Annotated in this window: 58 protein-coding genes (1 of these 58 only partly in view); 31 read left to right on the top strand and 27 right to left on the bottom strand. The window is 65.9% G+C overall.

Annotated elements, in window-relative coordinates:
* A protein-coding gene (locus ACNSTU_RS07190; protein ID WP_290634426.1) for a DUF3427 domain-containing protein crosses the window boundary here: on the bottom strand, positions 1-1,363 show its 5' portion. 1,922 nt of this gene lie to the left of the window's left edge; the window shows 1,363 of its 3,285 coding nt (coding positions 1-1,363); its start codon is at positions 1,361-1,363; its stop codon lies off the left edge, out of view.
* A gap of 238 nt (positions 1,364-1,601) precedes the next feature.
* Here ACNSTU_RS07190 and ACNSTU_RS07185 point away from each other — a divergent pair, with 238 nt between their 5' ends.
* Positions 1,602-2,315, top strand: coding sequence for a nuclease-related domain-containing protein (locus ACNSTU_RS07185; RefSeq protein ID WP_290634424.1), 714 nt, complete (start codon positions 1,602-1,604; stop codon positions 2,313-2,315).
* 50 nt (positions 2,316-2,365) lie between these two features.
* Here the strand turns inward: ACNSTU_RS07185 and ACNSTU_RS07180 are convergent, their stop codons facing one another.
* From ACNSTU_RS07180 to ACNSTU_RS07165, 4 genes are all read right to left on the bottom strand, one after another.
* Positions 2,366-2,800 carry a hypothetical protein gene (locus ACNSTU_RS07180; RefSeq protein ID WP_290634422.1) on the bottom strand — a complete coding sequence of 145 codons (435 nt, stop codon included), beginning with the start codon at positions 2,798-2,800 and terminating at the stop codon, positions 2,366-2,368.
* Positions 2,797-3,840 carry an Acg family FMN-binding oxidoreductase gene (locus ACNSTU_RS07175; RefSeq protein WP_290634420.1) on the bottom strand — a complete coding sequence of 348 codons (1,044 nt, stop codon included), beginning with the start codon at positions 3,838-3,840 and terminating at the stop codon, positions 2,797-2,799. The genes ACNSTU_RS07180 and ACNSTU_RS07175 overlap by 4 nt, the downstream gene beginning before the upstream one ends.
* A gap of 90 nt (positions 3,841-3,930) precedes the next feature.
* The gene (locus ACNSTU_RS07170) at positions 3,931-4,818 is read right to left on the bottom strand and encodes a class I SAM-dependent methyltransferase (protein ID WP_290634418.1); all 888 of its coding nucleotides are present in this window, start codon (positions 4,816-4,818) and stop codon (positions 3,931-3,933) included.
* A gap of 86 nt (positions 4,819-4,904) precedes the next feature.
* Positions 4,905-5,306: a carboxymuconolactone decarboxylase family protein gene (locus ACNSTU_RS07165; RefSeq protein ID WP_290634416.1), complete on the bottom strand. Its 402-nt coding sequence runs from the start codon at positions 5,304-5,306 to the stop codon at positions 4,905-4,907.
* A 112-nt stretch (positions 5,307-5,418) separates the two neighbouring features.
* Here ACNSTU_RS07165 and ACNSTU_RS07160 point away from each other — a divergent pair, with 112 nt between their 5' ends.
* From ACNSTU_RS07160 to ACNSTU_RS07150, 3 genes are read left to right on the top strand one after another with little or no spacing between them, the layout of a single operon-like run.
* On the top strand, positions 5,419-6,423 hold the full coding sequence (locus ACNSTU_RS07160) for a GlxA family transcriptional regulator (protein ID WP_290634414.1): 1,005 nt from the start codon (positions 5,419-5,421) through the stop codon (positions 6,421-6,423).
* 23 nt (positions 6,424-6,446) lie between these two features.
* On the top strand, positions 6,447-7,838 hold the full coding sequence (locus ACNSTU_RS07155) for an amidase (protein WP_290634412.1): 1,392 nt from the start codon (positions 6,447-6,449) through the stop codon (positions 7,836-7,838).
* Between the two features lie 35 nt (positions 7,839-7,873).
* Positions 7,874-8,836, top strand: a complete 963-nt coding sequence (locus tag ACNSTU_RS07150; protein ID WP_290634410.1) for a hypothetical protein — start codon at positions 7,874-7,876, stop codon at positions 8,834-8,836.
* Here the strand turns inward: ACNSTU_RS07150 and ACNSTU_RS07145 are convergent.
* Positions 8,833-9,798: a ribose-phosphate diphosphokinase gene (locus ACNSTU_RS07145; RefSeq protein ID WP_290634408.1), complete on the bottom strand. Its 966-nt coding sequence runs from the start codon at positions 9,796-9,798 to the stop codon at positions 8,833-8,835. The two genes, ACNSTU_RS07150 and ACNSTU_RS07145, sit on opposite strands and share 4 nt — an antisense overlap.
* Positions 9,799-9,875: 77 nt before the next feature.
* Between ACNSTU_RS07145 and ACNSTU_RS07140 the strand changes: the two genes are divergently transcribed.
* Positions 9,876-10,544: a phosphoribosyltransferase gene (locus ACNSTU_RS07140; RefSeq protein WP_290634406.1), complete on the top strand. Its 669-nt coding sequence runs from the start codon at positions 9,876-9,878 to the stop codon at positions 10,542-10,544.
* Positions 10,545-10,602: 58 nt separating this feature from the next.
* Here the strand turns inward: ACNSTU_RS07140 and ACNSTU_RS07135 are convergent, their stop codons facing one another.
* Positions 10,603-11,883: a PQQ-dependent sugar dehydrogenase gene (locus tag ACNSTU_RS07135; protein WP_290634404.1), complete on the bottom strand. Its 1,281-nt coding sequence runs from the start codon at positions 11,881-11,883 to the stop codon at positions 10,603-10,605.
* A 132-nt stretch (positions 11,884-12,015) separates the two neighbouring features.
* Positions 12,016-12,333, bottom strand: coding sequence for a c-type cytochrome (locus ACNSTU_RS07130; RefSeq protein WP_290634402.1), 318 nt, complete (start codon positions 12,331-12,333; stop codon positions 12,016-12,018).
* A 343-nt stretch (positions 12,334-12,676) separates the two neighbouring features.
* Here ACNSTU_RS07130 and aztA point away from each other — a divergent pair, with 343 nt between their 5' ends.
* The 4 genes from aztA (at position 12,677) to ACNSTU_RS07110 (ending at position 15,786) form a co-directional block, all read left to right on the top strand.
* Positions 12,677-13,417, top strand: a complete 741-nt coding sequence (aztA, locus tag ACNSTU_RS07125; protein ID WP_290634400.1) for a zinc ABC transporter ATP-binding protein AztA — start codon at positions 12,677-12,679, stop codon at positions 13,415-13,417.
* Positions 13,417-14,283 (top strand): metal ABC transporter permease, encoded by an 867-nt coding sequence (locus tag ACNSTU_RS07120; protein ID WP_290634432.1) that lies wholly within the window; start codon positions 13,417-13,419, stop codon positions 14,281-14,283. The genes aztA and ACNSTU_RS07120 overlap by 1 nt, the downstream gene beginning before the upstream one ends.
* 2 nt (positions 14,284-14,285) lie before the next feature.
* Complete coding sequence (locus ACNSTU_RS07115) at positions 14,286-15,200, top strand: metal ABC transporter solute-binding protein, Zn/Mn family (RefSeq protein WP_290634398.1); 915 nt, start codon at positions 14,286-14,288, stop codon at positions 15,198-15,200.
* A gap of 118 nt (positions 15,201-15,318) precedes the next feature.
* The gene (locus ACNSTU_RS07110; protein WP_290634396.1) at positions 15,319-15,786 is read left to right on the top strand and encodes a DUF427 domain-containing protein; all 468 of its coding nucleotides are present in this window, start codon (positions 15,319-15,321) and stop codon (positions 15,784-15,786) included.
* A gap of 37 nt (positions 15,787-15,823) precedes the next feature.
* Here ACNSTU_RS07110 and ACNSTU_RS07105 read toward each other — a convergent pair whose 3' ends face one another.
* The 6 genes from ACNSTU_RS07105 to ACNSTU_RS07080 form a co-directional block, all read right to left on the bottom strand.
* Complete coding sequence (locus ACNSTU_RS07105) at positions 15,824-16,789, bottom strand: zinc-binding metallopeptidase family protein (RefSeq protein ID WP_290634394.1); 966 nt, start codon at positions 16,787-16,789, stop codon at positions 15,824-15,826.
* 285 nt (positions 16,790-17,074) lie between these two features.
* On the bottom strand, positions 17,075-19,645 hold the full coding sequence (locus ACNSTU_RS07100) for a chemotaxis protein CheB (protein WP_418212199.1): 2,571 nt from the start codon (positions 19,643-19,645) through the stop codon (positions 17,075-17,077).
* A gap of 3 nt (positions 19,646-19,648) precedes the next feature.
* Positions 19,649-20,245 (bottom strand): PAS domain S-box protein, encoded by a 597-nt coding sequence (locus ACNSTU_RS07095; protein WP_290634389.1) that lies wholly within the window; start codon positions 20,243-20,245, stop codon positions 19,649-19,651.
* 166 nt (positions 20,246-20,411) lie between these two features.
* Positions 20,412-20,621 carry a CsbD family protein gene (locus ACNSTU_RS07090; RefSeq protein WP_290634387.1) on the bottom strand — a complete coding sequence of 70 codons (210 nt, stop codon included), beginning with the start codon at positions 20,619-20,621 and terminating at the stop codon, positions 20,412-20,414.
* 197 nt (positions 20,622-20,818) lie between these two features.
* Positions 20,819-22,897, bottom strand: a complete 2,079-nt coding sequence (locus ACNSTU_RS07085; protein ID WP_290634385.1) for a putative bifunctional diguanylate cyclase/phosphodiesterase — start codon at positions 22,895-22,897, stop codon at positions 20,819-20,821.
* Positions 22,898-23,138: 241 nt separating this feature from the next.
* Positions 23,139-23,345, bottom strand: coding sequence for a hypothetical protein (locus ACNSTU_RS07080; RefSeq protein ID WP_290634383.1), 207 nt, complete (start codon positions 23,343-23,345; stop codon positions 23,139-23,141).
* A 199-nt stretch (positions 23,346-23,544) separates the two neighbouring features.
* Between ACNSTU_RS07080 and ACNSTU_RS07075 the strand changes: the two genes are divergently transcribed.
* Positions 23,545-23,859: a BON domain-containing protein gene (locus ACNSTU_RS07075; RefSeq protein WP_290634381.1), complete on the top strand. Its 315-nt coding sequence runs from the start codon at positions 23,545-23,547 to the stop codon at positions 23,857-23,859.
* A 73-nt stretch (positions 23,860-23,932) separates the two neighbouring features.
* Positions 23,933-24,652 carry a Crp/Fnr family transcriptional regulator gene (locus ACNSTU_RS07070; RefSeq protein WP_290634379.1) on the top strand — a complete coding sequence of 240 codons (720 nt, stop codon included), beginning with the start codon at positions 23,933-23,935 and terminating at the stop codon, positions 24,650-24,652.
* A gap of 56 nt (positions 24,653-24,708) precedes the next feature.
* Here the strand turns inward: ACNSTU_RS07070 and ACNSTU_RS07065 are convergent, their stop codons facing one another.
* The 3 genes from ACNSTU_RS07065 to ACNSTU_RS07055 form a co-directional block, all read right to left on the bottom strand.
* Complete coding sequence (locus tag ACNSTU_RS07065; RefSeq protein WP_290634377.1) at positions 24,709-25,536, bottom strand: OmpA family protein; 828 nt, start codon at positions 25,534-25,536, stop codon at positions 24,709-24,711.
* Positions 25,533-25,949, bottom strand: a complete 417-nt coding sequence (locus ACNSTU_RS07060) for a DUF4398 domain-containing protein (protein WP_290634375.1) — start codon at positions 25,947-25,949, stop codon at positions 25,533-25,535. The genes ACNSTU_RS07065 and ACNSTU_RS07060 overlap by 4 nt, the downstream gene beginning before the upstream one ends.
* 203 nt (positions 25,950-26,152) lie before the next feature.
* Entirely contained in the window at positions 26,153-27,100 is a 948-nt protein-coding gene (locus ACNSTU_RS07055; RefSeq protein ID WP_290634373.1) for a cation diffusion facilitator family transporter, read from the bottom strand.
* Between the two features lie 221 nt (positions 27,101-27,321).
* Between ACNSTU_RS07055 and ACNSTU_RS07050 the strand changes: the two genes are divergently transcribed.
* Positions 27,322-28,275 (top strand): universal stress protein, encoded by a 954-nt coding sequence (locus ACNSTU_RS07050; protein ID WP_290634371.1) that lies wholly within the window; start codon positions 27,322-27,324, stop codon positions 28,273-28,275.
* A gap of 19 nt (positions 28,276-28,294) precedes the next feature.
* Positions 28,295-28,909, top strand: a complete 615-nt coding sequence (locus tag ACNSTU_RS07045; protein WP_290634430.1) for a class I SAM-dependent methyltransferase — start codon at positions 28,295-28,297, stop codon at positions 28,907-28,909.
* 9 nt (positions 28,910-28,918) lie between these two features.
* On the opposite strand, the gene ACNSTU_RS07040 is transcribed toward ACNSTU_RS07045, so the two are convergent.
* Positions 28,919-30,067, bottom strand: coding sequence for a cytochrome P450 (locus tag ACNSTU_RS07040; RefSeq protein ID WP_290634369.1), 1,149 nt, complete (start codon positions 30,065-30,067; stop codon positions 28,919-28,921).
* A gap of 217 nt (positions 30,068-30,284) precedes the next feature.
* Here ACNSTU_RS07040 and hmpA point away from each other — a divergent pair, with 217 nt between their 5' ends.
* From hmpA to ACNSTU_RS07010, 6 genes are all read left to right on the top strand, one after another.
* Positions 30,285-31,460 carry an NO-inducible flavohemoprotein gene (gene hmpA, locus ACNSTU_RS07035; RefSeq protein ID WP_290634367.1) on the top strand — a complete coding sequence of 392 codons (1,176 nt, stop codon included), beginning with the start codon at positions 30,285-30,287 and terminating at the stop codon, positions 31,458-31,460.
* 170 nt (positions 31,461-31,630) lie between these two features.
* Entirely contained in the window at positions 31,631-32,062 is a 432-nt protein-coding gene (locus tag ACNSTU_RS07030) for a DUF2141 domain-containing protein (RefSeq protein WP_290634365.1), read from the top strand.
* A gap of 13 nt (positions 32,063-32,075) precedes the next feature.
* Positions 32,076-33,557, top strand: a complete 1,482-nt coding sequence (locus ACNSTU_RS07025; protein WP_290634363.1) for a carotenoid oxygenase family protein — start codon at positions 32,076-32,078, stop codon at positions 33,555-33,557.
* A gap of 2 nt (positions 33,558-33,559) precedes the next feature.
* Entirely contained in the window at positions 33,560-34,027 is a 468-nt protein-coding gene (locus tag ACNSTU_RS07020) for a DUF2269 family protein (protein WP_290634361.1), read from the top strand.
* Positions 34,028-34,036: 9 nt separating this feature from the next.
* Positions 34,037-35,104 (top strand): sensor histidine kinase, encoded by a 1,068-nt coding sequence (locus tag ACNSTU_RS07015; RefSeq protein ID WP_290634359.1) that lies wholly within the window; start codon positions 34,037-34,039, stop codon positions 35,102-35,104.
* Entirely contained in the window at positions 35,101-35,850 is a 750-nt protein-coding gene (locus ACNSTU_RS07010; RefSeq protein ID WP_290634357.1) for a LytR/AlgR family response regulator transcription factor, read from the top strand. Before ACNSTU_RS07015 ends, ACNSTU_RS07010 begins: the two co-directional genes overlap by 4 nt.
* A 35-nt stretch (positions 35,851-35,885) precedes the next feature.
* Here ACNSTU_RS07010 and ACNSTU_RS07005 read toward each other — a convergent pair whose 3' ends face one another.
* The 3 genes from ACNSTU_RS07005 to ACNSTU_RS06995 are packed head-to-tail and all read right to left on the bottom strand — an operon-like array spanning position 35,886 to position 37,467.
* Positions 35,886-36,239: a DUF1428 domain-containing protein gene (locus ACNSTU_RS07005; protein ID WP_290634354.1), complete on the bottom strand. Its 354-nt coding sequence runs from the start codon at positions 36,237-36,239 to the stop codon at positions 35,886-35,888.
* A gap of 5 nt (positions 36,240-36,244) precedes the next feature.
* Complete coding sequence (locus ACNSTU_RS07000; protein ID WP_290634352.1) at positions 36,245-36,613, bottom strand: YciI family protein; 369 nt, start codon at positions 36,611-36,613, stop codon at positions 36,245-36,247.
* Entirely contained in the window at positions 36,610-37,467 is an 858-nt protein-coding gene (locus tag ACNSTU_RS06995) for a YciI family protein (protein ID WP_290634351.1), read from the bottom strand. The genes ACNSTU_RS07000 and ACNSTU_RS06995 overlap by 4 nt, the downstream gene beginning before the upstream one ends.
* Before the next feature lie 198 nt (positions 37,468-37,665).
* On the opposite strand from ACNSTU_RS06995, the gene ACNSTU_RS06990 reads away from it, so the two are divergent.
* The 7 genes from ACNSTU_RS06990 to ACNSTU_RS06960 all read left to right on the top strand — a co-directional run bounded on the left by ACNSTU_RS06990 (position 37,666) and on the right by ACNSTU_RS06960 (position 45,136).
* A complete protein-coding gene (locus ACNSTU_RS06990; RefSeq protein WP_418212198.1) occupies positions 37,666-38,505 on the top strand; it encodes an FAD binding domain-containing protein in 840 nt (279 codons plus the stop codon).
* 11 nt (positions 38,506-38,516) lie between these two features.
* The gene (locus ACNSTU_RS06985) at positions 38,517-39,035 is read left to right on the top strand and encodes a (2Fe-2S)-binding protein (protein ID WP_290634344.1); all 519 of its coding nucleotides are present in this window, start codon (positions 38,517-38,519) and stop codon (positions 39,033-39,035) included.
* Entirely contained in the window at positions 39,032-41,425 is a 2,394-nt protein-coding gene (locus tag ACNSTU_RS06980; protein WP_290634342.1) for a xanthine dehydrogenase family protein molybdopterin-binding subunit, read from the top strand. Before ACNSTU_RS06985 ends, ACNSTU_RS06980 begins: the two co-directional genes overlap by 4 nt.
* Before the next feature lie 66 nt (positions 41,426-41,491).
* Positions 41,492-42,577, top strand: coding sequence for a C4-dicarboxylate TRAP transporter substrate-binding protein (locus ACNSTU_RS06975; RefSeq protein ID WP_290634340.1), 1,086 nt, complete (start codon positions 41,492-41,494; stop codon positions 42,575-42,577).
* 75 nt (positions 42,578-42,652) lie between these two features.
* Positions 42,653-43,219, top strand: coding sequence for a TRAP transporter small permease subunit (locus tag ACNSTU_RS06970; protein ID WP_290634338.1), 567 nt, complete (start codon positions 42,653-42,655; stop codon positions 43,217-43,219).
* The gene (locus tag ACNSTU_RS06965) at positions 43,216-44,544 is read left to right on the top strand and encodes a TRAP transporter large permease (RefSeq protein WP_290634336.1); all 1,329 of its coding nucleotides are present in this window, start codon (positions 43,216-43,218) and stop codon (positions 44,542-44,544) included. Before ACNSTU_RS06970 ends, ACNSTU_RS06965 begins: the two co-directional genes overlap by 4 nt.
* A gap of 22 nt (positions 44,545-44,566) precedes the next feature.
* On the top strand, positions 44,567-45,136 hold the full coding sequence (locus tag ACNSTU_RS06960; RefSeq protein WP_290636715.1) for an SRPBCC family protein: 570 nt from the start codon (positions 44,567-44,569) through the stop codon (positions 45,134-45,136).
* Here ACNSTU_RS06960 and ACNSTU_RS06955 read toward each other — a convergent pair.
* Both ACNSTU_RS06955 and ACNSTU_RS06950 read right to left on the bottom strand, forming a co-directional pair.
* Positions 45,119-46,900 (bottom strand): cobaltochelatase CobT-related protein, encoded by a 1,782-nt coding sequence (locus tag ACNSTU_RS06955; RefSeq protein ID WP_290636716.1) that lies wholly within the window; start codon positions 46,898-46,900, stop codon positions 45,119-45,121. The two genes, ACNSTU_RS06960 and ACNSTU_RS06955, sit on opposite strands and share 18 nt — an antisense overlap.
* On the bottom strand, positions 46,893-47,909 hold the full coding sequence (locus tag ACNSTU_RS06950) for an AAA family ATPase (RefSeq protein ID WP_290631416.1): 1,017 nt from the start codon (positions 47,907-47,909) through the stop codon (positions 46,893-46,895). The genes ACNSTU_RS06955 and ACNSTU_RS06950 overlap by 8 nt, the downstream gene beginning before the upstream one ends.
* 296 nt (positions 47,910-48,205) lie before the next feature.
* Between ACNSTU_RS06950 and ACNSTU_RS06945 the strand changes: the two genes are divergently transcribed.
* Together ACNSTU_RS06945 and ACNSTU_RS06940 are read left to right on the top strand one after the other, a co-directional pair.
* A complete protein-coding gene (locus ACNSTU_RS06945) occupies positions 48,206-48,892 on the top strand; it encodes a TetR/AcrR family transcriptional regulator (protein ID WP_290631414.1) in 687 nt (228 codons plus the stop codon).
* Positions 48,893-49,045: 153 nt separating this feature from the next.
* The gene (locus ACNSTU_RS06940; RefSeq protein ID WP_290631412.1) at positions 49,046-49,336 is read left to right on the top strand and encodes a DUF1330 domain-containing protein; all 291 of its coding nucleotides are present in this window, start codon (positions 49,046-49,048) and stop codon (positions 49,334-49,336) included.
* Positions 49,337-49,358: 22 nt separating this feature from the next.
* On the opposite strand, the gene ACNSTU_RS06935 is transcribed toward ACNSTU_RS06940, so the two are convergent.
* The 3 genes from ACNSTU_RS06935 to ACNSTU_RS06925 are packed head-to-tail and all read right to left on the bottom strand — an operon-like array spanning position 49,359 to position 52,028.
* Positions 49,359-50,978 carry a molybdopterin-binding/glycosyltransferase family 2 protein gene (locus tag ACNSTU_RS06935; RefSeq protein ID WP_290636717.1) on the bottom strand — a complete coding sequence of 540 codons (1,620 nt, stop codon included), beginning with the start codon at positions 50,976-50,978 and terminating at the stop codon, positions 49,359-49,361.
* The gene (locus tag ACNSTU_RS06930; protein ID WP_290635136.1) at positions 50,975-51,655 is read right to left on the bottom strand and encodes an XdhC family protein; all 681 of its coding nucleotides are present in this window, start codon (positions 51,653-51,655) and stop codon (positions 50,975-50,977) included. The genes ACNSTU_RS06935 and ACNSTU_RS06930 overlap by 4 nt, the downstream gene beginning before the upstream one ends.
* 1 nt (position 51,656) lies before the next feature.
* A complete protein-coding gene (locus ACNSTU_RS06925) occupies positions 51,657-52,028 on the bottom strand; it encodes an XdhC family protein (protein WP_290635138.1) in 372 nt (123 codons plus the stop codon).
* A gap of 165 nt (positions 52,029-52,193) precedes the next feature.
* On the opposite strand from ACNSTU_RS06925, the gene ACNSTU_RS06920 reads away from it, so the two are divergent.
* From ACNSTU_RS06920 to ACNSTU_RS06910, 3 genes are all read left to right on the top strand, one after another.
* Positions 52,194-52,442 (top strand): hypothetical protein, encoded by a 249-nt coding sequence (locus ACNSTU_RS06920; protein ID WP_290635140.1) that lies wholly within the window; start codon positions 52,194-52,196, stop codon positions 52,440-52,442.
* A gap of 33 nt (positions 52,443-52,475) precedes the next feature.
* Positions 52,476-52,763, top strand: a complete 288-nt coding sequence (locus ACNSTU_RS06915; RefSeq protein ID WP_290635142.1) for a hypothetical protein — start codon at positions 52,476-52,478, stop codon at positions 52,761-52,763.
* A 71-nt stretch (positions 52,764-52,834) separates the two neighbouring features.
* Positions 52,835-53,608, top strand: coding sequence for an SDR family NAD(P)-dependent oxidoreductase (locus ACNSTU_RS06910; RefSeq protein ID WP_290635144.1), 774 nt, complete (start codon positions 52,835-52,837; stop codon positions 53,606-53,608).
* A gap of 1 nt (position 53,609) precedes the next feature.
* Here ACNSTU_RS06910 and ACNSTU_RS06905 read toward each other — a convergent pair whose 3' ends face one another.
* The gene (locus tag ACNSTU_RS06905; protein WP_290635146.1) at positions 53,610-54,641 is read right to left on the bottom strand and encodes a diguanylate cyclase; all 1,032 of its coding nucleotides are present in this window, start codon (positions 54,639-54,641) and stop codon (positions 53,610-53,612) included.
* Positions 54,642-54,900: the final 259 nt, after the last annotated feature.

The raw sequence follows: 54,900 nt of genomic DNA, 5'->3' as shown, positions 1-54,900 counted from the left end.
GGTCGGCCATGAAGTCGGCATGGCTGGTGGATACGCAGAAGGCGAGCGTCCTGCTTCCGGCCTTGTCGCGCCATTCGCGTAGCGCGTGACGCGCTCTGGCAAGTGTGGCCAGGCGTGTGCTCAGTGTGTCGGCGTCGAACCGGCCGTTGCGCCAGGGGATTTCCTCGTAATCCACGTACTCGTCGAAGATGCCGTAATAGGAGAACGGGCAAAGCAGATTCGACTGCACGCCGTCGAACAGATTGCGGGTATAGACCAGATTGTCGTCGCACAGGGCGAGGATATCGGCTTGGTCAGAGCGGTCGGGAGTTGCCGTCAGCCCGAGCAGGAAACGTGGCGCGAAATGTTGAAGCAGCCGACGGTAAGTGCTGGCCGTGGCATGGTGAAACTCGTCAACGACAATGTAATCGAAGTGGTCACGCGCAAAGCGGCGCAGATGAGCCTGGCGATGGAGCGTCTGCACAGATGCGAACACCATGTTCGCTTCCTCGTCGCGCTGATCAGCGTAGTACTGCCCGACCCTTGCTCGCGGGAGAACGCGCTGGAAGGTGGCTTCAGCCTGCAGCAGAATCTCCTCGCGATGCGCGATGAACAGCACTCGCTTGGCCCCCATCTGTCGCGCGTCGAACGCAGCGAGGAACGTCTTGCCCAGGCCGGTTGCCATGACCACCAGGCCGCGCCGAAAGCCCGCTTCCCGCGTTTCTGAGAGGGCGTCCAGCGCCTGTTGTTGTTCACTGCTTGGTTGCGCTGGGGCGGGTTCCGGCTCATCGCTGCCGGGGGCCACGCTGGGAATGTTCGGTCGCCGGCGCCGCTCATAGTCTTCGATCCATGTGTGGCTGAGCGGTGTGACCGCTGGATCATCGAACAGGCGCCGAAAAGCAGCGCGGATCTCGGCAAAACCGAGTCGCCCTGAGTCACTCACGTCTCCGGGGTCGACGACGCGGTAATTCCATTCCAGGCCGCTGGTCAGTGCTGTCTGGCTAATGTTGCTCGAACCCACAAATGCGTCACCGCAGAGGACACCTTTGTCGGTGCGTACAAAAATGTACGCCTTCAGGTGAAAGCTGTGGCCCCGACTTTCGTAGACGCGAACATCCGCTCCAGCTTCTGCCAGCAGCATCAGTCGCCGTAGCGCTATCGGGTCCGTGACGTCCAGGTAGTCGCTGGTGAGAATGCGCACGCAGGCTTTCGGCTCTTCCTCAAGGCGGTGAGCGAGCGCCTGGAACAGCATTTCCAGTCCGCTGACCTTGATGAACGCAACCGCCAGTTCGATCTCGTCCGCACGGTGGATCGCGTCCAGAAGTTCGCGGATGAGCGGCCGATCACTGCCCCCGGTAATGAGGTGGTGCTGGGTGGACTGCATTGCTCATTCCCGTTGGTTCGCATGGTTGTTCTTATTCGATCCGGAACGAAGCGCAGTCCGTGTGCTTCGGTGACATCTGCGACCAGGATAACGGAACGATCGATTGACCACGAGGTTAGGTGGGTGTCGGGTCGCCGCCCCGACAGCTTGCCGCGGACGCACAGTCGTACATGCGCGCTTCCTCTGCGGCCGGGCTTGTGCCAACCTTGAGCGCAATCTGCAACAGGGAGTGCGGAATGTGATCGAAAGCTCGCAGTTACTCGAGATCTTTTGGCACCACGGGGGGTGGGTCCTATCGGCTGTATTTATTCTGAGTGGCCTCAAGCTGGTCGCCGTACCTAAGCTCAAGGGTGCGATCGGAGAGGTCGCTGTTCGGTCCAGGTTAAAAGGGCTTGCCAGCGAGGAACTGCACGACTGCATTCTCCCCGATGGCCGCGGTGGCCTGACCCAGATCGATCATCTCTATCTGACTGGCAAAGGCATCCGGGTGGTTGAGACGAAGAATTTCGGTGGCTGGATCTTTGGCAGCGCAAAGCAGAAGACTTGGACGCAGCGCCTGGGCCGGCGGTCCATCCGCATTCAGAACCCCCTGCGCCAGAACTGGGGTCACATACAGGCAGTGAAAGCCATCGTCGGAGACCGCGTGCCTGTGCATGGCCACGTTGTCGTTGGCGGTCGCGCGGAGTTCCCTAAGGGCATGCCGGAGGGCGTTCAAAGGCCTCGCGCGCTTGCTTCGGAGTTTCGGGCTGAGGGTCTGCCGCTGCCGGAATGGACTAAGCCCTGGCAGGAATTGCGGGCCGCTACTCGAGGTGATGCGTCTGCGCGGAAAGCGCATCGGGCAGGATTGGCGCGCAAGCACGGGGTGGACTCGGCGGCCTCTGTCGGAATGGTTATGATCGGCGCAGGCGCTGCTCTCGGCGCGTTCTACCTCTTCTCTGTTCAAGTTGGATGATCGCCCAAAGCGGAATGCATTCAATCTACTCTAGGGTATCAGCGAAACGCTCAGTTCAGTCCGCGCATCTTCCCCGCCAGCCACGGAGCAACGGTGATCGCGCTGAGCACAAGCAGCCAGAGATTCCCGCCGGCCAGGCTGTATTGGCGCAGCACGTGCTCCCATGATTGCTCCAACAGTATGAGGCCGAGTCCCGATTCGAACAGGATCGTGAGCACGAGCCGGTAGACACCAAGCCCAAGCAGCGTGGCCTGTGACTGTCTCCCGTACCAAGGTGCCCCGATGTAGGCAACGCCAAGCACCAGTAACGCCAGCAGCAGTCCGCTGGCCGCGAGCCCCAGGGAGGGCCCAAGCCCAGGCTCCAACAGTGCTTCCCGCATGACTCCGTTGCCCACAGCGAGAATGCCGATCACGAACCAGAGAATGGTGGCCTTGAGGATCAAGGCGGGTGCGCCTGAAGGTTGGTGGCGGATCGGATTGTTCATCGAGCCGCATCGCTGGCGCTTGCCGTGGGGTGCGGCGGCGACTCGGCCCCAGGCTGTCGTATGACCGCCTCCAGTGGACGACGGTAAGCCGGCGGCATGGGCTCGGCGTAGCCCAGGCGGATGAGCAATACCGGCCGCCCGGGGAGCCCGAGCGCCTGCCGCAGGCGTTCGCGCACGTGTGGCGCTTCGCAGGGCATGTTGGCGTGGGCGTGCTTCATGCCCTCTGCGGTTGCCCATAGCGCTGACCGCTCGAAGCTCCGCCCGGCCCGCACCCACGCTTCCGGGGTGTCCGCGGTTACGCTGAATACCATCAGTGCCGACGCGGAGCGTAGCTGGTTAGCGGTGCGGGTGGCTTCGCGCTTTGGCCCGGTGGCCAGGCGCATGAGCCACAGGCCCAGCCATCGAGGCACTGGTGGCAGGCCCATGGTCCGGGCCGCGAGCCCGTCACGAAACGTTTCTGCTTCCTTGCGCGAAAAACGGATCCAGTGCATCAGTTCGGCGACGAAGGCAGGGTCTCTGAACTGCGCCTGACAAGCAGCCTCGGCGTGATTGGCAACGATCTCGACAGCATTGCGGTCGGTGATGATCTGGGTGAAGACCAGGGGCTCTGCCGCTGCCGCCTCGAGCCCTGCGATGGCGGCTGGCGAAAAGGGACGGCCGTCGTAGCCACGCCTGGTGGATTGTCGCACAGGAATCGCCGCGAACAGTCTCGCTGGGTCCGGGTCCCGAGAGTCTTCTCGCGTGGGACCCGGCTCGGTCAGCTGGACGCGGATCGTCCCGGGCTCTGCATCGTCGGGAAAGTACTCCGGCGTCGCTTGCGCGCCTGCGGTTTCTGCGGCGATCACCAGGTTCTCCAGCGCACACCCCAGGCTCATGAACAGCGCATGGTCATCGGGGTCGACCACTGGCAGCCGCCGCTTCGAGTCCGGCTGGATCAGTATCTCGCTGTGGCCCACCGCGAATGTCCACGGCTGCGTGTTGTGGCCCGAAGGGGCCATCACGGCGTAGCGAATGAAATCGATCAGCGAGTCACAGTGCACTGGCTCTGTCCCGGGCTCCAGGAAGGCCACTCTGACTCTATGCCGTGATCCCGGGCGGCGCCCTGATCTGCATCAGGATTTCATGTCGGTTCACCCCGCTGCGTTCCGCGCACTGATCACCCAGGAGGAGCTCTCCATGATGATGCCGTCGGGCTGCCGGGCCTGTCGGTCGAGTGCTTCCGCCAGGGCCGCCTCGATCTCGGGGCGGCGGCGTTCGGCTTCCTCCCCGGCCTCGCGGAAGACCTCTCCGGCCGGGCCAAGAGCGAGCTGGAACTCGATGGCGTCGGCCACGTCCGTGCCGATCAGCACCGGCGCATCCACGCGCTCGAACGTGATGTCGGTGTAACCCGCGATCTCCATCATCTTCCGGGTGGTGTTCTCGTTGGCCATGGAGAACGGCCCCGGCCCGCACGTGCGGGCGTCCTCGCCGGGAGGGGGCAGGAAGCGCAGCACCACGTCTTTCGCCATGGACAGCCACGGGTTGTCCGCCGGGTCGCGCCAGACGATGTGGGCCATGCGCCCGTCCGGCGCCAGGGCGCGGCGCATGTTCCGCAGCCCGGCCACCGGGTTGGCGAAGAACATGGTGCCGAACCGGGCGAAGACGAAGTCGAATGCGCCCTCGGGCAGTGCGATCTCCGCATCGCCGCGCATGAAGCGGGCGTTGGGTTTGCGGACTTCCTCCCGGGCGATGTCGAGAAAGGCGTCGCAGCAGTCGATGCCAACCACTTCGCCCTCGGGGCCGACGATGTCGGCGAACCTGTCAACGGTATCGCCGAAACCGCAGCCCACGTCCAGCACCCGGTCGCCGGGGTTCACCGGCAGTTTCGGGAAGACCGCCTCACTGTGATGGGTCAGCCCGCCGACGAGTACGTGGCGGAAGCGGATGAACTTCGGCGCCAGCACCTCGTTCCAGAACTGGACGTATTCGGTGTCCTGTGTCTCGGGTGCGGTTGCCGCGCCTTCTTGAAGGTGTGTCATGGGTGCCTCCCGTTTCTCACTGCAGGTGTATCCGGTTTCGGGCTCGCGGCCCGGGTGGCCGTTGGTGCCGCCCGGGCCGGAGTGGGTCAGTCCTGCGCAAACATTTCATCCACTTGCTGCTGCCATTCGCTGAAGTCGTACAGCGAGCCGTTGAGCACCGTGCTCCACTTCCGGACCGACGCGGCGACGGCCAGCGCCTCCCGGATCTGCGCCTCGCTCGCGCCCAGGGATTCGGCCGCGTTGGTGTGGTAGTAGATGCAGTAGTCGCAGGGCACCTGCGCGGCGATGCCCAGGGCGATGAGTTCCTTGGTCCGGGCGTCCAGCGCGCCGTCCGGATCGTGAATGGCCTGAAACTCCTGCCAGGCTCCGTCGACAGCCGTTTCCGGGAAGGTGTCCTGCATGAAGGCCGGTGCCTCGTCCGCCACGGAGGTGGCGGGAAGTGCGGTTAAGGCCCATGCTGCAATAGTGGTAATGAACAGCTTTTTCATGATCGTCCCTCCGTGAGGTTCGTGGTGGGTCACTGAAATTGCAGCACTTCGGGCCGCTGCGCGGCACCGGAGAAAAGCGACATCGTTGGGGGAGAAACTGGCGGATCAGGCAATGATTCACGTCACGGTTGTTCTTCTGAACGCTGGCCTTCCGTCCACTGCGGTGGCCCCGGTTGAGGTGTTTCAGTGTGCCGGAACGCTCTGGAACACCCTGGTCGATACCACGCCAGAGCCCAGTTTCGATGTCACCACTGCCTCGGTGGACGGTGGGCCGGTGGAGTGCGCCGCGCCGCTGGTCATGCAAGCGGCTTGCAGTATCGACGCCATCGACCGCACGGACCTGATCTTCATACCCACCGGCGGCCTCGACGTGCAGGAGATGCTCTCCCACCACGCGCCGTTGATTCCGTGGCTGCAGGCCCACCATGCGGCAGACACCCGCATTGCGCTGGTGTGCACCGGGGTTGCTTTCGCGGCGGCGGCGGGCCTGCTGGACGGCCACCGTGCCACCACCCACTGGGCGGCCGCGCCCGACTATGCGCGTCTGTTCCCCGCCGTCGACTGGCACCCGGAGCTGCTGGTCACCGAGCACGAGCGGATCCTGTGTGGCGGCGGGGTGTACTCCGCCATCGACCTGGCGATGTATCTCGTGGAGAAGTTCTGCGGTCATCAGGTGGCGCTGGAGACCGCGCGGGCGCTGCTGATCAACATGCCGCGCAGTTACCAGTCCGGATACGCCGTGCTGCCGCTCTCGCGGCCCCACGAGGACGAGGCCGTGCGCGCGGCTGAGGAGTGGATACAGGGGCATTTCGCCGGCGAGATCCGGTTCGAGACGGTGGCGCAGTCGTTCGCCATGAGCCCGCGCAACTTCACCCGGCGCTTCAAGGCGGCCACGGGCAAGTTACCCGGTGCGTATCTGCAGGAGTTGCGGGTTGCGGTGGCGCGGTCGCGCCTTGAGCACGGGCGGGCGTCGGTGCAGGTGATCGGCCGCGAGGTGGGGTATGACGACCCCGATTACTTCCGCGAGATCTTCCGGCGCCACACCGGCCTGTCACCGAAGGAGTACCGTCTGCGCTTCGGTTCGGCGGCAGCGCCGGTCGCGGAGGCGCACGCCTGAGCCGCCTCTGATACATTGCTGCAATGACTGCAAACGACCCAGATACGCTCTCCCTTCCGGGGCTTCACGCCGCGCTCCGCGACGGGCGGATCAGCGCCCGCGAACTCGTGGAACACGCCGCTTCCCGGCATGCCGCCTGCGACGACCGGTACCGGGCCTACTTTGCCTGGACCGGCGATCGGGCCCTGGCCGTGGCCGACCACGTTGACGGGCTCCTGGCCCTGGGCCATGACACCGGTCCGTTGATGGGGTTGCCCGTGTCGGTGAAGGAGCTCTACGGCGTGCCCGGGCTGCGCACCTACGCCGGTTCTCCCGAGGCGTTGCCGGCGCGCTGGGAGGCGCCCGGGCCCCTGGTGCAGGGGCTGCTGGGGCAGCTCGCCGCCATCATGGGCAAGACTCACACCGTGGAGTTCGCCTTCGGCGGCCTGGGCGTCAATGCCCACTGGGGTACACCACGGAATCCGTGGGATTCCCTTGCGCACCGTGTGCCCGGCGGCTCCAGCTCTGGCGCCGGGGTGTCTCTGCTGGAGAGCAGTGCACGCCTCGCCCTGGGCACGGATACCGCAGGCTCCGTGCGCGTGCCGGCGGCCATGACCGGTGTGGCCGGCCTGAAGACGACCCGCGGGCTGTTCTCCATCGAGGGCATCGTGCCCCTGTCGCCGAGCCTCGATACCCCGGGGCTTCTGGCCCGTGACGTCACCGATCTGGCGTTCGGATTCCGTGCGCTCACCGGCGCGCCGCAGGGCTCGCCGCATGATCACTCACCGGCGCCGCGCGCGCTGCGTCTGGGCGTGCCCCGGACGTTCTTCTGGGACGACTGCAGCCCTGGCGTGGCCGAGGCAGTTGAAGCGGCGTTGGCGGTCCTGGAGCGTGCCGGCGCAGTGTTGGTGCCCCTTGATCTGCCCCATGCCGCGGAGGCCTTCGAGATCCTCCGCGCGGGCGGACTCGCCGCGTCCGAGCTCGCCGCCTTTCTGGAACAGGAGAGCCCGGGACACCTTCACACCCTGGACGCCAACGTGGCCGCACGGGTCCGGGCGGCGGAGGCGCTGCCGGCCACTGCCTATATCCAGCGCCTGCAGCGTCTGCAGGGCATGAGCCAGGATGCCGCCCGCGCGCTCGCGACCGTGGATGCCATCGTCACCCCCACGGTGGCCGTGACGCCGCCCCGGCTGGACGACGTGGCAGACCCTGCGGCCTACGGGAGGCACAACGTCCTGGCACTGCGGAACACCATGGTCGCGAACATGATGAATCTGTGCGGGCTGACCCTGCCCGTGGGCGTCGACGCCGCCGGCATGCCCGTCGGCCTGCAGCTTCTGGCGGGACCGTGGCGGGAGGCACACCTGCTGCGCCTCGGTGCCAGCCTGGAGGGTGTGCTCGGGTGCGGTGCCGACCTGCCGGGCTATCCTCTGTAACAGGGGGTTGCGCCAGGCAGGGGGAAGAGCACGTGATGTCCGAAACGGTGGGTTTCCTGCTGCGGCCGGCGCATTACCCGGAGGGCACGGCGTCTGTTTCGCTGCTGGAGACGCACTTCTCTTATGTCTTTCTCACGGACCGCTACGTCTACAAGCTGAAGAAGCCGCAGCGCTACTCGCTGGTGGATCTCTCCACCGCCGCGGCGCGCCGGGAAAACTGCCTGGAGGAAGTTCGCCTCAACCGCCGTCTCGCGCGGCACGTCTACCTGGGTGTTGTTGCCCTGACGCGCGGTGGGGATGGCGCGCTGGCGCTGGATGGGCCGGGCGAACCGGTGGACTACCTGGTCCGGATGCATCGGCTTGAGGCCGCCCTGTGTCTCGAGTGGCAGCTTCTGCACGGCGGCGCTGCCGCGTCGGAGCTGGATTGCGCGGCAGGGCGGCTGGCGGCGTTCTATGCGGAGAATGCGCCCACCGGCATGGTGGACCCTGCGGCCCGACGATTCAGGTTCCACAAGCAGGCCACCGAGCTCCGGGAGTTGCTGGGAGACGGTGCTGCGGAGCCGCTCAGAGACACCCTTTGCCACTGGCTGGATCACCACCACCATGCCCTCGCTGGCCGCTGCGTGCGGGAGGTTCACGGCGATTTGCGTCCGGAACATATCTACCTGGGAGCGGATCCCTGCATGATCGACCGCCTCGAGTTCGAGCCCGGGCTGCGCCAGATGGACCCACTGGAGGAGCTGGCCTTTCTCGTGCTCGAGTGTGACCGGCTCGGCCAGCGCTGGGCCGGTGAGCGGTTCCGCGCGTACTACCTGGAGACCAGTGGCGATGAGCCTCCACTTGGCCTGTGTGCGTTCTACGAGGCTGCGCGCGCGCTGCTCTGGGCGCTGCTGGGTGCCCGCCATCTGGTGACCCAGCCGGACAAGGCCAGGCACTGGCGACAGCGCGCGCAGTGGTATCTGGACGCCGGGCTGCGTGCCGTGGGGCGGGGCGTCTAACCCGCCGGTTCGGCGATCTCCGCCACGAACACCGGCTCCACGGCGACCACGCGGACGTGCTCCCGCTCGGCCACCCGGGGCGCCACCGGTACGCTGCTGGTGATGATCAGTGCATCCAGGCCCGGGTGATCCAGGAGCGCGTCAGAGCCTGCGCTGAACAGGCCATGCGCCGCACAGACGATCACACCGGTCGCCCCCCGGGCGCGGCAGGCGTCCACGGCGCGGGCCATGGTGCCGCCACTGACGATCATGTCATCGACAATCACCGCGACGCGCCCGTTGACGTCACCGACAACCGCGTCTCCGGAGACGACGCCCTCGCTGCGTCGTTTCTCCAGGAAGACCATGCCCACATCCTCGCCGGTGCGTTCCGCAAGGATGTCCCGCCAGTGATCGGCCCGCTTCGCGCCGCCGGCATCCGGTGACACCACCGCCAGGGGGCGGTTGCCCGCTGCATTGCAGGCTGCGTCCGCGAGCAGCAGGGCGGACGAGAGGTGGGTGGTGGCGCACCGGAACGCGTTCTCCAGGGCCGCGATGTTGTGCGCTTCCAGGGTGACGAGGCGGTCGGTGCCCATGGCCTCGAACAGTTGGGCCAGGTAGCGGAACGTCAGCGGGTCGCGCGGCTTGGTGCGGCGGTCCTTGCGGGCGTAGGGCAGGTAGGGAGCAACGGCCGTCACGCGGCGTGCCCCCTGGTCACGAACCGTGGCGATGAAAAACAGCAGCCTGGCCAGCTTGTCGTTGACGGTGAGCTGCGCGTCACCGGCCAGGGAATGCACCACGTAGACGTCCCGGTCGCGCACGGAGACCAGCGGGCGCAGCTTGTACTCTCCATCCTCGAAGACCCGTTCCTCGCAGGGCGCAAACTCCACACCGGCGTTGTCGGCCAGCGCGCTGCGCCAACCGGCGTCGTCACGGGCGAGCACGAAGACCTGCGGCGTGTCAGCGTCGGCGTTGTGCTCCATCGGCGGTGGTCTCTCGCAGAGGCGTATTCTCAAAGATTAGCCATACTCAGGGTGCCGGCAAGGTTGGGTATGTAGCCATGTTCCGTGACCGTATCGATGCAGCTAGACAGCTGGCTGAAAGGCTTCGCGCCCTGGCGCCCGAGCGACCACTGATTCTCGGGGTGCCGCGCGGTGGCGTGCCCATGGCGAGCGTGATTGCGCGGACGCTTGGCGGCGATCTGGACGTGGTACTGGTGCGGAAGATCCCCGCTCCGCGTAATCCGGAGTACGCCATCGGTGCCGTGAACGAGGACGGCGAAGTGTCGGCGTCACCGCACACCATTGCCCACTACGGCGATCAATATGTGCAGCGCGCGGCCCGGCAGGAGGCGGAGATGCTTCGCCATCGGCGGGCGCAGTACACGCCGGCGCGGCCGCCTCTGGACCCGGCCGGGCGGGTCGTGGTCGTGGTCGACGATGGCAGCGCCACCGGGGCAACCATCAAGGCGGCACTGAAGATCGTGCGGCAGCGTCAGCCGGCCCGGCTGGTGGTAGCGCTGGGTGCCGCGCCGCCCGACGTTGTCCGCGCCCTGAAGGCGCTCGCCGATGAGGTGCATTGCGTGATCGTGACGCCGGACTTCGGCGCCGTGGGCCAGTTTTATGCCGATTTTCGGCAGGTCAGTGACGATGAGGTCATCGCGCTCCTTCGCGATTCCGTTCAGGCTTCGCGAGAGGAGGGCGGTGGCAGGCAGGAAGGCGCCGAGTGATGCGCTGCCGCATCGGAGCGCGGCCGCACTGCCCCGTGGCAGTGCGGCCGGGTGGTGATTACTCGGGAATGATCCGGTAGATCTCGCCTTCGTCACGGGCGACGTACAGATTGCCGTCCGGCCCCTGTACCACGGACCGGAAGCGGCCCGCGGGGACAGGCAGATCCATTGTTGTGACCTCTACCGAAAGGGCGTCATCCGCGATGTCGAGGACGTCGACCCGGTGCCCCTCGGCCGTGTCGCCGAACCCGATGCCGAGGAAGCCAACAGCCAGGCGGCCGTCCCAGTCCTTCCACTGAGAGCCGGTCAGAAACACGGCGGACGACATGCCCTGGGACAGGCCGTCGTTGTCCCAGGCCGGCTGGATGGCGTCGGGGAAACGCTCCAGGTCCGTCATGGGCATGAAGGCCCTCCGCTCTTCCGGGTCCATACCCTCCATCTGGTTGGGCATGTAGCCGCAGTAGTCATCGGGGCAATCGCCACGGTCCCCCACATTGGGCCGCGGATCCCAGCCTGCGTTGCCACCGGCCGTCAGCGCCTTCACCTCATCGGAGTGCCAGGGCCCGTGCTCGGCGACGAACGCCTCGTGCGTGTCCGGGTGGAAGGCGATTCCCTGCACGTTGCGGTGACCGTAGGTGAAGATGCGTGGATCGAAATCGCCGCCCTCGTTGTTGTCGGGCGCCGCCTCGCCGTCGCGGTCGACGCGCAGAACCTTGCCGCCGAGACTGGTGGGGTCCTGCGGGATCTCGCCATTGTGGTTGTCGCCAGTGGTCACGTACACGTGGCCATCGCCCGGGTTGAAGCGGATGCGCCCGCCGTTGTGGGCCCCGGCGTCACCGAACGGGTGGTCGCTGTCCTCCTGCTTGTAGGGAATGTCTTCGATGATGTCGACCCGGTCCGATACATCAGTGAAGTCGTCGTTGACCGTCAGCCGGATCACGCGGTTGGTGTGGGGCGTCTCGAGGTTCGATGCCGAATAGACATAGACGAAACGGTTCTCTTCAAACTCCGGGTCGATGGTGACACCGTTCATGCCTGCCTGACCGTAGCAGAATAGGTCGTCCGCGGTCGTCGAGTAGCCTTCCGTATCTTCCATGCCGAGCAGCGCGTTCACGTCGCCGGAGGGAAGGCGCACCGAGAGGCCGCTGCATTTCTCCGTGAAGAACATGGTTTCGTCGGGCAGAAAGGCCATGTCCCAAGGGTCTGACAGATCGGACAGTACGGTCTCGTAGCTCAGGCTCGGGATGTCGGCCTCCGAGTCTTCGGCCATGGCCACACCGTGGATCATGGCAGACGCCACAAAGGCCCCCAGCGACACTGTGGTGATATGTCGAATCATGGATACTCTCCTCCAAGAGTTGGACTTCTTGTTGTCGTGCGACTTTCACTGACCACCCCAACAGCAGTCGGGGTGGGGTTGCGCGCGTAAGGCCATCCGTGCCAACGGTTCCCGTCTTTCTCATCTTGTTTGTTACTGAAACTCCTCGGAAATATAGGCCGACAGGTTGGCGATCTCATCGTCGGACAGTTCAGCGGCGTGGGGCGCCATCAAGCCGGTGTTCGACCCGACGCGTTCGCCGGCGCGGTACTGTTCAAGGCGCTCGACGATGTAGTCCGCGCTGCGTCCGGTCAGGGCGGGGAAACTCGCCATGCCCCGCCCGGCGCTACCGTGGCAACTGACGCACGACTCCGCGTAAAGCGTTTCTCCCGCCGCGACATCGTCAGCCTGTGCCGGCACCACACCCAGTGCGAGGACTGTCCCGATCATGAGAAAAAGCTGTCTGTGCATTAAGGGCTCCACCCGGTGAACGTTGTGACAATTATAGTTGGCCCTGGACAACCACTTGCGCGGCGGTCCGGGGGCGTTCTCCGTTTTAAAGTAGTTGATATTCGGGTGGATTCATTGCTGCGCTGCGGAACCGACTGCGCGTGGCCAGATCCCTTCCGGAGGTGCAGTGCAGTTGTATCCGTAATAAAGAACGTTATAACATTGCGTCTTTGGAGGTGGCATGTCTGGAAAAGACGATCCGCAGCAGATGGTCCTCGGGTTGCCGGCCCTGGTCCGGCTGCTCTGCATTCTGCCATTGGTCGCGGTGTTGTGGTGTGGCGTGTACTGGGCGATGGGCTAGGTAATGGCTGCGATTCAGTTACAGGACCTGACCGTGTGTTACCACCGTCACCCGGCGGTGCATCACGTCAGTGGGCGCTTCGAAGCGGGCTCGCTGACTGCCGTCGTGGGCCCGAACGGCGCGGGCAAGACAACACTGCTCAAGGCTGTTGCCGGCCTGATGCGTCCGGAGTCGGGGCGGGTCGACCGGTCTGGTTCCCGAGATCGGGTCGCATACCTGCCGCAGCAGGCGGAGATCGACCGCACGTTTCCGGTACGCGTCCAGGAGATGGTGGAGCTGGGCCTCTGGCAGCGCCTGGGTGCCTTCGGCGGTGTGACAGTCGGGCAGCGGCGGCGTGCCGCCGGCGCCCTGGCCGCCGTGGGGCTGACGGGTTTCGAGCGGCGATCCATTGCGTCGCTGTCGGCGGGCCAGTTCCAGCGCGTGCTGTTCGCGCGCCTGCTTCTGCAGGACGCGTCCGTACTGCTGCTGGACGAACCCTTCAACGCCATCGACGCCTGCACCACCGCCGACCTGCTCCGGGTCGTCGCACGCTGGCACGGGGAAGGACGGACCGTGATCGCCGTACTCCACGATCTCGATCAGGTGCGGGCGCATTTTCCCCGGACACTCCTCATGGCGCGCACCACGGTGGACTGGGGCGCCACCGAGCAAGTGTTGCGCGCCGAGAACCTGTTCCGCGCGCGGCAGATGGCCGAGGCCTGGGATGATACCGCCGTCCGGTGCGACAGGGAGCCCGCGGCGTGATGATGGAGCTGCTGTTCCTGCCGTTCGGCGAGTTCGGCTTCATGGCCCGCGCGCTGGTCGCCTGCATGGCTGTCGGGCTTGGTGCGGCCCCGATGGGCGTGCTGCTGGTGCTGCGCCGGATGAGTCTGGTGGGTGACGCCATGGCGCATGCCGTTCTGCCAGGCGTGGCCATCGGGTTTCTGCTCGCGGGCTTCTCGGTGATGGCAATGACCGCCGGCGGTCTGGTCGCCGGGCTACTGGTGGCGCTGCTTGCCGGCGGTGTACACCGTCTCACCGGCCAGCGCGAGGACGCGAGCTTCGCCGCCTTCTACCTGATCGCCATGGCCGTGGGTGTGCTGCTCATATCGGTGCGAGGCTCCAGCACGGATCTCGTCCACGTCCTGTTCGGCAACCTGCTGGCGGTGGACGACGCAGCGCTTCTGCTCGTGGCCACAGTGGCCACCGGCACCGTTGTTGCACTGGCACTGTTCTTCCGCGCCCTGGTCACCGAGTCCCTGGATCCGGAGTACCTCAGGGCCTGTGGCAGCCCCGGCGGCCTGTACCACGGACTGTTTCTCGGCCTTGTCGTCATCAATCTGGTTGCCGGCTTTCACGCCCTGGGCACGCTCATGGCCGTGGGGCTGATGATGCTGCCGGCGGCGGCTGCCCGTTACTGGGCCGACACCGTGGCCGGGCTGATGGCGGTGGCCGTTGGTCTGGCGCTGACCAGCGCCTGGGTCGGGCTGCTGCTCTCTTACCACCTGGGTGCGGCGTCCGGGCCGGCGGTGGTGCTGGTGGCCGGGCTCTGCTACGCCGTCTCCGTGCTGCTCGGGCATCACGGCGGCCTCATCACGCGACTGCGACTGCGTCGCCATCTGGAAGCCTGATCATGCGACTGTCGATGCTGTTCCTGCTGCTCTTCGTGAGCGCCCCTCTCTCCGCCGACAAGGTCCAGGTGGTGGCGAGCTTTACCGTCATCGCGGACATGACCCGCGAGGTGGCCGGCGAGCACGCTACGGTCACCTCGCTCGTCGGGCCGGACGGTGACAGCCACGCCTTCGAACCCGCTCCCGAGCATGCACGGCGGATTGCCCGGGCGGACCTCGTGGTGCGTAACGGCCTGGGGTTCGAAGGGTGGATGGATCGGTTGCTGGAAGCGGCCGGTGGGTCCGCACATGTCGTGACCGCCTCCCGCGGCGTGGACGCCATCGAGGCGGGCGATCACGCCCATGATCACCACCACGGCGAGGGTCACGGTCACGGCCACGCCGACCCCCACGCCTGGCTGGACGTCCGGCGGGCCAGCACTTACGTGCGCAACATCCGCGATGGCCTGAAGGCCGTGGACCCCGACCACGCCCAGATCTACGCCGAACGGGCGGAGGCCTATCTGCAGGAGCTCCAGGCCCTGGACAGCCACATTCGTGACACCATCACGGCGATCCCCGGGGAACGGCGGCGCATCCTCACCAGCCACGCCGCCTTCGGCTATTTCGAGGACGCCTATGGCGTGACGTTCCTGTCCCCGCGCGGCCTCAGCACGGAGGCCGAGCCGTCGGCGGCCGACGTGGCGGAGCTGGTGCGGGCGGTGCGGGCACAACGTGTGGCTGCACTGCTGCCGGATAACCTCACCGACGCCAGGCTGCTGCATCGCATCGCGGAGGAGGGCGACATGGCCGTCGGCCCGACCCTTTACTCTGACGCTCTTTCGCCCGGTGACGGCCCGGCACCGACGTACCTGCGGATGATGGGGTACAACGCCGAAGTCATTGCCGAAGCGCTGGCCGCGAACGACCGCGACTAGCCTGCTTCACCATGTGTCGGCTGAGTGCTTGACGTCGCCGCGTTGATGATACGGTATCCCGTACCCGTCACAGCCTGGTGCCCCGTGGCGCCAGCATCAGCGAGTGGTGAGTGTCAGCATGCAGACAGAATCCGTGTGGGACTACCCGAGGCCGCCACGTGTGGAGCCGGTCGAAATGCGGCTCCAGGTGATCCATGACGGGGAAACCCTCGCGGATGCAGCAGGCGGGTTTCGCGTGCTGGAGACGTCCCACCCACCCTGTTATTACCTGCCCCCCGACAGCGTCCGTTGGGACCGGCTGGTGGCGAGCGAGACCCGCACCTTTTGCGAGTTCAAGGGCCGCGCCCGCTACTGGCACCTCAGCGCGCCTTCCGGGACCGTCACGGATGTCTGCTGGGCCTACGACAACCCGGTGGCATCCCACGCCGACATCGCGGGCTACGTCTCTTTCTACGCCGGGCGAGTCGACGCGTGCCTGGTTGGCGAGGAGCGTGTTCAGGCCCAGGCCGGAAGCTTCTACGGCGGTTGGATTACCAGCAACATCCGCGGCCCGTTCAAGGGAGAGCCGGGCACCGAGGGGTGGTAGAGCCCTTATAGGGGCTTCGGCGGATGTGCCCGGTGCGCTAACGCCCCTGGGCACCCCGGCGGAGCCAGTCGTGCACGAATGCGAGCTTGTGGCGCGCGGCGTCCGACAGAACGAACGGGTAGAGGTCCTCCAGGCCCATGGAGCGGTTGACGTTGTTCACACCAACGGCGATGGATGCCGCCACATGGATCAATCGCTCGGGATCCGGTTCCGCGTAAGGGTCCCAGTTCGTGCCGGGTAGCTGCGGCGCGGTCAGGCCGGCGGCAACGAAGCTGTCGGTGATGTCGGTCAGGTGCAGCAGGTGCGCGGCGGTCTCGGCCCAGTCCTCGTGGGGGTGGGCGGAGGCGTAGGTGGTCAGAAAACGCTGCTTCCAGTCCGGCGGCGGCCCGTGGTGGTAGTGGTGTTGCAACGCGGCCGGGTAGTCGGCGCGCTCGTCGCCGAACACGCTGCGGAAAGCATCGAGAAAATCCGAGCGCAGGCTGAGCCGCCACCACAACATATGCGCGATTTCGTGGCGCATGTGACCGATCATGGTGCGATAGGGCTCCTCCAGTGCCTGTCGGCGGATCGTGCGCAGCACCGGATCCGCTTCCGCCACACTGATGGTCACCACGCCCTCCACGTGACCCATGGGGACGGGCGTGGGCCCCTCTGCGAGCATGTGAAACACCGGGCGCATCCCCGGGTCCTCCGGTCGGAACCAGTGCCAGCGCCCGAGATTGTCGAGCACCCAGCGCTTGGCCGCCTCCGTCTGCGCCCAGTTGGGAATGGCGTCAGGCACGGTCGGGTCCGGGGCCAGCGCGGTCGTGGCGCAGGAGCGGCAGAACGCCCCCTGCTCGGGGGCGATCCAATTGCAGCCGATCCTGTCGCGGTTGACGCAGAAGGGCGGCATGGGCAGGAAGGCCCGCGCCTGCGGGTCGTAGGCTACCGGTGTGCCGTCGGCCGTGGCCAGGTTGTCGAACCACAGCGACCCGGAACCGACGGGATTGGCGAAAACGCGCATACAGTGAAGACTCCGGGAGCGGGGGGCGACGAAATGCCGGGGTGGCTTTCGATTGTTCTCTTCTGCCGGGCGCGGGTCAACCTCCTGCTGATGCACGCCCGTCGGCGGCTGAGTACGCCCGCGCACAGACGCATCGTCGCGCATGGACCCACACTGGGCGCTCTGAAAAACCGAATGCGTCCCGGGAGGGGCAGTGTGTCATGCACAACATCATTTATATTGTTGGAGCCGTGGTGATCGTGCTGGCGATTCTGTCCTTCATTGGCCTGCGATGAGCTCCGCGCGCTAACCCTCTTCAGGTGAAGGCGTGTTCGGCGACTGCTGTCGCAGCGCCGCCTCCAGTCGTTTGGTATCGGTAATGTCCACCAGCGTGATCACAACGCCGTCGATGACGTTATCCAGCCGTCGGTAGGGCATGATGCGCACCGAAAACCAGCGCTCGTCGTCGGTGACGATCTGTTTCTCGGTGGCTACGAGGGTGCGCAGCGTCCGCTGCGCATCGGTCTCCAGCTCGGCATACTGCAGGCTGGTGGTCAGGTCGCTCAGCGGCCGCCCCACGTCACTCTCCCGGAGGCTGACAATCTGGGTGGCGCGTTCGGTATAGCGGCGCACGTTCAGGTCCTGATCCAGGAAGAGAATGGCGATGTCGACGCTGTTGAGCAGGTTCTGCATGTCGCTCTGTGCCAGGGCCAGATCGTCCAGCTTGCTCTGCAGCTCGCCGTTAATCGTCTGCAGCTCCTCGTTCATGGACTGGGTTTCTTCCTTGGAGGTGGTGAGCTCCTCGTTGGTGGACTGCAGCTCTTCATTCGTGGATTGCAGCTCCTCATTGGCGCTCTGCAGCTCCTCCCGGGATGCCCGGGCCTCCTCACGAAGCCTCACGATCTCGTCGCGGGATTGCTGCAGTTCGGCCGCATGGGCCGCGTCCACCTGACCTCTGGCCTTACGGCGCCGGGTGTCGGGTTCCGGAGTGGTTGCGACGTCACGGAAAACCACCAGCGTCATGCCTTGGAGCGCGCCCGGATTCTGGAAAGCCTGCACCGTGACATCCACGAGTTGGGTGCCTGCGGGCGTTGTCACGTGCAGCCCATGCAGCTGCACCGGCTCATCCTGCGTGGCAGCCTGTTTCACCGCATCGAACAGCGGTTGGCGCAGGCCGTTGCGTGCCATGGCGAAAATGTTCCAGTTCGCCTTGCCGGCCGCGGGCTCCAGATACGTGCCCGTGCGCCCGCTGATATAGACGATGTCGGCGTCGCTGTTGAGCACCACGGCGGGGGGCGCGTAGACCTGCAGTAACGCCTGGTCGGCTGCTGTCTGCAGGTTGTCGTCGGCGGGGCGTGGCTCATCGGGGGTGGACACTGGGGGCTCCCTGGATTTTCGGGACAGCGGAGGAAACGACTTCAGCAGGAAGTCACGACCGCCGGCTCTGGCGTTGTCCTTGCGTCGGTAAAGGCGGAGTTTCGAGTCAATGGGTTTGAAAAGGTGGGTAAAACGCCCGACCGTCTCGGAACTCCCCAGCAGCAGGACTCCGCCCGCTCGCAGGCTGTAGTGAAACAACGGCAGCAACCGCCGCTGCAGCATGGGATCAAAGTAGATCAACAGGTTGCGGCAGGCAATCAGGTCGAGCTTGGTGAACGGCGGGTCGAGCACGACGTCGTGCTCGGCGAACAGCACCATGTCCCGGATGCGCTGGTTGATCCGGTAGCCGTGCTCAAGGGGTGTGAAAAACCGCGCCAGTCTGTCCGCCGACACACTGGTGCTGATTGATGGCGGATACTCGCCGCGCCGGGCGGTTGCGACGGCGTCCGGGCTCAGGTCCGACGCAAAGATCTGCACAGTAAACGCCTGCGGCTGCGCGCTGTGCTCGATGGCTTCCGTGAACGCCATTGCCAGGGAATACGCTTCTTCGCCGGTGGAGCAGCCGATGACCCAGGCGCGCAGATGATGCCCGTGCTGCTCCTGCGCCAGCAGCTCCGGGAGCACTGCGCTGGTCAGGTGATCCCACGCGTCGGGGTCGCGGAAAAATCCGGTGACCCCGATCAGCAGTTCCCGGAACAGGAAGTCGATCTCCTGTGGGTTGCTCTCCAGGAATTGGGCATACAGCGGCAGCGAGCCAATGTCGTGGATCGCCATCCGGCGTTCGATGCGCCTTCGCACCGTGCTTGTCTTGTACAAGGCAAAGTCATGGCGCGTGCGCCCCCGGAGTAGCGCCAGGATGCGTTCCAGGGGCTCCGGCGGGAGGGCGGAATGCGAGGGTGAGCCGGTGCCCGCTTCCGCGTCCGGCTCCGGGACCCGGGCCACGTAATCCAGAATTCTCGCGGGCAGGGCGTCGGCCGGGGCGAGCACATCACCGCAACCGGCGGCGATGGCACTGTTCGGCATGGCGTCGAACTGCGCGGACTCCGGCGACTGGACCGCCGTGAGCCCACCGACGGCTTTGATGGCCTGTAAACCAAGAGTGCCGTCGGCGCCCATGCCGGAGAGCACCACACCGATGGCCCGCTCGCCACGGGCACTGGCCAGGGACGAGAAAAGGACGTCCACGGGCAGGCGCAGGCCGCGTGGCTCGGAGGGCGTTGCAAGGTGGAGGGTGTCCCCGACCACGCGGAGTTCGGTGTTGGGTGGAATGACATAGACGTGGTCGGGCGCGATCGCCATGCCCTGCGTCGCCTGGTACACAGGCATGGACGTCGCCCGCTGCAATAGGTCCGGAAGCAGGGCCCTCTGGGTAGGATCCAGGTGCTGCACCACGACGTAGGCCATGCCGGTGTTGGGGGGTGTCTGCCTCAGGAACGCTTCAAGGGCGGCCAGCCCCCCTGCGGATGCCCCCAGGCCGACAATGCGCGTGCCTGTGGACACCGATTACGCGGCCTCGGACATGACCAGCAGCACGGCGTCACCCTTCGGGGCAATGTTGGCGGTGACGCGCAGCATGCAGGAAACGTCGCCGCGAGGCCCGGCGTGCACATGGCAGATTCCGGCCGGATCGCCATTGCGCAGCGCGCCCATGAATTCGATGAAACCTGAACGGCTGTCCGCGTCAAGAAAACGGTCAAGTGACTGGCCCCCGGACTCTTCTGCATCGATACCGAGTAGTTCCGCACCAAGCCTGTTGGTTTCGATGATGCGTCCGTCCAGGTCCACAATGAAATAGGCCACGGGTGCGAACTCGAAGAGCGCACTGTAGTGGTCCAGGTCCCGGGAGAGCTCGCGTTCATGGCTCCTGACCTGCTCGTGCTGGAGGTCGAGTTCCACCTGATACGTCTGCAACTCGTGCAGGAGCTTCAGCGCGTCCCCGGCGCTATCGGGGGTGCTGGCCAGGCGGTACAGCATTGCCAGAGCGTCGGGGCTGATTGTCCAGTCCCTGGAGAGTGGCGTGCTGCCGTCTCTGAGCCGGCTCTTGGCTTCGAAACGCAGCTGTTGTTCAGTGGTTGGTGCAGCATCGGGTAGCTTGGCCACAATGCCTCCGGTTACAGGCGATGGAGTGAGGATGTGTCGCCTGCTCACACAGGGTCCACGACGGTCATGATAGCGTCCCCGTGATGCAGAGGGGAAAACCGTGTGTCATCGCTCGTGCAGCAGAACGCTGGCCCGGGCCACCAGCGCCTGTGCGAACCCGTGTCGTCTATTCCTTGTCGCTGGCGTTCTTTTCGAACTCCTTGATCTGCTTTTCGGCTTCATCCTTGCTCACGCCGTAGGACTCCTGGATCTTGCCTGCCAGTTGATCCCGGTCGCCGGCGACGACATCCAGCTGGTCATCGGTGAGCTTGCCCCACTGTGACTTGGCCTTGCCTTTGAACTGCTTCCAGTTGCCCTTGATGATATCCCAGTTCATTGAATGCGTCCTCGATGTGCTGCTGACTCTTCATCCGGTCCCGGCAACCATTGGCCGGGTGCTTGATCGGCGCCGGTGAATGCCCGAGGGCGTGGATCAGATCCGGCGGCGTCAGGGTCAACAGTGCGCCGCCGAGCGCCTGCTGTCGGTGCGCTGGGCCACTGATACCGTGACAGAACGAGGGGTCTGATCCTGGGTCAAGATTCCCGGCACCGCAGTAGATGCCCTCTGATCGCCAGCAGCAGGGTGCAGTCTTCGGCCCCCAGCGGATAGCCGAGTTGGAAGCCCTGGGCGGCGTCGCAATGCTGTGCCTTGATGAAGCCGTACTGCTGCACCGTTTCTACCCCTTCGGCGACCACACGATGTTTCAGGCTCTTGCCGATCCCGATCAGGGAGCGAAGGATCGCCGGGTCGTTTCGGGCCGTGTTGATATCGTGTACGAACGAGCCATCCACCTTCAGGGTGTGCACGGGGAAGCGCTGGAGCTGGTTCAGGCTCGACGGGCCGGTGCCGAAGTTGTCGATCGCCAGGGTGACGCCCAGGTCGCGCAGCTCGTTCAGTCGCGTGACTGATGCATCGGCATCCAGCATGAGCACACCTTCGGTGAGCTCCAGCTCCAGCTCGCCTGCATCGAGCCCGGTCTCGCGGAGAATCGCCTCGAGTTCCGTGGCGAAACGCGTGTGCGAGAATTCCAGCGCGGAGATGTTGACGGCCAGCAGTGGCGCCCACAGGCTCGACGCCTTCCAGGTGGTGATCTGCTGACAGGCCTCACGAATGACCCAGCGGCCGAGGGGAACACTCAGTCCGGCCTGCTCCGCCAGGCCCATGAACTGCCCTGGATACATCAGACCCCGCACGGGGTGGAGCCAGCGCACCAGGGCTTCGACGCCGATGATCTGGCCGGACGGCACGTCGATCTGGGGCTGGTAGTGGAGCAGGAACTCACGGTTGTCGAATGCACGGTGCAGATCGCCCCTTGCAGACTCTGCCAGGGGCCTTCCGGATGCTTGCCGTTGGCCCAGCGCCGTGTCGTTGCCGTTCCGGCTGATGGCTCTGGCGCGATACATGGCCTGGTCGGCATGCTCCGTGAGTGCGTCCGCGCTGTCGCCGTGGTCAGGATAGATGCTGACACCGATGCTAAGGCCGACTTGCAGGGCGTGCCCGTTGACTTCAATCGGCGACGCGAACGTGTTCAGCAACTTGTTCGTTACCTGCTCTGCATCGGCCGGTGTGGCAATTTCGCTCAGCAGGATCACGAACTCGTCCCCCCCGTGACGGCAGACCGTGTCGCTGGCGCGGACGCAGCGTGTCAGGTGGCCGGCCACGGCCTTCAGCACTTGGTCGCCGACCACATGCCCGAGGGCGTCATTGATATCCTTGAAGTTATCCAGGTCCACATAGAGTAGTGCCGCCTGCTTGCCATGACGGTCTGCCAGGCGGATTGACTGGCCGAGTCGCTCCTTCAGAAGTGCGCGATTGGGCAGCCCGGTCAGCGCGTCGTGGCGTGCCAGGTAGGCCATCCTGCGGGTTACCTTGCGCGACTGACTGACGTCACGGAAAACGATCACGGCCCCCGAAACCCGCCCATGGCGGTCATGGAGCGGCGCCGCCGAATCCTCGATGCCTGATTCGGTGCCGTCTCGCCGGCGCAGGACACAGTCCGCCTCCAGGCCAACAGTGCAGTCCTCCAGCATGGCCCGTTGGGCCGGGTCGACTGCCTTCGCGCCGGTTCCGCCGATCGTGATGTGGAAAATCTCGCCCAGTGGCCGCCCGACGGCCTCTTCCGCCGGCCAGCCCGTCATGGCCTCGGCCACGGGGTTGAGGTAAGTCACCAGACTGTTGAAGTCTGTTACCAGTACGGCGTCACCGATGGAAGCCAGGGTGACCTCTGCGTGCTTCAGCCTCTCGAAAAGGGCGTCTTCGGAGGCGCGCAGTCCGGCCTCGACCCGTTTGCGCTGGACGACGTAGCGCAGGGTGTCGGCGAGCCAGGACGCGTCCGGTTGTTCCGACGACGGTGATGGGCCGGTGTCCTGGAACCCCAGGGCGTTCAGGGGGAGGAGCAGGGCATCCGGGGTGGTGCGGCGGATCAGATCGAAGGCTTCCCTGTCGTCTCCGCCGGGCGTTGTCGCGCTGAGCAGAACCACGTCGACGTCCCGCCGGTTGAGCCGGTTAAGCGCGTCAGCGAGGGTCGTGACCCACTCGACGCGGAAGCCTTCGCCCCCGTGTCCGGCCAAGCCGTCCCGAACCGACGCATAAGAGGCCGAGTCCGTTGCCACCAGAAGCACCGAAATCGGGGTGCTGGACGCAGCTACAGCCCCTGGGGGTTGCCCATGAGTCGACGTCTGGGTGTTCGTGTCTGCGCTCAAGCGCGTCCTGGTCATGATCGCCGGCCTCGCGGAGCGTATTGACAGATTCGAACCTAGTTCAGACATGGCGTACCCGTATGTGCGTCACCGCACAGCGCTGCGAGGACCTGCGTGGTACCCCGGCGGCATGTACCGCCGGAGCGACAGGTTGTCATAGAATCACATGACGGCGGCTGCGGGCCGCGCTGGAAGGCGACGGGCCGCTGCCACCCTCGTCTTCCCAGTCGTCGATCGCGGTCTGCTGCGACGGGTCGGGCTGCACCGCGTTGTCCAGAGTTCCCGCCGTGCCGGGGGCTCCCGCTGCAATCGGGTTACCGCTCCAGGAAGGGGCCGGCTCCGAATCGATACGGATGATCATGATGCCTCCTTGATTCCCATTGAACATGGGCTATCCAGTAAGCATGCACCGTTGCCGAGGGCCGGTCTGTACGTTGGCCAACCACGGTCGTGGCGACTTGGTGCGTTGGCGAACAGACGGTCTCTGTGCCCTGCCGGAGCATCCGTTTAGAGGTGCTGCGCCGGTTCTGCCTATCCACGGAGTGTGCACGAGGTCCGTCATGAAAACCTTTCAACGAATCGCCATGCTGTTCGGCAGATCAGCGTCAGAACGGGAGGGGCCGGGAGTTTCCCGACGCCGGAGTCTCGGCGAGCGCCAGGCCAACTACATCGTGCTGGCCAGCCAGGTCGAGGAGGCGATCGCTGCGGATCCGGTGTTGAGCTCCGCGCAGATCGACGTTGAGGTGTTCTCGCGGGTGGTGCAATTGAGCGGGTTCGTGGATGCGCCCGCCGACATGAGCAGAGCTGTTGTTCTTGCCGGCGAAGTCAAGGGCGTCGAGTCAGTTAGAAACTGCATGCAGCTCGCCTGGTGGTGATAACATGTTGCACTGGATGCCGAGCGGGTCTGCCTCCAATCCCCAGTCGTTCCCCCGGGAGGAGGCTCAACCTATGCAGAAATCGATCGCTCCCGGCGATAACCATCTATTGGCAATGTTGCCGTCTGGCGAGTATGAACAGATCCGGCCAGGCCTGGAGTGTGTGCCGTTGCCGCTCGGCATGTCCTTGTGCGAGCCCTATCGTGAAATGGAGTACGTTTATTTCCCGGTGGACGCCATTGTCTCGCTGCTGTGCGTGATGGAGGACGGTGGTTCTGCGGAGATCTCGGTGGTCGGGTTCGAGGGCATTGTGGGCGTATCGCTGTTCATGGGCGGGGAAACCACTCCCAGCCGGGCCGTGGTGCAGTCCGGTGGTTACGCCTACCGATTGCCCGGCCGGCTGTTGAAGGAGGCATTCTATCGCGGCGGGCCCATGCAGCGGTTACTGTTGCGCTATACCCAGGCGTTGCTGACCCAGATGGCCCAGACCGCCGTATGCAACCGCCACCATTCCCTGGACAAGCAGCTCTGCCGGTGGCTGCTGCTGAGCTACGACCGGCTTCGGAGCAGGGAGCTGTACATGACCCAGGAGCTCATGGCCAACATGCTCGGCGTGCGTCGTGAGGGTGTTACCGAGGCCGCCGGGAATCTTCAGCGGGCAGGGTTGATCGAATACTACCGGGGGCATATCACCATTCTGGATCGCGCCGGTCTGGAGGCACGAAGCTGCGAATGCTACGGGGTGGTCAAGCGTGAGTACGATCGTCTGCTGCCGGAACGAACCGCAGAATAGTGGGGCAGTGGATGGGGGCGTGAGTCTGCCGGCGCAAGCGCGCCGGCAGACACTGGCTATTCGGCCGTTGACGTTTGTGGCGCATTCTCGATGATGATCTCGACGCGGCGGTTCTGCTGGCGCCCGGCATCCGTGTCGTTGGTGGCCACCGGTTGGGCTTCGCCCATGCCGCGGGCGGACAGCCTCTGCCCGTCGATGCCGCGGCGGGTGAGGTAGTCCCGCACGGAGTCTGCGCGCCGCTGGGACAGCTGCATGTTGGACGCCGCACTACCGACGCTATCGGTATGCCCCTCGATCAGCGCGTCCCGATCCGGATACGCGTTGAGGAACTCCACCAGCCGGTTGAGGTTCTCGTACCCGCCGCTCTGTAGGTTCGCGCTGCCGGTGGTGAACAGCACATCCCCCAGCGTCAGGACAATACCACGCTCGGTTTCTTTCGCCTGGAGGGCGTCGATCTGCCGTTGCAGCTCGGCTTCGCCGCGACGGGCCCGGTCGACCTCCTCGGTGCGACTGGCCAACCTCTCATCATCGCGTTCCTCTGCAAGACGCTGGCGCTGGTGTTCCGCATAGGCGGTGGCGGCTTTCGCTCGTGCAATCTCCACCTTCTGGTTCGCCATGTACACACGGTGCTCGGCGAGCCGGTCTTCCGACGAGGGCAGAGGCTCCTCGGCGAGAAGGACAGCCTCTTCGGCCTCCCGGCGTTCGCCCCCGGCCCATTCGGCGAGATTGGGGTCGTTCTCGAGTTCCTGAAGGTTACTGCGTGCGCCTGCGGCACCGGCCGGGGTTTCCGGTGTTGATGCGCATCCGGCGAGCAGGGTGAAGGAGAGAGCCAGCGCCGTGATGGCGACGCCGCTCCGGGCTGGGCCGAACTCTCGTTGTTTCATTGCTGTTCTCCGGTGCGACGCATTTCCTCGGTCAGGGCTTCGGCCCCGCGCGCCATTTGTCGATTGACCTCTTCGGCTTTCGCGGCTTCCGTTCTTGCCGATGCCAGGTCCGCGGCGACCCGGGCCTCTCGGGCCAGACGCGCCGCTTCAACCATATCCTGCTGGCCCTCGGCCCCGCTTATCGCGCGTTCCGCCTGCTCCAGCTTGTGTTTCGCTTCCTCCAGTTCTCTGCCCGCGTACTGCCGTGCCTCAGACTCTTCGGCACGGTCGATTGCCTCCTTTGCCTCGGTCAGGGAGGCCGTTGGGGGAGAAAGCGGTGTCGAGGCGCAGGCGCTCAGCAGCGCCACAGCGATCGCTAGTGTCGTTGACAGTAGAGCAACCCGCGTCAGGCGTGCTCCGTATCGGGTTTTCATGGGGGGCATCCTTTCAAGGCTCAGGGGCTGTCGTGCCGACCCATGGGGTGCGTCGGCCGCAACTCTAAAGCTACGCCTGTCGCTGCAGGGTGTCGGTGCGTTCGCGCACCCTGATTACGGCAGGTTCCAATACCAGTAGGTCAGCGCCACGCGGATGGGCCGAGGCGAGGCACCGAGCCCGGTCCCCCGGTATCGCCCATCGGCTAAAGGCCGGCTTTTCCTTTCGGCCAGCCACCGGGCGGCCAGGGCTGTGCCCACGACGCGTCACCGGTGAATACCACGTCGATGACTGCCTTGGGCGCCACCGAGTGGACGGCTCTGGCCACATCATTGCGTACGGCATCCAGCGCCGCCAGGCCTTCCGGTCGGTGGTCGGCGGGAAGGACCACGTGGATCAGCACGTAAAGCGTGCGGCCGGGGTGCACCATGCGGAGGTGAAGTTCTTCCACCGGCAGGCCGGCCACGGCCCCTTCCACCTGCGCCTGGACGGGCTGGCGTACGGTCTCCGCCGGGGAGCGGTTCAGGAGCTCCATGATGGCCCGCATGGCGATGCGCACCGGCACGCCGATACAGAGAATGACAATCAGTGTGACCAGCAGCGGGTCAATGAAAGGGGCGAAGCCTGACAGCTCCAGCCAGTGCAGCAGCGGGATCAGGCAGAAGGCGAACAACACCGCCGCGGAGACGGCGGTATTGACGCCCCAGTTGCCGACATCGGCGGTGACCAGCGGGCTGTCCAGCTGCTGGTCAAGGCGGTGGAGCGTCAGCGCCGTGGCGCCGCAGACCGTCGTGGCGATGGCCGCATAGGTGATCGCAAGCCCTGCGGCCACGTCCCGCCCGCCGGTGGCCAGGGCGATCAGCGAGTCGCCCAGGGCCAGCGCTGAAATCCCAAGTATCAGCAGTCCCTTGCCGGCGTTGATCAGCGACTCGAAATAGCCGTAGCCGAACGGAAACGTGCCGCTGTCCGGCATCTCTGCCAGGCGCGCCACCCGCACCGTGGCCAGGGCGATCACGAAGTAGCTGACGTTGAAAAGGCCATCCAGCATGATGGCCTGGGAGCCGGAGAGAAAGGCGATCACGAGCCCGAGTACGCCCAGCGCCAGTGCCATCGCCGCAGATAATCCCAGTGCACCGCGTTCCGTCTTGATCATGGGCGCATGGTACCCCACTGATCGACAGCACGTGGGGTGCTCGAACGTAGGGTAGACCTTCAGGTCTACCGAGTGGGGCGTGGTGGATCTGAAGGTCCAGCCTACGGGGTGGGGCGTATGCCCGCAGCCGCGCGGCAATGTTCTCGTGCCCCATTGATCGTTCCCAGATGCCTCCTTGTGGCAAATACTTGGGTATGCCCGTTGTCGAGGAGGGTTCGGTCATGGCTAACGCAATCGGAACGATTCTGGTGCCCGTGGATGGCTCGGAGCATGCCAGTGCCGCGGCGCGTTATGGTGAGCGGCTGGCGCTGGCCATCGGAGCGCGCATGGAGTTGCTGCACGTCTTTGAGGATACGCCAGGGATGCTCATGCAGCGGATGGGGTACACGGGCGGTCAGGCCGTGGCCGACCGTGTTTCCATCGAAGCGTTTGATCGTATGCGGGAGGAGAGTGCCCGGCTCGCCTTTCAGCAGACGCGTGTCGCCCTGCAAGGCGGTGTAGAGGTCATCGATCGTGTTCTCAGTGGTGATCCCGCCGATGCGGTGGCCCATTACGCCCATGGTGTGGATGCCCCGGTCATCGTCATGGGCCGCCGCGGGGTCGGGGAGATATGGGAGTTGCTGGTGGGCAGCGTTACGGAGGGTGTCATCCACCGGACGGAGTACCCGGTGACGGTGGTGACGTATGGCGCGGAACAGCAGGCGGACGCAGGCGGTGGCTCCGTGCTGGTGGTGCCGGTGGACGACTCGGAGCAGTCCCTGGTCGCGGCCAGGCACGCCAATACCGTCGCCAAAGCGACCGGTGCCTCAGTCCATCTCTTGCACGTCTTTCCCGGGTCACCGCAGGAGATCTATGCTGGCAGCGGCGAACGTGCGGGTGAGCTACAGGAGGCGGATGCGTTCTCTGATGAGCGCTTCAAGGAAGTCGCCCGCACTAGCGCCGACAAGGCGTTTGCCCGGGCGCGGGCGCAGTTCGATGTGGATGCCGTTGCGCTTGAAGAGGTCAGGCGCCCCGGGAAGCCGGCCCAGGTGATCATCAGCTACGCCCGGGCGACCCCCGGCGCGGAGGTGATCATGGCTCGCCATGGCCACGGTCGCATTCGGGAGTTTCTGCTGGGGAGCATCAGCCAGCGCGTGCTGCATGCGGCGCATTGTCCGGTGACGGTGGTCCACTGAGCCTTCAAGGGAGTCGGTTATTCGAAGCCTCATCTACGACACGTTGATCCTCAGACTCACCGCCCGGTGGTATGCGGCGGTGCTGGAGCGCCTGCCCGACGATGCCGCGCTGCTGGATGTGGGCATCGGCACGGCGGGTGCGTTACGGGCAAACGCAGAGCTGGTGCGGCGGAAGCGCCTGCACGTGACCGGCATCGACATCGACGCCGACTACATCGCGCGGGCGCAGCGAACGCTGCAGCGCTCGGGCCTGCAGGACCGGGTCGAAGCGCGTCTGGAGTCCGTCTACGATCACCGGGGCGGCCCGTACGACGCGGTTTATTTCTCCGCGAGCTTCATGCTCCTGCCGGAGCCCGAACGGGCGCTGCGCCACTGCTGCACGCTGCTGAAACCGGGAGGCCGCATCTATTTCACCCAGACCATCCAGCAGACGCCCTCCCGCGCCATGGAAACCCTGAAACCGCTGTTGAAGCGCTTCACCAGTATCGACTTCGGTCGGGTGACCTACGAAGGCGCCTTCAAGGCGCAGATCCGTGACGCCGGGCTGGATCTGGAGGCCTTTGCGACCCTGGCGCGGCACGGCAGTCGGGCATCGTGTCTTGCCGTGGCCGTGCCACGGGCGCGTTCTGGCTGATTGCCGGGCTCAGCAAAGGCGAACCGGCAGGGTTGCGTACCCACTGCCCGGATAGCGGGCCAGGCCGGGCGGGTCGTCCTGCTGCAGATCGATGTTCTCGCTGTGGGCCAGCAGCTCCTCTATGACCACGCGCATCTCCAGCCGCGCGAGCGGTGCGCCGGGGCAGACGTGAATGCCGGCGCCCCAGACGAGGTTCGCGGACTGGTCCCGGTCAATGCGGAACTGCTCCGCGTCCTCGAAGGCGTCGGGGTCGCGGTTCGCCGCCACCCAGTTGAGTGTCAGTGTGTCACCCGCCTCAATGCCCCGGCCGTGGAGATCTACACCGGACGTGGCCCGGCGCCGGTTGGTCACCAGCGGGCAGTGCAGGCGCAGCAGCTCTTCGTTCGCGTCCTCGATGCGTGCGGGATTGTCCCGCAGCAGGGCCTGCAGACCGCGATCGGTGGCGACCCCGTGCACGAGAATGCCCAGCGCCGCCGCCAGCGTGCCCACTTCCCCCATGGTCCAGTTGCGGAGAATGGATGCGATTTCCTCGTCGGTTAACGGCTTGCCATCCACCCGCTCGGCCATGAGCCGGCTGGTGACGTCCGGGCCGTCGGAGGCCTGGCGGCGCTGCTCGATCATGGCGAAGACGTAGGCCCGGAACTCGTCGGCGATCTCCGCGAGTGCGTCACGGTCCTGCGCACCCGTGGCTTCCAGGTTCCGCTGCGTCCACTGCCGTAACGGCTCATGGAACGGCTCCGGCCACCCCAGGAACGCGCACTGGACCCGGACCGCGAAAGGCTGCGCGAATGCCTGCATGAAATCAGCGGCGCCCCGGGAGCGCAGCTGCCCGGCGAGATCGCGGGCAATGGCGCGGCAGGTGGGCTCGAATGCCGCCATGGCGGCCGCGTCGAAGTAGGGTTCGATGATGCGCCGGTAGGCCGTGTGCTCGGGCGGGTCCATGCCGTTCGGCACGGAGAGGTGCTGCGACACCTGATTACTGAACGTCTCGTGGTCGCGCAGGACGCGGTGAATGTCGCGATTGCGGAACAGCGTCCAGCCCATCTTCTTGCTGTGGGCAACCGGGCACCGTTCACGCATGCCGTCATAGGCGGCGCGCTGATCGCGCTGGACGGCGTCGGATTCAGGTGACCAGTCGGCGTTCGGGGAGTGGGTCATGGAGACCTCCGAGCGGCAGGATGTCCGCAGAGGCTACTCGGCGACCGACTGGGCGGCCTTGATGAAGATCAACACCGCGCCCGTGCCAGCCCGCGTAGGGTGGACCTTCAGGTCCACCAACCCCGCCTTTCCCTTGACATCGATCAAGACGAAACCACCCATCATAAATATAGAGTTTGATATACATGTTTAGTCACGGAGTGAGGCAGGAACGATGTTGACCGACGCGCAAGAAGCGATCATCGAGCAGACGGCGCCCGTGGTCGCCGAGCATCTGGAGGCGATCACGCAACGGTTCTATCCGCTGATGTTCCAGCGGTACCCGGACGTCATGGCGTTCTTCAACCAGAAGCACCAGGGCAGCGGTGACCAGCCGCGGGCGCTGGCGCAGGCCGTGCTGGCCTACGTGCAGCTCCGCAAGACGCCGGGCGCGGCCGACGGTGCGCTCTCGACCGCCGTGCACAAGCATGTCTCCCTGGGCATCCAGCCGGAGCATTATCCGATTGTCGGCGAATGCCTGCTCGAGGCGGTGGCGCAGGAGCTGGGAGATGCCGTCACGCCCGAGGTGGTGGATGCCTGGGGCGCCCTTTACCAGGAGCTTGCCGATCTGCTGATAGCGGTGGAGGAGCAGTACTACAGCGCGTTTGCCAGTCGGCCCGGCGGGTGGCGTGGGCTGCGGCGTTTCCGCGTGGCCCATCGGCGGCGGGAGAGCCGGGTGATCACATCGTTCGAACTGGAACCGGAAGACGGCCGTCCCGTCGCGGATTTCGAGCCGGGGCAGTACGTGGGAATGCGACTGGTCATCGACGGCGAGCCGGTCTACCGCCACTTCAGCCTGTCCGCGCCACCCAACGGCCGCAGCTACCGGGTGTCCATCAAGCGTGAGCCGGACGGCTACGTCAGCCGCCACTGGCACGAATCCATGGACGTGGGCGACACCGTGGACCTGCTGCCGCCGGCCGGCGAGTTGACGCTGGTGCCCGGGAACGACCCAGTGGTGCTGGTCAGTGGTGGTGTCGGTCAGACGCCGCTTCTGCCCATTGCGCACCGCGCCCTGGAGCACGGGCGCGAGGTGGTTTACATCCACGCCGCGCTGAGCCCGGACCATCACGCCCTGGCCGACGATGTGCAGGCCCTGTGCGCCAGGCATCCGGACCGGATGCGCGCCGTCACCGTTTACGAGGAGGCGGCAGACGACGCCGGTGCGGACCATATCGGGCGCGTCGACCGCTCTCTGCTGGCCCGGTACGCGCCCGATCTCGAGGCACAGTACTATTTCGTCGGCCCCGGTGGCTTCATGACCGCCGTGAACGAGGGTCTGGCCGCCCTGGGCGTGCCCTCGGAGCGGCGTCACTACGAGCGCTTCGGCCCGTCACGCCCCCTGGCCGGCTAAGGGGATTTGCGCCGTGCCCGACCGGCCCGCGTGCGCGGGATGACCCGTTCATCCTGCGCACGTGCGGCCCATCGCTGCCTGCCGCATCCCGTCGCATAACCCGCGCCTCCGCACCATCACCCCCGCGAGACTGGCATCACCAACACAGCCAGCCCCTTGCGGAGGACGCCATGACCATCACAACACGCACCACCATCGGTTTGATTCTGGGCCTGGGACTCACCGCTGCCCACGCCACCGACCTGCGAGTCACCGTCGAGAACGTCGAGCCGGATACCGGGCACCTGATGGTGGCCCTCTACGATGACGAGGCGGCTTTCGACGCGCGCGACGGAGCCGTGGAGGAGATCCGCAAGTCCGTGGATGGCGAGTGCGTCGTGCTTACCTTCACCGGCGTGAGCGCCGGCGACTACGCCATTGCGGCCTTCCAGGATCTGGATGGAGACGGTGAACTGAACACCAACCTCGTGGGCATGCCCCGTGAGCCCTGGGGCTTCAGCCGGGACGCCTCGGGCGGGATGGGGCCGCCGGATTTCGGCGACGCCGCATTCACGGTGGACGGCGATGCCGTGGACATGTCCATTCGTCTCAACCGGCCGTGATGAGGAGGTCATCATGAATCGCAGGGATTTCATGCGTTTGATGGGCTTGAGCGGCGCCGGGCTGGTTCTGCCCGGCTCAGTGACCCACGCCCTCGCCGGTGAGGCGGCGATGCCGGACTGGCACCTGGGGTTTCAGAACCCACGTGCCGAGGAGCTGCACACGCCGTCACTCAAGCTGGACGGCAGGTTGCCGAAGGCCCTGACAGGCACGTTCTACCGCAACGGGCCCGCACGGCACGCGTTGGGTGACCGACGCTACAGCCATTGGTTCGACGGGGACGGCATGGTTCACGCATACCGCCTTGGGGATGGCCGCATCAGCCACCACGCGCGCTTCGTGGAGACGCCCAAGTACATCGCCGAGACCCGTGCCGGGGCGTTCCGCCGCCCGGCCTTCGGCACAGTGTTTCCGGATGCGGAGCGTGCAGCCAGCCCCGATGCCATCAATGTGGCCAATACCAACATTCTGCCCTTTGACGATCGGTTGCTGGCCCTGTGGGAGGGAGGTTCGGCCTGGGAGGTGGACCCGGAAACTCTGGCCACCGGCGACCGGGTGACCTGGAGTGATGACCTGGCGGGCGCGCCGTTCTCCGCCCATCCAGCAGTGGACACCGACGGCACCCTGTGGAACTTCGGTGTGGTCCCCGGCGACGGCGCGCTGGTGCTCTACGAAATTGCGCCGTCCGGGAAGCTGCGCCGGGCCGACGTGGTGGCGCTGGACGCCTCGCCCATGGTGCACGACTTCGCCATTACCCGCCGGCACCTGGTGTTCCTGCTGCCGCCGTTCCGGCTCGACCCGGAGCGTTTCGGCAGCGGCAAGAGTTTCGTGGATAGCCACCGCTGGTATGGCGACGACGCCATGCAGGTGCTGGTGATCGACAAGAGCGACTGGGGGCGCCGGCGCTGGTTCGATCTGCCCGCCGGCATGCACTTTCACGTCGGTAACGCCTGGGAGGACGGCAGCGGCGTCATCCGCTTCGACTACACCCGTTACGACAACGCCGACTTCGTCACCAGGGCCGCCCGCGGCCTCATGCGCGGCGAGGATATTCCCCATGCCGGTGGCCACACCGCGCTGGTGCGCCTGGATACGCGCAACGGCCGGATCGATCAGCAGATCATGACCGAGGAGACCGAGTTCCCGCGTGTGGATCCGCGCCGCACCGGCGAGCGTTACCGCCAGCTCTATACGACAGTGCGCACCGAAACGGCGGGCCATCCGCTCTCCAATGGTGTGATGCGGCGTGACATGGAGAGCGGTGTGACCGAGCACTACGACTTCGGCGCCAGCGTGATCACCGAGGAGCACGTGTTTGTGCCGGGTGAGGGTGGCGAGGGAGACGGCTGGTTGATCGGCACGGCGCTGGATCTGGAACAGCAGGTCTCGCTGCTGTCGGTGTTCCGGGCCGGGGCCCTGGCAGAGGGGCCGGTGGGGCAGGCCCGACTGCCGTACCCGGTGCCGCTGGGCTTTCACGGAAACTGGAAGGGAGCGTGACGATGGAGACCTACACTCTGCTGAAGCTGCTGCACATCCTCGGTGCCGTGCTGTTGCTGGGGAATATCATGGTGACCGCCTGGTGGAAGGCCATGGCCGACCGCAGCCGCAACCCGGTGGTGCTGGCTTTTGCTCAGCGCCAGGTGACGCTCACCGATATCCTGTTCACCACAGTGGGTGTCCTGCTGCTCGGCGGCAGCGGTTACGCCATGGTGTTCACCGGGCCCTGGAGCCTGGATACGCCGTGGCTCGACTGGGGGCAGACCCTGTTCCTGGCGACGGGGTTGATCTGGGTGGGCATTCTCATCCCCATCCAGGTGGCGCAGGCGCGCATGGCCCGCGCCTTCGCCAGCGGGGGCGAGATCCCCGTCCGGTACCGGCAGTTGTCGACGCTATGGATGGGGTTCGGCGTCGTTGCGGTGGTTTTACCGCTGGCCGCGTTCTCGCTTATGGTGCTGAAACCGGTATAGGAGGCGCGCGTGACAGGCGAACAGGGCAATGCAGGGTCTGAAGGCCTCTCCGGCTGGGGCGGCATGCGCCTCCACTGGCGATTGCTCTGGACGCTGGTGTTCAACAGTCTGATCGCTGCGTTTCTCACCACCATCGGCTATGGCGGCACGTTGGCCGTGAACATGGCGTTCTCCCAGTGTATCGGGCTGAGCATCTTCGTCATGCTCGAGCTGGTGCCGTTCCGACGGCTGGAGCGCGGGCGTCTGGTTGCCGGGGTTGCGACTGCCGTGTTGATCGGGGCGCTGGCCGGCGTCCTGCTCGCTCTGCTGGTGACCGGCGTCGCGGACGAGCGCGCCCGGGCGCCGGTGACCGTCTTCCTGCAGACGGTGGTGATCGCGCTGCTGTTCGGGGGCATCGCCGGCTATTATTTCTTCAGCCGGGAGCGCCTGCTGCGCACCCGCACCAGCCTTCAGGAGCAGGAGCTGCGCCGTGTGGAAGCCGAGCGCGACCGTGCGGCCACCGAGCTGCGCCTGCTGCGGGCGCAGATCGAGCCGCACATGCTGTTCAACTCCCTGGCCCACGTACAAAGCCTGGTGGACACAGACCCCGAGCGCGGCAAGCGCATGCTTGGCTATTTGATCGATTACCTTCGCTACGCCCTGGTCCACGCCCGCGAGCCGCGCACCGTGCTCGGCGACGAGATCCGGCTGCTGGAGAGCTATCTGGCCATGTACCGCATCCGCATGGGCGAGCGCCTGGATTACACCCTGGAGGTCCCCGATGCGCTGGCGGCCGAGCCCGTGCCCCCCATGCTGCTGCAGCCCCTGGTGGAGAACGCCATCAAACACGGCATCGAGCCGCTGGTGGCGGGCGGCACCGTGCACGTTGCCGCCGGCTTGGAGGCCGGGGTGCTGTGGCTCAGTGTCCGCGATACCGGCCAGGGGCTGTCTGACACCGGCGGCGGCACCGGCGTGGGCCTTGCCAATCTACGTGAGCGCCTCGTGGCTCTTTACGGGCAGCGGGCGCGGCTCGCCATTGAGGCGTGCCCCGATGGCGGCGTGCTGGCACGGCTGGAGCTGCCGCGGGAGGGGGCATGAGCCTAACCGCGGTCATTGCCGACGACGAGGCCGAGCTGGCAGCCCATCTGCAGCGCCAGCTGGCCGCCGCCTGGCCGGAGCTGGACGTGGCGGGGATCGCCCGCAACGGGCCCGAGGCCCTGGAGCTGCTGGAGCGGGAGCGACCGTATGTGGCATTTCTCGATATCCGCATGCCGGGGCTGTCGGGGCTGGAGGTGGCAAAGCGGCTGACCGCGCAGTGTCGCGTGGTGTTCGTGACCGCCTTCGATCAGTATGCGGTGGAAGCCTTCGAGCAGGAGGCGGTGGATTATCTGCTGAAACCAGTGACGCCGGAGCGGTTGGCACGCACGGTGGAGCGGCTGCGACGGCCGTCGGCGCCGACCCACGACCCAGCCGCGTTGTCGGCGCTGCTGGAGCGGCTGCAGGGGCCGAAGGAGCCGGAGTACCTGCAGTGGATTCGCGCCGGGCTGGGCGAGCGCGTGCAGCTCGTCGCCGTTAACGAGGTGTTCTATTTTCACGCCAGCGCCAAGTACACCAGCGTGGTCACGGCCGGCGATGAGTTCATGATCCGCACGCCCATCAAGGCCCTGGCGGATCAGCTGGATCCGCAGCGGTTCTGGCAGATCCATCGGGGCACCATCGTCAACGCCAGCTTGGTGGAGGCCGTACATCGGGAGTTCGGCGGCCGACTGAGCCTGACGCTCAGAGGCCGTCCGGAGTCCCTCACCGTGAGCCGCCCGTTCGTGCATCTATTCCGGCAGATGTAGAACGGGCGGCGGTGGACGACTGACCTTTCAGCAGGTCAGGTCTCCACCACGATCTCGAATCCGCCGTAGATCAGCCGTTTGCCGTCGAACGGCATGGGGTTTACTTCGGGCTGCAGGCGGGCGTCCTTCATCAGCCGTGGCATGGCCTCGTCGCGCACGGCGCGGGAGGGCCACAGGATCCACGAGAAGATCACCGTCTCGTCCGGCTTGCACTCCACCGCCATGGGGAAGGAGGTCACTTCGCCGTCCGGCACGTCATCACCCCAGCACTCCACCACCTTCAGGGCGCCATATTCCTTGATAACAGAGCCGGCGTCGCTGGCGTGTTTGATGTACTGCTCGCGGTTGGCGGTGGGTACCGCAGCCACGAATCCGTCAACGTAGGTCATGGTCGTTATCCTCGTTCGTCCTTGGGGGGTAGTTCCCTGGTGGGGCGCACTTCGATACTGCCGAAGCGCGCCGGAGGGATCCGGCTGGCCAGTTGCAGGGCCTCGTTCAGGTCGGCGGCCTCGAGCAGGTAGAAGCCGGCGAGTTGCTCCTTGGTTTCGGCAAACGGGCCGTCGGAGACGATCACCTCGCCGTCGCGAACGCGCACGGTGGTGGCCGTCTCCGTTGGCTGCAGGGGCTGACCGCCCAGGTACTTCTCCTGTGCACTGAATCGCTCGACGCCGGCAATACACTCCTGGTTCAGATCGTGCCACTCCTTTTCGCTCATGGCGTTGATGATGCCTTCCTGGTAGTACACCAGTGCCACGTACTTCATGGTGCGTCCCTCCCGGTGTTGTCGCTGCAGTGGTCGATTTCGCAACTGATCATCCAGCCGATCCCGAAGCGATCGTCGACCATGCCGAAACGGTGCGCCCAGAAGGTCTGCTCCCAGGGCATGACGATGCTGCCGCCGTCCGCCAGCCGGTTGAACACGGCTTCTCCGCGTGCAGGGTCCGCGAACTCCAGGTGAATCCGGGCGCCCTGAGGTTTCGTATAGCAGTCGCCGGCCATGTCGGCGCCCATGATGCGCCGGCCCCGGAGGTTGACCGAGGCATGGATGATGCGGTCATGCCAGTCGGCGGGGGTGTCCGCGGCGGCGGGCGTCTCGCCGAAGGTGAGCATGGCCTCGACGCTGCCGCCGGTGACATCGGCGTAGAACGTCATGGCTTCCCGGCAGTTGCCGGAGAAGACCACGTGCACGTTCATGGCCGTGGGCAGCTGCGTGAGCTGGTCACCGAGGGCGCCGTGCTGGTCTGTCGCAGGACCGGGCTCAAAATCCTCCATGGCAAAGAACCGCCGCAGCTCCAGGGTGACGTTGCCGTCGCCGTCCGAGCGGGGCCAGCGCATGGCCCAGTCCAGCGCCTCCCGGGGGGAGTCCACGTCGAGAATGGTGTATCCGGCGATCAGTTCACGGGTTTCCGTGAACGGGCCGTCGGTGACGGTGGGCTCGCCGTCGCGGAACTCGATCCTGTACCCGTCGCGGCTGGGTCGCAGCCCGTCGCCTCCCTCCAGAACACCGGCGTGCAGCAGGCGTTCGTTGTAGTCCGCCATGTCCTTGAGCAGCGCCTCCGACGGCATCACGCCGTCTTCGGTGTGCGGGTCCGCCTTGCGGATGAGCATGTAGCGCATGGTTGTGTCTCCTCTGTCGTTTCTTCCTTGTCGCGCGGCGGAATCCGGAATCGACAGCCGCGTGCACGGGAATTGTTCAGTGCGACATCGATTGTGGTTGTATTTATCATTTGATTAAGAGAGCATCTGATAAACAAAAACACTGTTACCCGCTGCGGATGGGTGCTCCATCGGTAGCGTCGGTCGGAGGAGAAGCTGATGAAACCTGCCCAGTTCGCCTATGCGCGGGCGAAGGATTTGCCGCATGCGCTTGCTTTGTGGGCCGAGGCGGGCGAGGACGCCCAGATCCTCGCCGGGGGCCAGAGCCTGATTGCGGGCCTGGGGCTCCGCCTCGCGGATACGCCTGCGCTCATCGACATCAACCACGTGCCCGATCTCGCCGGGGTGACCGAAAGCGGTGACCGTATCCGCATCGGTGCCATGACCCGCCACGCCGACCTGGCGCGCAATCCGCTGGTGGCCGAGCACGCCCCGGCCATTGCCGAGGCGGCGCCATTGATTGCCCACCCGGCCATCCAGGCGCGCGGCACCATCGGTGGCTCGCTGGCCTACGCCGACCCCGCTGCCGAGTTTCCTGCCTGCGTGGTGGCGCTGGACGCCGAACTGGTGGTTCAGGGGCAGGGGGGTGAGCGCCGGATTCCCGCCGCCGACTTCTTCCTCGGGTTGTACGAGACGGCCCTGGAGCCCTTCGAGCTGTTGACCGCCATCGAGATTCCCAAGGCGGGCAGGCGTCGGCAGACGGTTCAGGAGCTGGTGCGAAGGCATGGCGACTACGCCATCGTCGGCATTGTCCTCGCCGCGGATGTACAGGGCGACACCCTCGGCGCGGCGAAGGTGGTCTACTTCGGCGTCGGTGACGCTCCGGTGGTGGCCGAGGGCGCTGCGCGGGCACTGGAGCAGGGCGACGTTAGCGCCGCCCTGAAGGCCCTGAACGACGATCTCGACCCGCCGGGCGATCTCACCGGCGGGCCGGAAACCAAGCGCCATCTGGCACGGGTCATTCTGCAGCGGGCCATCAATGCGCTGCGGGCGCAGTAAGGGGAGCGGGCATGAGCGAGAACGGTTTTGCACACGAAGTGGACGTGACGGTCATCGTCAACGGCGAGCGCGTCTCGCGCCGCGTGGACGCACGCCGTCACCTGGTGGATTTCCTGCGTCTGGACGTGGGCCTCACCGGCACGCACACCGGCTGCGAGCACGGTGTGTGCGGCGCGTGCACGGTGCAGGTGAACGGCGACGTGGTTCGCGGCTGCCTGATGCTGGCGGCCCAGGCGGATGGCGCCGAGGTGTGGACCGTTGAGGGGCTCTCCGACAACGGCTCCCTGGATGCGCTGCAGAAGGCGTTCGTTGAGCGCAACGCCCTGCAGTGTGGCTTCTGTACGCCGGGCATGCTGATCACCGCGGCGGACCTGCTCGCCCGTGACGCGAAGCCGTCGCGTGAGGAAATCCGCGAGCACATCTCCGGCAACTACTGCCGGTGCACCGGTTACGAAGCGATCGTCGACGCAGTGGAAATGGCGGCAGGCACCCGTGCAGGCGCCACCCAGGCGGGAGGAGGCTCGCAATGACTATTGATCTCAACCAGGTCGATCGACCCAACAGTTATATCGGCAAGACGGTGCCGCGCCCCAACGCCCGCAAGCTGGTGGAGGGGCGGGGGCAGTATGTGGACGACGTCCACCTGCCACGCACGGTGCACGTGGCCTACCTGCGCAGCCCGTACGCCCATGCCCGCATCAACGGCATCAATGCCGACGCCGCGAAAGCGATCCCGGGCGTGCTGCGCGTGTTCACGGGGCACGACCTGAAGGACGTCTGCACCCCCTGGGTCGCCACACTCGACCACCTCAAGGGCATGAAATCCGCGCCGCAGCATGCGCTCGCCGTGGACCGGGCCATGTGGGTGGGCGAACCGGTGGCGGCAGTGGTGGCCGAGAGCCGCGCCGTGGCCGAGGACGGTGCCGCCGCGCTGGAGGTGGACTTCGAGCCGCTGCCGGTGGTGGCGGACATGGAAACCGCTCTGGACCCGGAGACTCCGGTGCTGCACGAGGAGCTGGGTGACAATCTCACGTTTACCCGCACCCATGAGTCCGGTGACCTGGCCGACGCGTTCGCCTCCGCGGCACACGTGGTGGAAGAGACCTTCCACACAGGCCGGCACACCGGTGTATGCCTGGAGCCGCGCTCCATCCTGGCGGACTTCAACCGCTCCGAGAACCAGCTCACCCTCTATGCCGCCACCCAGGCGCCGCACATGATCCAGTCGTCGTTCGCCAAACACCTGGATCTGCCCGAGGGCAAGGTGCGGGTGATCTGCGGCGATGTGGGCGGCTCCTACGGCATCAAGGTGCACATCTACCCCGACGAAATGGCCACCGCGGCCATCTCCCGCGTGATGGGCCGGCCGGTGAAGTTCATCGCCGACCGGCTGGAGTCGTTCACTGCCGACATCCATGCCCGGGATCACCGCGTGAAGGCCCGCATGGCCGTGGACAGCAACGGCAAGATCACTGCCCTGGAGATCGATGATCTCACGGGTATCGGCCCCTATTCCGTGTATCCGCGCACCAGCGCCATCGAGGGCAACCAGGTGGTGAACCTCTGCGGCGGGCCCTACGACCTGGCTAGCTACAAGGCCACCACCACGGTGGTCATGCAGAACAAGGCGCCCATGTGTCAGTACCGTGCCGTGGGTCACCCCATCGCCTGTGCGGTCACCGAGGGTATGGTGGACCTGGCCGCCGAGGCGCTGGGCATGGATCCGGTGGAGCTGCGTCGGCGCAACCTGGTGCCCGACGACGCCTACCCCTATACCGCCGCCAGCGGCATGAAGTTCGAGGGGCTGTCCCATCACGCCAGTCTCGACAAGCTGCTGGAGACCATGGGTTACGATGACCTTCGGCGTGAGCAGCAGGCGCTGCGTGACAAGGGCGTCTACCGCGGCATCGGCATCGCCAGCTTCATCGAGCTCACAAACCCGAGCCCGTTCATGTACGGCATCGGCGGCGCGCGCATCTCGGCGCAGGATGGCGCGACCGTGCGCATGGACCCGGACGGGTCCCTGGTCGTGCTCTCCGGGGTCACCGAACAGGGACAGGGCACCGAGGGCATGCTCGCGCAGGTGGTGGCCGAGAGTGTCGGCGTGCCCATGGAGACGGTGAAGGTGATCACCGGTGACACCCAGACCACGCCCTACGGTGGTGGCACCTGGGCGTCCCGCGGTGCCGGCATCGGCGGTGCCGCCGCCTTCCGCGCGGGTCGTGCGCTGCGCGACAACATCATTCAGGTGGCCGCGGCCATGCTGCAGTCGACCCCGGATGCGCTGGACATCATCGACGGCGCGATAAAGGATCGAGCCACCGGCGAGGAACGCATGCCGCTGGCCGAACTCGGGCGCATCGTCTACTTCCGCGGCGACACCTTGCCCAAGGATCTGGACCGGGAGATGGTGGCCACCCGCCACTACATCACCAGCGACTACCCGTTTGCCTTCACCAACGGTATCCAGGCCAGCCTTGTGGAAGTGGATGTGGAGACGGGGTTCGTCAAGCTGCTCAAGCACTGGTGCGTTGAGGACTGCGGCCGGGTGATCAATCCCCAACTGGTGGACGAACAGATCCGCGGCGGCATCGTGCAGGGGTTGGGCGGTGCGCTGTACGAGGAGTGTGTGTACTCCGAGGAAGGCCAGCTCGAAAACGCCAACATGGCTGATTACCTGGTTCCCATGGCTTCGGAAATGCCGGACATGGTGATCGGCCACGTGGAGACGCCCACCCAGGAATCGGAGCTGGGCGCCAAGGGGGCAGGGGAAGCCGGTACCGCGGGGGCACCGGCGGCCGTGATGAACGCCATCAACGACGCCATCCGGCCCTTCGGCGGCCGGGTCACCCGCATGCCGTTCACGCCGGAGCGGGTGCTCGCCGTCCTGGGCAAGGTCCCGGATCCGGACGGCCGCTGACGGCGTGCAACGGACACGATAAAAGGCCGGCATTACGCCGGTGATTAGAGAGACGGAGGAGACACCATGAAACGAATCATCCAGTCGCGGAAGACCGCCGGGCTCAGCGCCCTTGCGCTGAGCGCCCTGATCGTGGGAAGCACCGCCTCGGCCACGGAGACCGTCCGTGTCGAGATCGGCTCCAGCCACCCCACCCAGAACATCTGGGTCTGGGCCATGCAGAACGTTTTCCAGCCGGAAGTGGATCGCATCCTCGAGGAAAACGGCGGTAACTACCAGGTCAACTGGCGCGAGTCCTACGGCGGTACCCTGTTCGACTTCGGCGACACGCGCACCTCGCTGCGCGACGGCATCGTCGACATCGGCATGGTCGGCACGGTGTGGGAGGGCTCCGACATGCCGCTGCAGAACGTCACCTACTTCACGCCGTTCGCCACCGAGGATCACGAGCTACTCATCCAGATCTTCGACGAGCTCAATAGCGAGGTGGACGCGCTGGTGGACAGCTGGAGTGCGCAGAACATGGTGCACCTGTCCTCGCTGATCACCGACAGTTACGACGTCTACGCCACCAGCCAGGTGGAGAGCCTGGATGACCTGCAGAACATGCGCATCAATGCCCCGGGCTCCTCGGCCAACTGGCTCTCCGGAACCGGTGCCACGCCGGTGGATGGCGCCCTGACCACCTATTACACCAACATCCAGACCGGCGTAACCGAGGGGGCGCTGTCGTTCGCCACGGGCATCGAACCCACTCAGGTCTACGAGGTTGCCCCGGAGCTCACCCGCGTGGGCATCGGCGCCATGTACTTCGGCAGCGTGGCGGTGAACAAGGACTTCTTCGAAGGCCTGCCTGAGGAAGTCCAGGATGCCTTCCTGGAGGCCGGCAAGGAGACCTCCCTGCGCCACGGTGAGTACGTGAGCGACCAGATGGACCAGGCGCTGGAGAAGATGCAGGCGGAAGGCCTGAACGTCAGCGAACTGCCCGAATCCGAGAAGGAGCGCTGGGTGGAGAGCCTGCCGGAGAGCATCGTCGAGGAATGGCTCGACATGGGCGGCGACGATGCCGAGGAACTGCTCAAGGCGTACTTCGATCTGCTGCGCGAGCACGGCGAGGAGCCGTTGCGCGACTGGGACAACATCGTCCGCTAAAGCCGGCAGTTGCTGAAAGGGCGCACCGGCCACGGGCCGGTGCGCCGGTCGGGTTCGTCGAACCGGGGGTGCGCCGTGGGCAGCACTGAAGAAGAACTCCGCGACACCATCAAGGGCGGAGAGGGCATTGAGGCCGGTCTGTTCCGTTACATCCCCATGGTGTTCGGGGCGCTGGGGACGGTCTGGATCGTTCTGCTGATGTTCCTGATCGTCGCCGACGTGGTCGGCCGCAATTTTCTCAACATGCCGATCACCGGGGTGGCCGAGTTTGCCGGCCGTTCGGTGGTGGCCATCGTCTATCTGCAGCTTGCCTGGGCCGTGGTGTCCGGGCGTCTGACCCGGGCCGGGTTCGTGCTCAACCTGCTGGCGGAGCGTCTACCCCGAGTGCGCTGCGGGCTGGAGATCCTCTATCTGCTAATCGGCGCCACGCTGTTCGCCCTGCTGATCACCGCATCCTGGGGCCAGTTCGTGGATGCCTGGGTGAGCGGGCAGTACTTCGGTGTGCGCGGGCAATTCACCATGCCGACCTGGCCGTTCCGGGGGCTGGTGGTGCTTGGGTCCGGGCTGGCACTGCTTGCCTGTCTGGCGCTGGTTCCCGCCAATGTCCGCAGGCTCATTGAAGGGAGGGCGGAAGTCGTATGACGGACCTTGGTCTCGGGCTGACGTTGATCGCCCTGCTGTTCTTTCTGGTCATCATGGGGCTGCATATCGCCGTCGCTCTGATGAGTGTGGCCTTTGTCGGTGTGTGGCTGGTGCGGGATAATATCGACCTCGCCTTCAACCTCATGTACATCGCCGCGTACAACGGCATCTCCAATTACATATTCGCCACCATCCCCCTGTTCGTATTGATGGGATTGCTGGTGAGCATATCCAACGTGGGGCGCGACACGTTCGATGTGGCCGCCTCGCTGTTGCGCCGGATCAGCGGTGGGCTCGGCATCGCGACCGTGTCGGCGAACACCGTGTTCGCCGCGGTCACCGGGGTCTCCATCGCCTCCGCGGCGGTGTTCACCAAGGTGGCCGTACCGGAGATGGCGCGGCTGGGCTACAACAAGGCGTTCGCCGCCGGGACGGTGGCGGGCAGCTCGGTGCTGGGCATGATGATCCCGCCCAGTCTGCTGCTGATCGTCTACGGCATCCTTGCCGAAGTCTCCATCGGCCACATGTTCCTGGCCGGGGTGCTGCCGGGGCTGCTGCTGGCGGTGAACTTCGTGGTCATGATTCTGCTGCTGGCCCGCTTCGCGCCGAACATGGTCTACAACATGGCCGAGCAGCTGAAAGAGGCGCATGGGCGGGAAGCGGAGCGCGTGATGGGCCTTGGCGAGATCTGCGTCAAGCTTGTGCCGATTCTGCTGCTGGTGGCCCTGGTGCTGGGCGGTCTGTACTCCGGGTTCTTCACACCCACGGAAGCCGGTGGCGTCGGCGCGTTCGGAGCGCTGGTGCTGGCGCTGGCCCGGCGCAGCCTCAACGTCTCCCGCGCCTGGCAGGTGCTGTGGGAGACCGGTAGCGTGGCCGTGGGCATTCTCATCCTGCTGATCGCCGCGAGCTTCTACAGCCGCATGCTGGCCATGGTCGGCATGCCGGCCGAGATCGCCATGTTCGTGCAGGACGCGGGCTTCGGCCCATACGGCTTTCTGCTGATCTACGTGATCATCGTGCTGCTGCTCGGGATGATTCTCGACTCCACGTCGATCCTGCTGATCATGACCCCCATCGCCGTGCCCATTGCCCAGGACTTCGGCTTCCATCTGGTGCACTTCGGCATCATCACCGTCATTGCCGTGGAGATCGGGCTGCTCACGCCGCCATTCGGGATCTCCATCTACACGGTGAAATCGACGTTGAATGACCCGAATGTGTCCGTGGAGTCCATCTTCGTCGGCGTGCTGCCCTTTGTCGCGATCATGCTGGTCACCCTGGTCATGGTCGCGCTGGTACCGCCGTTGACGCTGGCATTGATCTGAACCGAATGAGGAGAAACACACTGTGGATATCCGTGGTGAGTACGACATCCCCGCCGATCGTCAGACGGTCTGGCAGGCCATCAACGACCCCGACGTGCTGCGTGACTGCATTCCCGGTTGCGACGCGTTGACGCCCACGGATGACGGATCCGGGTTCGATGCCACCGTCACCGCCAAGGTGGGCCCCGTGAAGGCGACGCTGAACGGCACGGTCACGCTCACTGATGTCCAGGAAGCGCAGCGTTACACCATTGTGGGCGAGGGCAAGGGTGCCGCCGGTTTCGCCAAGCTCACCGCGCCGGTGACTCTGGAGGACAACGGCGATGGCGGGACGCGCCTGAGCTACACCGCGCAGGCGCAGTTGGGCGGCAAGCTGGCGCAGCTGGGGTCGCGGCTGGTCCAGAGCACCGCGCGCAAGTATGCGGATCAGTTCTTCGGTGCGCTGAACGAGCGCCTGTCCGGCGGCGAGACGGCAGCAGCTCCGGCCGACGCCGGGGTCACCACGCAGGGTGAGGGCGGCGGCAATACCTGGATGATCTACGGTGGTGTCGGCCTGGCGGTGCTGATCCTGCTGCTACTGTTTCTGCTCTGACGCGCAGCGAGCGGTGAACAGCGCCAGCAGCTGGCTGGCCATGGCGGCGCCGAGCCGTTCCGCCGTCGGAATGGCGACGGCGTTGCGGTAGTAGGCGGTAACGTCATGCCCGATGCCGATGGCCGCGAGCTCCACCGGCGAACGCGCCTCGATATGGTCAATGACATGACGAAGATGGGCCTCCAGCAAACCGGGCGGGTTGGCGCTCTGGGTCATGCCGTCCCGTGGCAGTCCGTCGGAGACCACCAGCAGGACCTGCCGGGTCTCGCGGCGGCGCAGCAGCCGCTGATGCGCCCACTGCAGGGCCTCGCCGTCGATGTTCTCCTTCAGCAGGTCGTCCTGCAGCAACAGGCCCAGGTTGCGCCGCGCACGCCGCCATGGCGTGTCGGCGTCCTTGAAGACGACGTGGTGCAGATCGTTGAGGCGGCCCGGTGCCGCGCGCCGGCCATCCCGCTCCCAGGCGGCGCCGGAGGCACCACCCTGCCACGCACGCGTCGTGAACCCCAGCACCTCCACCTTGATGTTGCAGCGTGCCAGCGCCTCGCCCACTGCGACGGCGCACAGGCCGGCCAGTCGGATGGGGCGACCGCGCATGGATCCCGAGCAGTCCAGAAGCATGGTCAGCACCGTGTCGGGAAACGGTGCGGTGGTCTCACGCTTGAAGGGGAGGCTTAGCATGGGGTCGGCCACCACGGAGGCAAGGCGGGTTGCGTCCAGCAGGCCGTCTTCCTGTTCGAACACCCAGCGGCGCCGCTGTTCGCTCATGAGGGCACGCTCCAGCCGCCGCGCCAACCGCTTGATGGCGGCGTGCGCCTCTGGATCTTCACCCCGCAGCTGCGTCCAGAGCTGCTCCAGTCGGGCCGCGTCCAGCGCTTCGGCGGCGCGCGTGGTGTGGTCGAAGGCGCGCGTGTACGCGCGGTACTCGCCCTTGAGACCGGTCGGCGCCTCTCGGACGCCGATGCCGTCCGATCCCGGCGACTGGCCGTCGCCGGCGTCCGGGTTCCCCGCCGTGGGCTGGTCGCTCGCCGCGGGCGGCTCCCCGTTGGACGGGGTGGCTGGCGGCCGGTTGGAGCCGGTGTCATCGGCGGGTGTCGCCGCCCCCGGGATGGACAGTGCCGCGTCCGTGTCGTCCCGCGCATCCTGCGCTGCGTCGTCCGCGGGGGCGGGTGTGGCGTTGCCGTCGTCCGTGGGCATGTCCAGGGCGGCGGGGAGCCGTGCGGCTTCCCTGGCGAAGTCATATGGCTCATGCAGCAGCGTCTGCAGTGTCGGCATGAACGGCGCCAGAGCCGTGGTGATACGCTCCCGGCGGCTACCGACAATGCGCGCCGCTGTGGGTGGCAGCGACCGCCCCGTGAGTTGTTCGCGCAGCCACAGCCCCGCGGCCATGGCCAGAGGCGTGTCCACGTCCGCGGCTGCGGTGTCCGGCAGGGCGTCTCGGCAGCGCTGTTCCAGGGCGGCGTCCAGGTTGCGGGTCACGCCCAGCATCACCCGTCCGGCCAGGGCCGACAGCCGTGCTTCCTCGGCCCAGTCGTACATCGCGCGTGCGGCCGGCGCCGTCGGGGCATGGCGCGCGTGCAGACGCGGCGCGTGGTGGCGGTGCTTCAGGGCTTCCAGGTCGGCGAGGCCGCGGAATGCATCCAGTACGTCTCGGGTGGGTGCCGACGGCAGGGTGGTGTCGAGCGTCAGGTCGAATCGTCTGTCGCCCGCGAGCGTTCGGGTCGTGGCCGCCTGGGCCTGGGCGAAGCGGCGGGACCTGTCAGCCATGCCGGGCCCCGGCCGGTTTCAGTTGGGCGACGCCCGGCTCCGGCACTGGCAGAGACCCCATGCAGCGCTGGTAGTACTCGGCGATGATGTCCTGTTCCAGCGCATCCGCCTTGTTGAGAAACGTGACGCGGAAGGCGAAGGCCGGGTCGCCGAAGATCTCGGTGTTCTCCAGCCAGGTGATCACGGTGCGTGGCGACATGAGCACCGAGACGTCGCCATTGATGAAGCCGGTACGGGTCAGCGCGGCCGTGGCGACCATGCGCGAGACGGTGTCGCGGCCATCCGTGGTGCGCCAGTGCGGGAGTTTGCGCAGGGCGATCTCCACCTCGGTGTCGTGGTCGATGTAGTTCAGCGTGGTCAGGATGTTCCAGCGGTCCATCTGCCCCTGGTTGATCTGCTGCGTGCCGTGGTAGAGGCCGTTCGGGTCGCCCAGTCCGACGGTGTTGGCGGTTGCGAACAGGCGGAATGCCGGATGCGGGGTGATGACCCGGTTGGTGTCCAGCAGCGTCAGCTTGCCCTCGGCTTCCAGGACCCGTTGGATCACGAACATGACATCGGGGCGGCCGGCGTCGTATTCGTCGAAGACCAGTGCCACCGGTCGCTGCAGCGCCCAGGGCAGCAAGCCTTCGCGGAACTCCGTCACCTGCACGCCGTCACGCAGAACGATGGCGTCGCGGCCCACCAGATCCATCCGGCTGATATGGCTGTCGAGGTTGATTCGGATGCAGGGCCAGTTCAGGCGTGCGGCGATCTGCTCGATGTGAGTGGATTTACCGGTGCCATGGAATCCCTGCACCATCACGCGGCGATTGTGGGAGAAACCGGCCAGTACCGACAAGGTGGTATCGGGGTCGAAATGATAACTGGCGTCGATATCCGGAACGTGGGCGGTTCGCTGGCTGAAAGCAGGCACCTGAATTTTTCGTTGAAGGCCGAAGGTATCGGCTGCATCAACGCGCGTATCGGGTTGCATTTCCTGAAGCGGATCGGCGTTATTGTCGGTCATCATTCCTGTTCCGATGAGAGTATTTCAGGCGTATTCGCGATTGCACTCAGGCGGATGTCCTGTCGCTTTTCGCATGGGGCGGGAAGCGGCGATTCGCGAGGTGACTCGATGGAGCGCGCAGGGCGGCCCGTGCTATCATTACATCCCATGAGGAGCCCGGATACGCGCCCTTGCGAAGGGCGTCGCAAGGCGCTTGACGGGTGTGCCCGGCGGCGCGGTCGGTGGCGACCGCGGGTTGGGCGATTGCCCGAGCGATACAGTGTTTTCATGTGTGAATCAGATGCAAAGGAGTGTTTCCTGTGAGTAATCCGGGCTCCGAAACAGCCGGCACCAAAAGCCGGCCAAAGAAGCGACTCGATCCCCAGGATCGGGAGCGGCAGATTGTTGATGAAGCAATCCGGTTTTTTGCGGAAGTCGGCTTCGAAGGGCAGACCCGTGAACTGGCGAAACGGCTCGGGATTACCCAGCCGCTTCTCTATCGTTATTTCCCCAGCAAGGAAAGCCTGATCGAGCGGGTCTACCAGGAGACGTTCTTCCAGCGCTGGCAGTCGCGTTGGGACGACCTCATCAGCGACCGCTCCCTGCCTCTCGAGGAGCGCCTGGTGCGCTTCTACAAGGAGTACACCCGGGCGATTTTCACCTACGAGCAGGTTCGCATCTTCATGCTCGCCGGCCTGGCCGGGGGGGACCTCAACCGCCGGTATCTGGCCATCGTGCGCGAGAAACTGCTGGAGCCGGTGTGTCGGGAGATGCGTGAAATCAGCGGCCTGCCCGGTACTGACGAGATCCCGCTCACGGAGGAGGAGGTGCATCTGGCCACGAGCATGCACGGCAGCATCTATTACATGGGCATCCGCAAGTGGATCTACCATTTGCCTTTCCCCGACGATCTCGATCTGCATGTCACCCGCGTGGTGCGCTCCTTCATGCACGGCACACCGCCCACCCTGCGGGAGCACTTCCGCGACAGCTACGCCGTGTCCTGACCGGCTCGCGTCTTGCGTTTTCCCGGAAGGCCGGTAAGCTCGTCCGTAAAATGAGCATTTGATAAATAGTAGCATGGCCGTTGCCGTGATGCAGTTCGAGCATTCAGCGCCGGCCGTGCGGTTTGAACCAACGTCGAGAAGAGGAGAGATGGCATGACGGCATACTGGCTGGCCCTGGTGGATGTGGATGACGAAACGGCCTACAAGGACTACGCGCAGCGCGCGCCGGCGGCCATTGAGGCTTACGGTGGGCGGGTGCTGGCCCGGGGTGGCCGCCGCGTGGGCCTGGAAGGGGCCGAACCGCCGGGGCGGGTGGTGATCATCGAGTTCGACAGCGTTGAGCAGGCCGAGGCGTGCTTCAATTCACCGGAGTATCAGGCCGCCAGGACGTTCCGCAGTGACGCCGCCGATGCCCGGTTCATGATCGTGGAAGGGTTGCAGTAAACCGGCGGCGGAACCTGCCCGCTCAGGAGGCCGGCCCAGTGGCCAGCTCCTTGAGCGCGGCGGGCGTGTCGATGTCCAGGAGGATGCCCGCGCTGTCCACGGGAACCTCCGCCACTGCTTCCGCATTGTCCCGGATGAGTGCCCGGGCACCCCGGTCGCCTTCCAGTGCGGCCACGTCCGGGAAGAGCTGCCGCCCGAGCAGTGCCGGATTGCCCCGCTTGCCTTGATACGTCGGGATGCACGCGGCCCGGCCTTCCTGCGGCGAGAATGCAGCGATGAGCTGATCCAGGTGGGCGGGTGCGACCTGCGGCATGTCCCCCAGACAGACCAGCATGCCGTCCACCGTGTCCGGCAGCGCACGGACGGCGGCCCGCAGTGAACTCGCCAGGCCTTCCGCGTGCTCGGGATTGTGGACCACGACCACGTCGCGCCCGGTCAGTGCGCCGGCGACGCGATCACCTTCGTGGCCGGTGATCACGTAGACGGGGCTGGCCTGGGAGGCTAGGGCGTTGTCGACGCTGTGCTGGATCAGCGCCTTGTCCTGCCAGCTGGCCAGCAGCTTGTTGACCTCGCCCATGCGTCGGGAGTGTCCGGCCGCAAGCAACACTGCCGCCACGCGGGGTTTGCGCTGCGCCGTTCTGGTGGCGGGTTCCCGCGTCTGTGGCCGTTCGCTCGTGTCCTGGAGCAGGCCGCCAATGCCCATGCCGGCAATCACCCCGGCGTTCACCGGCAGATCAGTGGCCAGTCGCCGCAGCACCCAGTCGAGCCCGTTGATCTTCGGGGAGCGGGCACAGCCGGGCAGACCGACGACCGGGAGCGTGCTCAGGCGGCCGAGCAGGAGCAGGTTGCCCGGATCCACGGGCATTCCGAAACGCTCGATGTCGCCCCCTGCGGCGGTCAGGGCCGCGGGAATGACGTCCCGGCGATCGGTAATCGCGGATGCGGCGAGAACGAGAATGCCATCCAGTGGTGCCCCGGCCATCTCCTTCAATGCCTCGGTGATGGCGCCCTCGTCGTGTTCGCACTGCCGGACCATGGCCAGTTCGCAGCCAAGGCCGGTGAGCCGCTGGCGAATCCCCTTTTCGCCCTTCTCCAGAAGTGATTCCTTGAGTGCCGGCAGCCGGGTCAGCAGCAGCCCGAACCGGCGGCGGTGGTAGCGGGCGACACGGATTGCGGGTTTGTCCAGATGCTCGAGGGCACGCTCCAGCAGGGCGGCCGGGACGGCAAACGGGATGACCTTGATGGTTGCCAGCATCTGCCCCGCATGGACCTGCTCGAACGGTGGTACCGTGGCCACCGTCAGCGCCTCGTCGATGTGATTGAAGGTTGTCAGACGTGCACTGTCCAGGGCCGATACGCCGTCGTCGGCGGCGTAAAGGTTGCAGCGACCGGTGAACGCGCGCCCCACCTCCACACCCTCGCCAGCCATGGCGCGTGCGAGGGCATCGGCCACCATGTCCTCGTGGGTGTCGTCCGGGTCCAGGTGCGCAACGGTGACCCCATCGATCCCCTCCGCCTGCAGCTGGGCGACGTCGTCCGCCGAAAGCTGCCGCCCCTTGCTCCAGCGCTTGCCGGCCACGTTCACCGTGTGCACCAGCAGGCCCCCTTCGGCCTCTGCCAGCGGGCATTTTCCGAACCTCATCGGGCGCCCCCCCGGCGCAGGACCTGTGTCACTTCCGCGACGATGCTCAGGGCAATCTCCGCCGGTGACCGCGCGCCGATGTCCAGCCCGATGGGCGCATGGATACGATCCAGCAGTGCCGGGTCCACGTCCGCCGCCTGCAGGCGCTCCCGGCGGCCCGCGTGGGTCCTGCGGCTGCCGAGCGCGCCGACATAGAATGCGTTGCTCTCGAGGGCGGCATGAATGGCCGGATCATCGATCTTCGGGTCATGGGTCAGGGCGACAACGGCGGTGCGATGATCCGGAGTCAGTTCCGCCATGGCGGCGTCCGGCCATTGGTGGTTCAGGGTCGTTCCCGGGAAGCGTTCCGTGGACGCGAACGCCGCGCGCGGGTCGATAACGGTGACGTCGTAACCGGCCTGGCGTGCCATGGTGTTCAGGTGCTGGGCGATGTGCACACCGCCGATGATCAGCATGCGCAGCGGCGGGTTGAACACCTGCAGAAACCACTCCTCGCCGTCGATCTCAACCGGGCCGCTGCGGTCGGTGCGCACGGCGTCCAGCGCCGCCGGGCCGAGCCCGTCGGGCTGCTCCGGGTCGATGATGGACTCCCGACCGTCCGCAAGGCGTGTGGCGAGCACGGCCGGGCGCTTGGCGTCGCGAATCTGTCTCAACACATTGATGGTGGACTGTTTCATGTCACCGGGCCTCCGCCGTCAGGGGCTCCACCAGAATGCGAATGGTGCCGCCGCAGGCGAGCCCGACGCTCCAGGCCACTTCGTTGGTGACGCCGAACTCGAGCACTCTGGGAGCATCGCCGGCCATCACCCCCTGTGCTTCCTGGACCACTGCGGACTCCACGCAGCCACCGCTCACCGAGCCGATCATGTGCATGCGGTCATCCACGGCGAGAATGCTGCCCACAGGCCGGGGTGACGATCCCCATGTCTGGATGACACGGGCAATGGCCACGTTGCGGCCCGATTCCAGCCACTGGCTGGCCGTGCCGAGAATCGCCAGATCGTCATCTTCCGCAAGCACAACGGCGTGGGTGGATGTGTCTGTTGCCATGGCAACCTCGAGGCCCGGAGTTATTGGTCGTTTGATTAATAACGCAGTGGACCTGACGGGTCAAGGCGACAGTCTGCGCCGTTGGGGTGATCCGGGGTTGTCATACGCCACGGTCGTTCCTACCTCTGATGAAGGGAAACGAATATGCGACGATAGGAGCTGGCCATGACGACCTGGGTCTGCTGGTTGGACGATGCCTCCATCGATCGGTTTCGCGGCGAACTGGAGGTGCCGGAGATCAACAACCGCGTGGAGGTGCCGGCGGAGCCCGATCTGCCGGAGTCACACGTGCGGCAACTGGCCATTGATTCCATGATGGTACTGGCGCGTCAGGAGAATCCCGCAGTGGAGCCCGAGCGCCTCTACCGCCTCATGAATGAACTCACGCTGGTGTGCGAGCCTCTGGACAGCTGATGGCCGTGCGCCGCACCGGACGGCGAGCGACCAATGCCCTCGATGCTGACCGGCCTGCTGCTGGCCGTTTTTGTTGTCCATCTTGCCGCCTTCGCGGTGCTCGGTCTCAGGCGCCGGCAGGCGTATTACATCGCGCTGGTGGTGACGTTCTCGCTGTTGAGCGCCTCCATGGCCATGCGGCTTGCTGCACCGGAATCGACCGTGGGTCACGGGGTCCCGTTGCACGATGCGCTGCGCATGCTCGCCTGGCCGGCGGCGACTGTCTCCATCGGCTGGACGCTGCTGCGCGTTCGCGCCCGCGTCGCCGCCCGGCGCGGCTGATCCTCTGCCCGTTTCCCCGATTCGTGCGGTTGCCGTAAGCTGAGCCATCAATCCTTGATGGAGTCAGCGCCGTGGAGCAACCCGTCTACATCGTCACCGGCTCATCGGCCGGTATCGGCCAGGCCTGCGCCGAGCGACTCGCCCGTGCGCGGGCGCGGATCGTGATCAATTACGCCTCGCGCCAGGCGGAAGCCGAAGCCGTCGGCCGACAGTGCCGGGCCCTGGGCGGCGACGCCATCGTCATGCAGGCGGATGTGGCCGATGACGTCCAGTGTAATCAACTGGTGCAGGCCGCCGTGGATGCCTGGGGCCGAGTGGATGGCCTGGTAAACAACGCCGGCACCACCCGATTCGCCCGCCATCATGATCTGGACGCGCTTCAGGCCGAGGATTTCCATGCCATCTTCGACGTCAACGTGATCGGGGCCTATCAGATGACCCGCGCCGTGGCGCCGGTGATGGAGGTGCAGGGCCGGGGCAGCGTGGTCAATATCTCGTCCATCGCCGGCCTGCGCGGTGTGGGCTCCTCCATCGCTTACGCCGCGTCCAAGGGGGCGCTCAACACCATGACCCTCTCTCTGGCCCGGGCGCTGGGCCCGGCCATCCGGGTCAATGCAGTCTGCCCGGGGTTTGTGGAGACGGGCTGGCTCAAGGCCGGCCTGGGAGACGCCTACGAGAAGCAGCGTGCCGCGCATGTTGCCACCAACCCGCTTCAGGACGTGGTGCAGCCCGACGACGTGGCGGAGATGGTTGAATGGCTGCTGACCGGTGCTCCCAAGACCACCGGCGAAGCGATCCTGGTGGACGGTGGTATGCATCTGGGTGCTGGTGGCGGGCGACGCTAGGTCATTGCTCGTCCGGCGGCGATGCCACCACCTGGTTCCGCCCCTTGGCCTTGGCGTGATAGAGCCGGCGGTCTGCGGTCAGCAGCAGCTCGGCAACCGCCTGTCCGTCGTCTGGGAAGACAGCGACGCCAATGCTCACCGTGACCCGGGGTGCATTGCGGCTACGGGTCAGGCTGATGGCCTCCAGCGCCGTTCGAATTTCTTCCGCGATGTGCACGGCGCCGTCGCGGTCCGTGCCGCTGACGAGTACCTGGAATTCCTCCCCGCCCCAGCGGCAGGGCATGTCGCTCGCGCGCAGCCGTTTGCGCAGCAGGTCGGCGAAGGCCACCAGCGCCCGGTCCCCGGCCTCATGGCCTTCCTGGTCGTTGAGTGCCTTGAAATGGTCCAGGTCCATGGAGAGCAGAGCGAAAGGCGTACCGTCGCGAGCCGCTTCCGCATGTTTGCGGGCGAGCACCGGCTCCAGCGCCGCGCGGTTGGGCAGCCCCGTCAGTGAATCGGTGGTTGCCAGGGCCTGAAGCTGTTCCTCGGTCTTCTCCCGCGCGTACTCGTAGGCGTAGGACAGTGCCAGAAGAACCAGCGCGCACAACACCACGTTGGCGATCGGGAGCACCGCCATGAGCTGGGGCTGGTCGTTCATGCGGTAGAAATAGATCACGGCCGCCAGGGTGAGGAACACCACTGCGATGACCAGCCCCCGCTTGCGTCCCAGCAGCAGGTGGGACGCAAGCGGTATCAGAAAGACCCAGACGAAGATCGTTGCCGACCCTTGGGGCGTGGCAATTGCCACCATCATGGTGCTGAAAAAGAGCAGCAGATAGATCAGCAGCCACCGCTGGGGAGTCGGGCTGCGCGTGATCCAGAAGAACAGCCACAACGAGAAGAGACCGATGGCGAATTCCACCGCCGCCAGCGGATAAACCCCACGGGCCACATTCAGCCCCCCGAAGAATAGACACCCGCCGATCGTGAAACCGAGCAGTGTGCGCAGGACCAGGAGCCGTTGCGGATCCAGTGTCGGTTGCTTGTCAATCATGATTTGCGTGAACGGATGCGCTCATGTCAACGGCCCTGCGGTGCCCTCCGGTTTTCGCCGGTGAATCGTCTGGAGAATTCGGGAAGCGTGCCCATGGCTGAATGATTGTTATATCCACGCGAACCGCAACGCCTTGGACTCAAGAATCAAGTGCAACGGATTTTGAGAACGCATGAAGCTCTTCGTTCATGGCCTCTTCGGGTGTTTTCCAGCCGAGCGTTTTGCGGGGGCGCTGATTGAGCAGCCGCGCAATGTCGTT

The sequence above is a fragment of the Aquisalimonas sp. APHAB1-3 genome, assembly GCF_048323695.1.
Classification (GTDB): domain Bacteria; phylum Pseudomonadota; class Gammaproteobacteria; order Nitrococcales; family Aquisalimonadaceae; genus Aquisalimonas.
Note: the sequence above shows the minus strand (reverse complement) of the source record. Positions and strands in the feature narration are given on the sequence as shown.

Coding starts and splice junctions, on each gene's coding strand:
- ACNSTU_RS07180 (WP_290634422.1), bottom strand. CDS start 2,800: ATGAACAATCCGATCCGCCACCAACCTTCAGGCGCACCCGCCTTGATC.
- ACNSTU_RS07170 (WP_290634418.1), bottom strand. CDS start 4,818: ATGACACACCTTCAAGAAGGCGCGGCAACCGCACCCGAGACACAGGAC.
- ACNSTU_RS07165 (WP_290634416.1), bottom strand. CDS start 5,306: ATGAAAAAGCTGTTCATTACCACTATTGCAGCATGGGCCTTAACCGCA.
- ACNSTU_RS07160 (WP_290634414.1), top strand. CDS start 5,419: ATGATTCACGTCACGGTTGTTCTTCTGAACGCTGGCCTTCCGTCCACT.
- ACNSTU_RS07155 (WP_290634412.1), top strand. CDS start 6,447: ATGACTGCAAACGACCCAGATACGCTCTCCCTTCCGGGGCTTCACGCC.
- ACNSTU_RS07150 (WP_290634410.1), top strand. CDS start 7,874: ATGTCCGAAACGGTGGGTTTCCTGCTGCGGCCGGCGCATTACCCGGAG.
- ACNSTU_RS07145 (WP_290634408.1), bottom strand. CDS start 9,798: ATGGAGCACAACGCCGACGCTGACACGCCGCAGGTCTTCGTGCTCGCC.
- ACNSTU_RS07140 (WP_290634406.1), top strand. CDS start 9,876: ATGTTCCGTGACCGTATCGATGCAGCTAGACAGCTGGCTGAAAGGCTT.
- ACNSTU_RS07135 (WP_290634404.1), bottom strand. CDS start 11,883: ATGATTCGACATATCACCACAGTGTCGCTGGGGGCCTTTGTGGCGTCT.
- ACNSTU_RS07130 (WP_290634402.1), bottom strand. CDS start 12,333: ATGCACAGACAGCTTTTTCTCATGATCGGGACAGTCCTCGCACTGGGT.
- aztA (WP_290634400.1), top strand. CDS start 12,677: ATGGCTGCGATTCAGTTACAGGACCTGACCGTGTGTTACCACCGTCAC.
- ACNSTU_RS07120 (WP_290634432.1), top strand. CDS start 13,417: ATGATGGAGCTGCTGTTCCTGCCGTTCGGCGAGTTCGGCTTCATGGCC.
- ACNSTU_RS07115 (WP_290634398.1), top strand. CDS start 14,286: ATGCGACTGTCGATGCTGTTCCTGCTGCTCTTCGTGAGCGCCCCTCTC.
- ACNSTU_RS07110 (WP_290634396.1), top strand. CDS start 15,319: ATGCAGACAGAATCCGTGTGGGACTACCCGAGGCCGCCACGTGTGGAG.
- ACNSTU_RS07105 (WP_290634394.1), bottom strand. CDS start 16,789: ATGCGCGTTTTCGCCAATCCCGTCGGTTCCGGGTCGCTGTGGTTCGAC.
- ACNSTU_RS07090 (WP_290634387.1), bottom strand. CDS start 20,621: ATGAACTGGGATATCATCAAGGGCAACTGGAAGCAGTTCAAAGGCAAG.
- ACNSTU_RS07080 (WP_290634383.1), bottom strand. CDS start 23,345: ATGATCATCCGTATCGATTCGGAGCCGGCCCCTTCCTGGAGCGGTAAC.
- ACNSTU_RS07075 (WP_290634381.1), top strand. CDS start 23,545: ATGAAAACCTTTCAACGAATCGCCATGCTGTTCGGCAGATCAGCGTCA.
- ACNSTU_RS07070 (WP_290634379.1), top strand. CDS start 23,933: ATGCAGAAATCGATCGCTCCCGGCGATAACCATCTATTGGCAATGTTG.
- ACNSTU_RS07065 (WP_290634377.1), bottom strand. CDS start 25,536: ATGAAACAACGAGAGTTCGGCCCAGCCCGGAGCGGCGTCGCCATCACG.
- ACNSTU_RS07060 (WP_290634375.1), bottom strand. CDS start 25,949: ATGAAAACCCGATACGGAGCACGCCTGACGCGGGTTGCTCTACTGTCA.
- ACNSTU_RS07055 (WP_290634373.1), bottom strand. CDS start 27,100: ATGATCAAGACGGAACGCGGTGCACTGGGATTATCTGCGGCGATGGCA.
- ACNSTU_RS07050 (WP_290634371.1), top strand. CDS start 27,322: ATGGCTAACGCAATCGGAACGATTCTGGTGCCCGTGGATGGCTCGGAG.
- ACNSTU_RS07040 (WP_290634369.1), bottom strand. CDS start 30,067: ATGACCCACTCCCCGAACGCCGACTGGTCACCTGAATCCGACGCCGTC.
- ACNSTU_RS07030 (WP_290634365.1), top strand. CDS start 31,631: ATGACCATCACAACACGCACCACCATCGGTTTGATTCTGGGCCTGGGA.
- ACNSTU_RS07025 (WP_290634363.1), top strand. CDS start 32,076: ATGAATCGCAGGGATTTCATGCGTTTGATGGGCTTGAGCGGCGCCGGG.
- ACNSTU_RS07020 (WP_290634361.1), top strand. CDS start 33,560: ATGGAGACCTACACTCTGCTGAAGCTGCTGCACATCCTCGGTGCCGTG.
- ACNSTU_RS07010 (WP_290634357.1), top strand. CDS start 35,101: ATGAGCCTAACCGCGGTCATTGCCGACGACGAGGCCGAGCTGGCAGCC.
- ACNSTU_RS07005 (WP_290634354.1), bottom strand. CDS start 36,239: ATGACCTACGTTGACGGATTCGTGGCTGCGGTACCCACCGCCAACCGC.
- ACNSTU_RS07000 (WP_290634352.1), bottom strand. CDS start 36,613: ATGAAGTACGTGGCACTGGTGTACTACCAGGAAGGCATCATCAACGCC.
- ACNSTU_RS06995 (WP_290634351.1), bottom strand. CDS start 37,467: ATGCGCTACATGCTCATCCGCAAGGCGGACCCGCACACCGAAGACGGC.
- ACNSTU_RS06990 (WP_418212198.1), top strand. CDS start 37,666: ATGAAACCTGCCCAGTTCGCCTATGCGCGGGCGAAGGATTTGCCGCAT.
- ACNSTU_RS06985 (WP_290634344.1), top strand. CDS start 38,517: ATGAGCGAGAACGGTTTTGCACACGAAGTGGACGTGACGGTCATCGTC.
- ACNSTU_RS06980 (WP_290634342.1), top strand. CDS start 39,032: ATGACTATTGATCTCAACCAGGTCGATCGACCCAACAGTTATATCGGC.
- ACNSTU_RS06975 (WP_290634340.1), top strand. CDS start 41,492: ATGAAACGAATCATCCAGTCGCGGAAGACCGCCGGGCTCAGCGCCCTT.
- ACNSTU_RS06965 (WP_290634336.1), top strand. CDS start 43,216: ATGACGGACCTTGGTCTCGGGCTGACGTTGATCGCCCTGCTGTTCTTT.
- ACNSTU_RS06955 (WP_290636716.1), bottom strand. CDS start 46,900: ATGGCTGACAGGTCCCGCCGCTTCGCCCAGGCCCAGGCGGCCACGACC.
- ACNSTU_RS06950 (WP_290631416.1), bottom strand. CDS start 47,909: ATGATGACCGACAATAACGCCGATCCGCTTCAGGAAATGCAACCCGAT.
- ACNSTU_RS06940 (WP_290631412.1), top strand. CDS start 49,046: ATGACGGCATACTGGCTGGCCCTGGTGGATGTGGATGACGAAACGGCC.
- ACNSTU_RS06935 (WP_290636717.1), bottom strand. CDS start 50,978: ATGAGGTTCGGAAAATGCCCGCTGGCAGAGGCCGAAGGGGGCCTGCTG.
- ACNSTU_RS06930 (WP_290635136.1), bottom strand. CDS start 51,655: ATGAAACAGTCCACCATCAATGTGTTGAGACAGATTCGCGACGCCAAG.
- ACNSTU_RS06925 (WP_290635138.1), bottom strand. CDS start 52,028: ATGGCAACAGACACATCCACCCACGCCGTTGTGCTTGCGGAAGATGAC.
- ACNSTU_RS06920 (WP_290635140.1), top strand. CDS start 52,194: ATGACGACCTGGGTCTGCTGGTTGGACGATGCCTCCATCGATCGGTTT.
- ACNSTU_RS06915 (WP_290635142.1), top strand. CDS start 52,476: ATGCCCTCGATGCTGACCGGCCTGCTGCTGGCCGTTTTTGTTGTCCAT.
- ACNSTU_RS06905 (WP_290635146.1), bottom strand. CDS start 54,641: ATGATTGACAAGCAACCGACACTGGATCCGCAACGGCTCCTGGTCCTG.